Consider the following 57,671-nt stretch of genomic DNA (forward strand, 5'->3'; position numbering starts at 1 on the left):
TGGTAGCGGAGTCAGTGGCAATATATAATGAAAAACGCCCGCATCTGGCCCTTAAATACAAAACGCCCGATGAGATACATCGGGCGTTCTAAACAAAATAAGTGTCAACTTATTCTAGGACTAGTCACAATATTCGTTCAGGCAGCGGTTTAGCCGTCAACCTGACCGCAGAAACGGTAACCTTCACCGTGGATAGTTACAATCAATTCTTCATCTGTTGGATCTGACTCGAAGTGCTTACGAATACGACGAATAGTAACGTCAACCGTACGGTCATTTGGACGAAGCTCGCGACCTGTCATTTCCATAATTAGCTGTTCACGGGTAAGGATCTTACCTGGGTTGCTTAGGAAAAGGTGAAGGGCACGGAATTCACTACGAGGTAGACGGAATTCTTTACCGTTAGGAGAAATCAATGAACGGCTGTCACCGTCAAGAGTCCAACCGTTAAAGCTTACACGGCTTGGTAAATCGTCATCTTCTGAAGAGTTTGTTGTACGAGACAGTAAGTTGCGCGCGCGGATAGTTAATTCACGAGGGTTGAACGGCTTAGTCAGATAGTCGTCTGCGCCAATTTCAAGACCTAGAATGCGGTCAACGTCGTTGTCACGGCCCGTTAGGAAGATAAGGCCAACGTTTTTACGATCACGTACTTCACGGGCTAAAATCAGGCCGTTTTTGCCTGGTAGGTTGATATCCATGATAACCAAATTGATAGCGTGATTCTCGAAGAAATCATGCATTTGATCACCATTTTCGGCTTCAAATACATTATACCCTTCCGCTTCAAATAAACTCTTAAGCGTGGTACGGGTTACCACCTCATCTTCAACAATTAACACATTTGGCGTCTGCATGGTGTTTTACACTCTTTCTAAAATACGATTTAAGCAACTAACTGGTTAAATTTTAATATTCATGTACTTGATTGCAAGTAACTTGTGAATATTCTTACTGTTAAGGTATTGGGGTTAGCCAATAAAAATCAAGAAAAGTTCATACTTTATACAACTATTCTCATGTTTTCGCATTAACAACAGGGAAGATAATGACAAATTCTACCCCGTTGCCCTCCTCGCTGGTAATCGATATTGAACCATTAAGGGCCTGCGTAACTAAGTTGTATACTAAGTGCATTCCCAATCCTGAACCGCCTTGCCCACGTTTAGTAGTAACAAAGGGGTCAAAAATCCGCTTGCGGATTTCCGGGGAAATGCCTTTTCCGTTATCGGTATAAACCAGCTTGAGCTTATCACTGCTAACCAACTCGGCACTAATATCAATGGTGCCTTTATCCATAGACTCAAACCCATGGATAACCGAATTCATTATTAAATTAATCAAAATTTGATTTATTGGGCCAGCCTTCGTTTCAACGCTAAGGGTAGGGTCGCAATTTACGTTGATGTTGTGTTTTAATTTTTTGAGTCGAGGCTGCAATGACAACAGTATCTCATTAACTAGCTGTACAACGCAAAAACTTCTACTAGATTCTGAGGTTTGATCTACGGCAACCTGCTTAAAACTACTGATAAGCTCTGCAGCTCTGTTCAAGTTACGGTAAATAATATTGAGGTTTTCGTTACTTTCTTCCAAGAAGCGCTTCATTGCGCTGGCTTTTAGCGTTTTATTTTCAAAGTCTTTCTGAATAACAGCCAACCTGTCTAACATCATGGTTGATGCAGTTACGCCTAAACCTATTGGTGTATTAACTTCATGTGCGACACCGGCAACCATATCGCCGAGGGACGCCATTTTTTCATTCTGCACGATTTGCCGCTGAAACTGGTGCAGCTTTTCTAATGTTTGAATAAGCTCTTGGTTCGCGTCTTTAAGTGCTGTTGTTCGATGGCTGACCATATCTTCAAGACTGGCATTAAGTTTTCTGTGCTGCTCCTCTGCCTGTCTTTGTTTTTGCATGTATTCTTGCATGCGCAGCAGCAATACGTTCACCGCATCAGCTAAAATATCGAGCTCTTTAATGCTAGAGCCCTTAGCGCGAGCTGAATAGTCACGCTGTCGCGACGTGCGTTGTAAAAAATTGGCGATACTTTCCACCGGGCCAGTTACAAAGCGCTGCATTCTTAGTGCAGAGTAAAGGCTTATGGCTAACAGCACTAATGCTACTGCTAAATTTAGCCAAATTGACTTCCCTACCAGTTGGTTAAAGTTGTCTGAGGAAACCCTTAAATATACCCAACCTAACTGGATGTTGGTCTCTGGGTCGAATACTTTTGCACTCAGTTCAAGGTAATGCCCGTTATCAGCCAGTATTGGATTCATAACCATGGAAGCTAACTGGTTTTCCTTGCCACCTAATAAAAGCTGCCCCTCTTTATTGTACGAGGCAAAAATTTCTGGCTGCGATGTGCCATTTTGGGCTTTGTACACGTGAGCATTGAGTACATGCTCTGCAGCTGTAAGGTTGCTTAACGCAACTTCTATACGTTCAGGGGTTTCATCATATAGATAGGTAGATGAGCTTCTAGCGACCAACTTAGCCAGCATCATTGCGTTAGATTCAAGCTCATGGCGATAGGTTTTTATTTGGGTATAAACAGCAAGGCCCGATAACACTGCAATTGAGAAGGTAATAATAGACATTACCACCCAAAGAAAGAGGCTTTTTATAGAAAGCTTTACTGCCTTATCCGTCATACCTGCCTTGTGTACTGACCGTTCACGTCATCCGTTTTTTAATAGTGGCGCAAAAGTAGGCAAAAAGAAAGGCGCTTATAAACAATAATTAATGTAGAAGGTTACAGAACTATAACCTATTTTCACTACGGTTTTTTATACGCTTATATCGCCACTGCTTATAGTGAAGTCAGTGTTCCAATAAGGGGGTAAAACGATAAAATTAAAACAATAGCGACTAATTTGTCGCCGATAAATAAAGCTGCTGATAATGTTTTGCAGACGCTTCCCACGTAAAGCGAGTTCTCATGCCCCGTTGCTGCATTGCCCTAAACTTGCCCTTATCTTCATAGAAAGCCAGCAGAGCACGACGAATACAAGCTAACAGAGCATGCGGCGTAGGTTCATCAAACACAAAACCTGTACCTTCACTATCGTTGCTATAGTCAATGACCGTGTCTTTAAGCCCTCCTACTGAGCGCACAATAGGGATAGTGCCGTAAGCCAAGCTGTACATTTGATTTAATCCGCATGGTTCAAATTGTGAAGGCATAAGGAAAAAGTCAGCGCCAGCCTCTACTAAGTGAGCATGTTCTGAACTAAACCCGTTAATAAAAGCGAACTTGTCAGGATGTTGTTGGGCAAACTCACCAAGATCCATACACACTTTAGGATCGCCTGTACCTACAATAACTATTTGAATATTGTGTTTAATAAGGTCATCTAAGATTGGCAGTATATATCCGAAACCTTTTTGCTCTGTAAGGCGGCATACCATTCCAATAAGCGGAATGTCGCTGTTCTCAGGCAGTGCTGACTTTTCCTGCAAAACCCGCTTACAGGCGGTTTTTGGATGAAGGTTATCTACACTGTAGTGCTCTGGCAAAAAGGTATCTGTTTCGGGGTTCCACTGGGTGTAATCACAACCATTTAGAATACCGCTTAGATCGGCTTGACGATTTACAAGGCGTTCGTGGAGCCCGTGACTGCCTAAGTCGGTAAGCAGTTCTCTTGCATAGTTAGGACTTACAGTCGTCACTTTTGAGGCAAACTCAATACCGCTTTGCAGCATGTTGATGTACCCGCCGTGTACTTGCGCCAAAATGTTTGGGTGATGCCGAAGAAACGGGATGGTTTCTAGCTTGTGTACGCCCTGAAACGCAGCATTGTGAATAGTGAATATTGTTTTGGTGCTATCGAAATACCCTGATTTGTCGTGGGTAAGTAAAAACGGCAGCATAGCCGTGTGCCAATCATGGCAGTGAATAATATCCGGCTTTTTATCAATCGCTTTTAACGTTTGAAGGACGGCGCCACTGAAAAAACTGAAGCGTTCACCATTATCTTCATATGCTTCAAAGGCATTGGCATATAGCCCTTCACGCATAAAGAAGTCGGGTGCATCTACAAAATAAACTGGAATGCCATGCCATTGCATGTAGCGAATATCGAAGTGGTACACTTGCCCTTCAGTGAACAGGGTTTGCTGCTCGGCTACCGTGGGCAGGTTCAATTGCTCTGCCAGTACTTGGTAATAAGGCATTATTATCGTGATGCTTTCGCCCATACTATGTAGTGCGAGAGGGAGCGCTTTGCCAACGTCAGCAAGTCCGCCAGTTTTGACCAACTCTTCAACTTCTGAAATAGCAAATACAATATTCACAGTTAATCTCCCAGAGCGTACATGTAGTGCACTCGTAATGCTTAAGTTAAGTGTACGAAAAGCGCTGAGTGCCACTGTGAAGTATCCACAATGGCATAAGCAACAGGTAGAAAAGCTAAGTTAGCATAAGCCAATGGCTTTTTTAATTATAAAGCTGCCTGATAAACAGAAAATTGAGATGTTTGTGCCGTGGTATAAACCGTTTGGAAGTGCTCAGCGAGCAAACCAGGGTAGGGTAAGAATCGGTTTGCCACCATTTGCATAGTGCCACCACGGCTTAAGGTTGCCTTTGCATCTGAGATAAATCGCTTCGTAATGGTGTAGTCGGTTTTAATGCCGGTGTGAAACGGTGGGTTGGTGACAATATGCTGAACTTTATGGGAAAGCCCATGCAAACCATCCGCAGCATATAAGGTTGCTGACAATCCGTTTTCAGCCAGGGTCAAAGCACTACAATACACCGCAAGCGCGCTCACATCGGTAAGATGCAGCTTTAAATGCGGGTATTTAAGCATAATGTAGCTACCAACAACGCCAGCACCACACGCGAAATCTAGTACTTCACCGCTTAGTGACGTCGAAAGCTTTTCAAGCAGTAGCTCTGTTCCCGCATCCAGTTCTTTATAACTAAAAACGCCAGGCATAGAGGCTACATCCCAAGCTGTACCTTCAACGTGGTAGGTATTCATATCAAGCCAAGCATCGGGCTCAAAGGCAAGATGAGGCTCTTCAATTATAACGGTAATCAGGCTGCAGTGACGCGCCGAATCAACTTTTTGCGTAGGGCCATATTGTTGCATTAACTTAGCGGCACTTTTAATACCGCCTTTGTTTTCACCAACCACATGAATACGGCCATGTTGGCCAACCATACTGGCAGCCATTCGCAGTAACATTTGAAAATGGGTTTTTGCTTTAGGTAAGAAAATCATCACGTCAGTGTGAGATTTTTCTAAAGCCAAGAAAGGCGCAAAAATATGGGTATGATTGCCAACCTTTTGCGTTATCTCAAAGCCTGTGCGCGTAATGTCTCTGCTATCAAACGACACAGAAGGTATGACGCGCACGCACTCCGAAAAAATATCGAAATACTGGTGAAGAACCGTTACGTTATGCGATTTGAGACCGTCTAGGAAATACGCGTCAGCCGGGTTGATAAATGCCCACTGGCCTTCATCGAAAAGCGCGATATTACGTTCTAACAGCTGGCTTTGAGGAGATAAAATCATTACTTAGTACGCTCGAAAATTAGATCCCACACGCCGTGGCCTAGCTTTTGACCGCGAGTTTCAAACTTAGTGATTGGACGGTAGTCCGGTCGAGGCACATAGTCACCGTCAGTTGCAGTGTTGGTGTAACCGTCGGCGTTGGTCATGACCTCTAACATATGCTCAGCATACTGTTCCCAGTCGGTCGCCATATGAAAGCAGCCGCCAATAGCTAACTTGGTGCGAACTAACTCAACAAATTCGGGCTGAACGATACGGCGCTTATGGTGACGCTTTTTGTGCCACGGGTCTGGGAAAAACAATTGCAGGCGCGACAATGAACCATCTGGAATCATATTTTTAAGCACTTCAACGGCGTCGTGCTCCATTACACGCAAATTTTCGACGCCTTGCTCACTAGCATCGGCTAAGCATGCGCCAACACCGGGGCGATGTACTTCAATGCCAATAAAATCTTTCTCTGGCGCGTTCGCCGCCATCTCAACTAATGACTTACCCATGCCAAAGCCGATTTCCACTACAACAGGCGCACTTCGGCCAAAAATCTCTGACAGCGATAATGGTCTGTCAGCGTAGTCAATGCCCTTACTTGGCCAGTGATCTTCCAACGCCTTTTCTTGTGCTTTGGTAAGTCTACCTTCGCGTTTTACGAAGCTTTTTACCTTGCTTACATATACTCCAGCGGCTTCTGCTTCCGCCTGACTTTTGAATTGCCTCATTTGCAATGCCTTTCTAACCCAATTTTCTGGTGGCGCATTATCCACTTACCCACGGCTTATGCAACGCTATAGTGGTAAAAATGCTGTAATTTTATACGCTAATTTGTTTAGCAATAATAGACGCTACGGCGTTAGGTTGCTCAAGTACCAACATATGCCCCGCTTCACTAACAGTGTGGAAAGCAGCTTTGGGTAACCCGCTTTTAAGTTGCTTTATTGCTTCTGCTGGAGCAATTGCGTCTTGTTGGGCGGTAATAAAGGTTACAGGCGCATTGATCTTTGCGAGTGCTTTAACGGTACTTTCTCGTGGCGTGGTGGCTAGCGTGTGATTAAGCAATGTTGTTTTGCCTAAATCTTGTGCCATTGATTTAACAACGCCTGCCACATTTTCATCGTCCAAACGTGAGGGGTGAATAAACCGTGAGAGGTAGGCATCATTGTCGGGTTTAAAGTTTCCTTGCTTAAGCATGGTAGTCAGCTGCTTACGCTTGGCAATTTCTTCTTTTGACAAACCTTCTGGGTTGTAGCCTATGAGCGTAACAGAGGCTACATTGGCAGGATTGCGCTGTGCGACTAGTGCAGCTATAAACCCGCCCATCGAGTAACCTACAAGGTGCACTTTTTCGTCATCGAGAATACGGTCTTCACTTAATGCCAGCATTTCTTCTTGTGACGCTGCCCATTGAAGCGGCACATATCTGCGCTGTGAAATATTCAATGTGCGCCATAGTGGCAGAAACACGCGCTCGTCGCAGAGTGTACCGGGAAAAAACAAAACAGGGTGCTGCACAGACACGTGTGCTCCTTAACATTAAACTAGCTAGTTACATGCTACCATAGCGCGCTAGTTAATGAATGGTCGCTAGACAGAAAGCATTAAGCTTTATTAGTAAAAGAATAAACAGTAGCTATATCCATATAGATGATTATGACAGAACAAAAATATACAGGAAGCTTTGCGGAGCGAGTGCTTGCATGGTTTGGCAAGTATGGGCGAAAACACTTGCCTTGGCAGCAAGAAGTAACGCCTTATAAGGTATGGGTATCGGAAATTATGCTCCAGCAAACCCAAGTTACTACGGTAATTCCTTATTTTGAGCGTTTTATGGCGTCGTTCCCCACGGTGCAAGACTTAGCTAAGGCATCCCAAGACGATGTGCTCCATCATTGGACAGGGCTTGGTTACTACGCAAGAGCAAGAAACTTGCACAAAGCGGCAAATACGCTGGTGGATAAGTATGACGGAGAATTTCCCTACAGCCTTGAAGAAGTCATGGATTTACCCGGCATAGGTCGCTCTACTGCGGGTGCCATATTGTCGCTGTCTCGCAACATGCGCTTTCCTATTTTAGATGGCAACGTGAAGCGTGTGCTGGCGCGTTACTACGCAATAAGCGGGTGGCCGGGGCAAAAAAAAGTAGAAAACCAACTTTGGGAGGTGGCAGAGAAAAACACGCCTACCAACCCAGAAGGTGGACGCTGTGCCAACTATACTCAGGTGATGATGGACTTGGGCGCAATGATCTGTACGCGAAGCAAACCAAAGTGTGATGAGTGCCCGCTTCAGACCGACTGTATAGCCTATGCCCAAGGCGCGCAAACCGAGTACCCGGGCAAAAAGCCGAAAAAAACGCTACCGGAAAAATCCACTTTTATGATGGTGGCACAGTTCAATAGCCAAGTGTATTTAGAACAGCGTCCTTCAACAGGCCTCTGGGGTGGTTTGTATGGTTTTATCGAGGTATCTTCAATAGAAGAGGGTATTGAGCAGCTTAACAAACGGGGAATCACAGTTGAAGAGACCCGGGAGCTTGAAGGCTTCCGCCATACCTTTAGTCATTTTCATTTAGATATCACCCCGGTAGTGGCCGTGGTAAACTCTGCTCCAACAAAACGCGTAGCTGAAACGGCATATCGCTGGTTTTCGTTGAACGAGCCTATTGAAGTTGGTTTAGCGGCACCCACAACCAAGATAATTCAGCAGTTAATGCGTTAGGCTTGTAAAGGTAGCCTTGTATTAATTGCTAAGCAGATAGCGAACGAAAGGAAATAACATGGCAAGAACGGTATTTTGTCGCAAGCTTCAAAAAGAAGCAGACGGCTTAGATTTCCAACTTTATCCGGGTGAACTGGGTAAGCGTATTTTCGACAACATTTCTAAAGAAGCATGGGCCGAATGGCAAAAGAAACAAACCATGCTAATTAACGAACATAAGTTAAATATGATGGAGCCGAATGCCCGTTCATTTTTGGAAGAAAAAATGTCGGCATACTTGTTTGACGATGTAGAGCCTACGATTGAAGGCTATGTTCCGCCTGAAAAATAAGCAAAAAAGCGTTTTTTGAGCAAACAATGCGCAAACAGTAATAAAAGCGCAAAAAAAGCGAGAAAAACGGTTGACTTGTGAAGGCGAAAACCGTTTAATACGCACCCACAGCAGGACAGGCAGTAAACGCCTAGAACGCTAACAAGTTTCAGCCTCGATAGCTCAGTTGGTAGAGCAGCGGATTGAAAATCCGCGTGTCCCTGGTTCGATCCCGGGTCGAGGCACCATCATTGGAACCTGATAGTTTATTGAAAACTATCAGGTTTTTCCATTTCTGGGCCTTGTCTTTTTCAATCAGCAGACCATTGATTGTCACAAAGTGTGACGATTTTTTGTCACAACCTGACTTTGTGACAAAGGTTTCATTTTTTTCTTTTACAATATTGTTTGCTTGCTGTGACAAATAACTCAGCGATGGATGTGTGTATCGCTGAACCATTTCTAACGTTTTCCAGCCCCCTAATTCTTTAATAGCTAATAAGTCGGTGCCACTCTCAGCATGGCGTGATGCCCAATTATGACGTAAGTCGTGAAAGCGCAGCCCATCTAGACCAGCAGCTTTTGTCGTCCTAGCCCATATTCTCCTATTTAAGTCTTTAATAGGCGAATTATCATAATTGAGAAAAACAAATACGGAATTTTTCGAGTTATGCAAAGAACTCAGTAGTTCGAAGACTACATTGTTCATCGGTATAAGGACTGAAGAGCCGCTTTTGTGAGAATCCGCATCTACTTTCAGGGTTTGATGCTCCAAATCGACATGAGTCCATTTCAGGCCAATGATATTAGAGGCACGGAATCCGGTTGCTAGGGCAAATATGATGATAGGTTGCAGAAAGGCTGGGGCACAATCAATGAGGCGAGCAGAATCTTTCTCAGTAAGCTTATAGAAGCTTTTTTCTCGCTCTTTGTGGGTTTTCAAATGGGGGACGCGATCAATCCACTCCAACTCTTTATGAATGAAATTTAAAAAGCTTTTGATCTCTGCGAGGTATCTATTCTTCGTTGCTAAAGTGACGGCGGTCTTCTTCACTAACGTCGTCAGAATAAGCTTAGAATTAATTTCGGTTAATGGAATATTTGCTAGATATTGAGACCACCAGGCTAGCTTTTTCGTCTTTTCATCAATGGTCTTGTTTGTTTGCCTGGATTCTAGATAAAGTGTTAAAGCTTCATTCCATGAGCCAACCTCTTGAGAGTTACGCATCAGTATAGCTAACGTTTCATCGCGAAGGCGGTGTTCAAAGTGCTCTGCACGGCTTTTAACAGTTTCCTTGGTGCTGCAATGAACACGCTTAACCTTGTCAGCAAATGAGACCTGAAACTTCGTAAACCAGTATTTTGAATTACTCTTTTTATAAACCATCGATATTGCTCCTCTAAAAGTAACAACATTAATGATTTAAAAGCTAAATAATAGAACTAGTTCGCTGCCGCCTTTTCATTCACTTTCAGCGCACCTTGAGTGATGTCTAGGTGCCCATAAACTGTAGCGGCCATTTTAGTGCTCGCTAAGCCAAAAAGCTGCTGAATATCTTCAAATTTTCCGCCCTCAAGTAGAATCTGATAGGCTCGGTTGTGACGGAAATGATGAAATCTAAAGGTCTTATCAATCCCTGCCTTTTCCAAAGCGGCCTCCCATCTCGTCATATCACACTCAATTGTTGCTCCTGTATTATCCAGCGCAAACAAATTGTCATGCGTAATATTGTTTTTCCTACGATATTCTAACTGGCGCTCTATAACCCCCCTAAGGGCTTTCGTTACATGAATCGTGATGAGCCTGCTTCCTTTGGCGTGACGAGCAGGAATTTTTATGAAGCTACTGTTCCTTATTGTTGAGTCTTCAATATCGCTGAGCTTCATACTCGAAGTACAAATATGGTTGAGTGTATTGCCTTTCCTTGCACCAGAGTAAAACGCAAAAGTGAGCAGGTTTGCTTCAGTAGCGCATCGAGCATATTCGTCGCGGAAGTTAGTAAATTGCTTAGTAGACAATTCAATTAACTCACGTTTACCTGATTGGAAAGAACACACCTTGATGTTTTCGTTTATAAGACGCTTCGCAAATAGTTCGTCATATACAGCTCTTAATTCGATTAAATACTTGTTTCTGGTACTGTCTTGCTTACCGTTCAAGACAATTGCATCGTTAATCTCTTCGACTAATTCTTGGGAAAAATTTCGGAGATCGGTGGTAGCGAACATGTAGTTAAAAAAAGCGAGTTTTCTTGATCTTTGCTCAACTTGTTTAGTAGACGACTTCTTATCACGAACTGCTCTTTTGGCCTTTCGATAAACCTCATTCCACAAATCAAAATTCTGCTCCTGAAAGTGTTCGAGATAAGAAAAGTCGATATCTAGCAGAGATAACTTCTCTTTCAAACTTGCTGCTGCGAGTTTGACGGCCTCTTTGTAGTCGCTAGTTTTCAGCCTTTCTCGTAAGTAGAAGTTGTTTTCTTTAAACGGTGTTCTTAGTTCGTGCGCACTCCTCACATCCATTCTTTTTTCCAAAGAATTTTTGTTATCTACGTTGACCACTTTCACTTTAAAGTATTCGATGAAACTTCTAGCCAAGCAAAACTCTTTATCTGACAAAGTCCATTCATCTAAAAGAGGTGATAGCTGCTCTTTATTACGGGTCAGCAAGTGATTTAAGCGTGACAAAGCTCGCTTATTGTTTGCATCAGTAAACTGACATTGCTTTTCAAGTTCTGGTTGGGGAGAAAATAGTTGAGATACTTCCTTTGGTTCAAACGCTACTTCTGAGAACTCCGCTGCTTTATTTGAGTCGTCTATTTTGCTTTGTGAACTATTATCGGCGGTTGCAATACAATCAACTGTTGAAGTCTCAGCTACGTGATAATCACTCTTGCTTTCCTGAAGATGCCCGAAATTGGCGAGAGACTCGCAAAACGAAGATAAGCCACGCAAGTTGAAGAAATATTTGTTGAGACTCTTTGAGTATCGATGAGCTATGAAACCATCGTTAGCTAACGCAATAACCTCATGCTCTGAAAGTAAAAGAAACTGGGCAGCTTCTTTTACACCTATAGGGCGAATCGAGCTTGCTGCAATTGTTGTATTAGGTATTTCTTGTCGAGCAGCACCCGCAGCAACGCTTGGGTTATACCCAAGTGTTTCCGGCTTGTGGGGCTGTTGCGATTGAAACAATGTTGCTACCTAATTCGTGATTTGATAGCAGTGTAATCGATGTAGAATTTCCAAAAGCACGTAAATTTTTTGTCTGTAGCTCTAGGCGAAAAAAAGAGCCAACTTTTCAGTTGGCTCAGTATTGCTACAGTTGTTCAATAAAACGTGAAACTGTGCAGTTAAAAAGATAATGAAAGTGCGCTAGCAAGCCTTTTGTCATCACGTGGTGCGTTACTTCGTCTTGAAAATACTTCAACACGCCAAAATGCATTGTTACGTACACACCAGTTAAAGTTCTGGCCTGCTCTGGGAGTGTATCCATAAGGGCATGGCTTATGATGATAAACTCAGTTTGTGATACGTAATTTCGAACATAGTAGATATATGAGTCATTATGTTCGTATAGTGCAATACAGTCTTCGTCATCTGAGAAAAAGTGTGTAGACCTTTCAACCACTTTCAAGTTTGTCATGTCTTATCTCCATCATTTAAGTCTTATAGTGAAATAAGCCACACGGACGGAAATTTTTCGTTTACGCGAACTACTTAGTCATGAAACCCATTAAATTAAGGAATTTTATGACAACCAATAACACTTACCTGTGCTCCGCTGTTATCTCTGACATTTTTGGCTCACTAGCTAACGCGTTTCTCTTGTTTAGAGATGAAATAGACGGTGCGCAGTATAGAAATAACCAACATATCGAAGATTCGATAATGAACGTAGTATTGCAAAATCAGGTGATTACTGACCCTTCGTATTTGCCTTTGATTCGAGAGCTTGTTGGTGTAGTAGTGAGTGAACCTTTGTTATATGCAGAGTGGACAGAGGACGACTTCGAATTCTTTTCAGACCAAATGAAGTTTGACTTCGACGATATTAGCGAAGATTTTCCCGACTAGGAGCTTAGTTACTTTTGAGTACAAACAGGAGTAACAACATGCAAGACAAAAAACCTAGCATCATCCGAAAATACAAAAGACAATCAAGATCTTCTTTTGTAGGTGATGATTCAACCATATTGCTTTTAGCGAATTTAGAAATTGAAGGTGAGAACTTACGGCTGGATCATCAGCGATATATCTACTTACATCGCAGTGAAACAGGCCAATGGCTGGGGATATCCCTAAGTTCTTCGTTAATTGATGAATTATCTGATGGTAAAGGCAAATACCGGAACCACAGAGAAGCATTGACTGTGTTACTGAGATACCACGAAGAGATTCGTAACTTCCTCAAATACTTTTCTGATGAAATAGAATCAGTTTTTGGTATTGATGCTGAAACGTGGATGATTGCGTGTAAAGCACGATGGAAGAAAAAACTAAAGTGATCTAGTGGCCTCGAAAGAGGCCATTTTTAAAGTTTTGAGCCGTGCTGTAGCGCTATTTTGTATTCTTCCGCCTTGAAAAACTCTCTCAATTTCGGATGCCTGAGAATGAAACCGCGTGCGTCATCAATATCTACACCATGATTGCCAAATTTTAAGTACCATGTATCGGTAACGGGATAACAAGTGGGATACTCTATCCCTTTATAGTTTGCTACTGCTCCCCTAATGATTAAATCAATCCAATCATCGCTAAGTTCACAAGTCTTTCCTGAGAAAACACTATTAAGTTCGTCAATAACGCGTTTGAATAATACAGTAATTAATAATTTATTAGCTCCGAACTCTATTTCGAATCCGGAGCTGCCCTGATACACTCTCTCCGAAAAGCGAGGGCATAAGACATCACCGCCAGACGGATGATTTATCCAATATACGCACTTCCGTATAAACCCTTTAGCTGACTCTAAGTTGTTTATGATGTCATAATTGAGATGCACTGCTTGTTTAGCTGTTCTTGTTTTTTTATCACTGTACGAGATTAAAGTTTCTTGTGTTCGGTATGCAAAACCACAATTTTGACAAATTCTGGTTCTTGTGATGTTAAACGAGCCAGAATTGAAGCTCTTCTCAGCACTACGCAAGCTCTCAGTCGCTAGGAATCCTGACTGCTCAATAGAATTGCATTTTTCACAGTAAAAACTATCAGTAATCCATTCAATAGGTTCAACTTCAGAAGTTTTCAATTTTTTAGTTTCTCTAGCTTGACTCAATAATTGCTCTGCTTCCTCAATTATTGACGTTGGGTAAGATTCCTTTAATCCTTTTTGACTATTTATCTCGTTAAACTCTTTAATAAGAATGATCAGTTCTGCTAGTTTCTCGACGTCCTGTGTATCTTCTTTTATCTTACGAATTTTTAGACTTATATTAGCTAAAGCATTCAACATCAATATTCTTCCGTGCTAATCGATTATATTTAATAAATCTACGCCTAAGATAATTGTATGGCAATATGAATCCTTGAAAGAACGAGTATGAGCTTTTTGTTTAACACATGTTATGCTTCGTGGTGAGTCATAGCATGGAGCATATATGAGCGATATTAAACTATTCAGAACGTTACCAAGTTCAGTTGAAGAATTGACCCCGAAATCAGCTAGACTCGAAAGAGAACTCCAAAAACAGATTGAAATCAACATGGATACTTTTCTCAGTATCCGTTTCTTAGCTACAGAGTTCACTACATCTAACGGCGGGCGAATAGACAGCTTGGGCTTAGACGAAAATGGCTGTCCGGTAATTATTGAATATAAACGTCATTCAAATGAGAACGTCATCAACCAAGGTTTGTTTTATCTTGATTGGTTGCTTGATCATAAAGCCGATTTTCAGTTGCTAGTAATGTCTGAATTGGGTAACGACACGGCTACTACCATTGAATGGTCTGGCGCAAGACTAATTTGCATAGCATCTGACTTTAATCGCTATGACGAGTATGCAATTAAGCAAATAGACCGAAACATTGAGTTGATGAGGTATAAATACTTCTCCGATGACTTATTGCTGCTAGAACTTGTAAATACTCAAGTTTCTTCACGGCCAATAGTAACGGCTGATAGTGACAGAATACCATCAGTTAAAAAAAATCAGGTTTATGACTGGACTCTAGAAAAGGCTAAGTCTCAATGTAGTCCTCAATTACTAACATTTTTTGATGAGATATGCTCTTACGTAGAATCGTTAAGCGATGATATTACTCGTAAAGACTTGAAGCAGTATACGGCTTACAAGCGAATCAAAAACTTTGCCTGTATAAGTATTGTTCCAAACAAAGATCCGCGCGTACTTTTATGGTTGAAATTAGACCCAGATACCGTTCAACTAGAAGATGGATTTATTAAGGATATGAGAAATATTGGGCACTGGGGCACGGGGGATTTGGAAATAGAAATAAGAAAGGTAGAGCAACTAGCGCGGGTAAAGCAATTAATCACTAAGTGTTTTGAAGAAAGTTAAACCATCTTTTAACGGTTAATAGTAATGGACATACAAGATAGCCTTCCTTTAATACTTGCTATTGAAGGGCGTGAGTGGATTCTAAATAAAACGGGTATTGAACCCGAAGAACTTCAAAAAATTTATAAAGGGCCGACAAACTGTTATGTCAGGCAAAATAATACCTACGAAGAAAATGCAAACGTATTTACTTCCGGAAATCTTATCGGTTTCTTATCTTCCGATGACTATTCAGAGCTAAGAGAAATCCAAGCCAAAGTAGATTTCTCTCTCGAATTTATAGTGCAGACTCCGAAATGGAGTTTCATGGCCTCTCCCATTCTTATAGTTGATAGAGCCAAGCAAAAAAAGTCGAGAAAAAAATATTCAAAACCTGAGTTTAAAGATAAAAAAGCTTATCCCATAACTGAGAAGCAATTTAGTAAACAGAAGCACCCCATATCTAACCTTGCATTCGCAGCCAAAAGAAACTTGGAGTCTTTTTTTCAAAAGAACGACAATAAAGTAGGAATCTACTGCATTTATTCGAATGACTTTGCAACCTATATAGGTCAAGCCCGAAATATAGGTAAACGGTTGCGACAGCACGTACGCGCTCTAAATAAAGGTAAGCATCACAATAACGGGCTGCAACATGCATGGGATACCAAAGGTGCCAGCAAGTTTACGTTTTTTGTTATTCAAGAGTGTGATGAGGACGAGCTTGATGAACTTGAGCGGTTATATATCGAAAAATATAGGACGTTTGACTTTGGATATAACAGTACACCTGATGGGCAGGGTTACGTACGTAGTGAAGGCTCGCTTGAACCTTTGAATTCAGGTGTACCAGACTGTTCTAATGATACTGAAAATGAGGCAGATGAGCTTTTACAAAATTTCTTAAAGGATTTGGTTGAGGTATCGACTGAATATGAAGAAAGGGGGGCTTCTGTAATAAGTAGTGCAGAAGCGGAAGACCCTGAAGCAATAGACAAGTGTTACACTGCAAAAAATATTGAATTGAATAACAATAATAATAGCTTTAAGGGTACTGCGTTAGAATCTACGCACACTAAATTTATTGACGATAATGAAGAGCCTGAGTTTTCTTCCTCTAGTAGTTATAACTCCCAAGATTCAACCAAAGATGTTTTAGCTGAAAAAGCACGACCGTTAAACTTCGAAAAGACGCGTTCTAAAGGTAAAAAAACAGCACAAAATAACTTTATCAACGCGAATTTAAGTAAAAAAACTGAAGAGAAATGCTCAGTAACCAAAGAACGTCTAGATGCGTTGCTAATCGATCTGGAACGTTATATAGCTCCTTCGGGTCGAAAATTTTTATCCTCTATTAGGGAACTTCCGTTAGTGAAGAAACTTAAAGTAGATGGTCTGATTATGAGTAAAGCTCTGAGAAGTGTATCCGAATTCGCTGAGCGGCTTGATCGTTCGGCAGTTCACTTGAGCAAAAACGAAAAACAAGATTTTGAAGCGCGTTTGCTCAAGATAAAACAAGTGTTAAATATCTAGCTTATAATTACGTTACCTCTACGATCAGTTACGATTATTTAGTAGAAATATGCTCATAACTGTAAGAGGTAGCTGTTTATTTGTTAAGCAGTGCATTTAGATAAATCTTAATCGAACTTAAACTTTAGTATATAGTTTGGGCGGTCGATTAAGTAGACAAGGAAAGTTGTATGGTATTTACGAGTAATTTTGAATTTCTTAAAGCACACGGTGTTTGGTTTTATAACCTCGCAGCAAGTGCTGAACGCAACTTTTCCTCCGACCCAAACACAACACTTATCAAAATGCGCCAATTGGGTGAGGCGATTGCTCAGAATATTGCTGCCCGCGTGGGTGTTGAATTCGGCAAAGAGGTTACCCAACACAATTTACTTAAAGATTTAGATTACACACTTAGGTTAGAACCGAATGTAAGAGAAGCATTTTATGACCTCAAGTTTCTAGGCAATAACGCTACGCATGAGTTTGATAGTTCAACGCATCGTGACGCACTGAAAGCACTGATAATAGGTCACTCTCTTTCTAGTTGGTTCCATTCAACTTTTGGAGGCGAAAAAGCTAAAGGCTTTAAAAAGTCTAAGTTCGTAAAGCCAGAAGACCCATCTGATTATGTTCGTCAGCTTGAAGAGAAGCTGTCGCAAATTACTACCGAATCGCAACGCACATCAGACCGCATAAAAGTTGCTGAAAAGCTTAGCCAAATTGAACATGAAAAAGCCGAGGCTGAACGCCTTCGTGCAGAGCGAATGGCTGAAGAGCGTGAGATATGGGAACAATTGGCGCATGAGCAAGAAGAAGCGCTTGCCAATTATCGCGCTGAAGTGGAGCGTGAAAATAAAGACAACTTTGACCATTTTAAAGCGCAACCAAAAGAACAGCAGGCCGCTGAGCTTCAGCGTATTGAAAAATCTCACTTTGAAATGGATGAGGCGGAAACCCGTGTCATCATTGACCAGCAACTTATTGACGCAGGTTGGGAAGCTGATACAGAGAACTTACGCTATTCAAAAGGCGCTCGCCCAGAACCCAATAAAAACCGTGCTATTGCAGAGTGGCCCACAGATTCTGGGCCAGCTGATTACGCGCTCTTTATCGGTACAACGCTAGTAGCCGTTGTCGAAGCAAAGAAAAATGCCAAGAATGTATATGGCGCTATCGACCAAGCCAAACGTTATGCAAAAGGTATTGCATCGTTAACTGATGATATTGAGGTGACAGAATACGGCAAATTTAAAGTGCCGCTTACATTCGCAACCAATGGCCGCGCGTATTTAAAACAATTGGAGCAAGAAAGCGGGATATGGTTCTTAGACGTTCGTGATACCACTAATCGCCGCAAAGCGTTGAAAGGCTGGTACTCCCCTCAAGAAATCAAAACGTATTTACGCCAAACACCCCAAAAAGCCAACGCGCAACTAGATGACATGGGTTTTGAGTACGAACTTCAGTTACGTGATTATCAGAAGCAAGCCATTCTCAGCGTTGAGCAAGCCATTAAAGATGAAAAAGAGCGTGCACTTGTAGCAATGGCAACCGGAACAGGTAAAACAAAAACCTGTATCGCGCTGGTATATCGCCTTCTAAAAGCAGAACGCTTTCGCCGAATCCTGTTTCTGGTAGACCGCAGTGCTCTTGGTGTTCAGGCTACCGTCGATTTTGGTGAAGTGCGTATGGAAAACCTCAACACGTTTGCAGATACTTTTGACGTGTTGGGCATGGAGCCAGAAAAAAATCCAAAACCCACGCCTGATGACGACACAAAAGTACACGTGGCTACAGTACAGGGTTTGGTTAAACGTATTATGTACCCGTCAGAAGATGCGACCAAGCCAAGAGTAGGGCAGTATGACTGTATCGTAGTGGATGAGTGTCACCGTGGTTACCTGTTAGACCGAGAGCTAAGTGAAACGGAGGTAAAGTTTAGAGACCAGCAGGACTATGTTTCAAAATATCGCGCTGTAATAGACTACTTTGATGCATTCAAAATTGGGTTAACGGCAACGCCAGCCATACATACCACCGATATCTTTGGCGACCCAGTATTCTCTTATAGCTATACCGAAGCAGTAATTGATGGTTACCTGGTTGACCATCTACCTCCTGTAAGAATTCATACCAAACTCAACACCGATGGTATTCACTACAATGTGAATGAAGAAGTGCAGGTTTACGACCCACAAACCAATCAACTTGAACTCATTCATACACCCGATGAACTCGATTTTGATGTTGCGCAGTTCAATAGAAAAGTAATAGCGCCAGAATTTACCAAAGCGATAGCGAAGTGGCTGATAGAAAGTGATTCAATTGACCCATACTCTCAAGAAAAAACACTCATATTTTGTGTAACTGACAAACACGCTGATGAGATGGTAGAGGCGCTTAAGGACGCGTGTGAGCATTATCACGGTGCCGTTGACGATGACGCTATTATGAAAATAACGGGTGCATCCGATAAGCCGCTTCAGCTTATCAGGCGTTATAAGAATGACCGTCTCCCTAACATTGTAGTCACGGTAGACCTGCTAACGACTGGTGTAGACGTACCCTCTATCTGCAATCTAGTGTTCATGCGCCGCGTGAACAGTCGTATTCTTTACGAGCAGATGCTGGGTCGTGCTACGCGTCGCTGTGACGACATCGCTAAAGAGCGGTTTCGTATTTACGATGCTGTAGACATTTACAAACAGCTCGAAAAAGTGAACACCATGAAGCCCGTGGTCACGAACGTAGACATTACCTTTAGCAAGCTAGAAAGCGAGATTAAAGAGGGTAAAGACAGCAAGCTTCAGGAACTCGCGAGAGACCAATTTTTGAGTAAGCTTCAAAGTAAGAAGCGCTACCTTACTGAGACTCAGCAAAGCGAATTCGAGCGTATTGTTGGAAAGCCGCCACAAGAGTTTGCGCAAGAGTTAAAAGCAAAGCCTGTGCAGGAAGTTGCAGACTGGTTTTTAAATAATCCAGGTTTAGGCGAGCTGCTTGATATGAAAGTAAAGGGCACGGGTGGGTTTAATCGTATTGTGGTATCTGAGCATGAAGACGAGGTGCTCGATAAATCAACAGGCTATGGCAGCGGCCACAAGCCAGAAGACTACCTAACAGCTTTTAATGACTTCGTTAATGCCAATAGCAATAGAATGGTTGCAATTCAAACAGTTATTCAACGCCCGTGGGAATTAACCCGTGAAAGCTTGAAACAATTAGCATTAGAACTTGAAAAAAACGAGTTTAGAGAAGAAGATCTCAAGGCGGCATGGAAAGAAGTACGAAACGAAGATATCGCTGCCAGAATCATTGGTTACATTCGCCAAGCCGCTATAGGTGAAGCTCTTATCCCATACGAAGAACGAGTAGATAGAGCATTAGATAGAATACTTGCAAGCCAGCCGTGGAAAACGCCGCAGCGGGACTGGTTAAGCACCATTGCCAAACAAATGAAAGCTAACATCATCGTTGATGAAGCCAACTTGAATGAAGGTATTTTCAAGCAACGGCTAGGTGGCATCAATCGCGCCAACAAACTCTTCGACCAGCCTATCACCGACATCCTCGCCCAGTTTAATCGTGCATTGTGGGTGAACGATGATGACGGCGGCTACACAGATGATAAAGCAACAGCCTGATTTTAGGCTGTGCAAAGAATCAAATAAGAGACAGTAGTATGAGTACACAAGATTTAATCAGCAAGTTATGGAACCTTTGTCACGTATTGCGTGACGACGGCGTAACTTACCACGAGTACCTGAACGAACTAACTTACCTAATTTTCCTGAAAATGGTTGAAGAGACAGGACAGGATAATCTTATTCCTGAAAATTATCGCTGGAGCGATATTGAAAATTTCAACGCAGCAACACGTTTAGAAGAATACAAAAAGCTACTTATTCACCTTGGTTCACATGGCTCGTTAATTACAAAAGCGATTTTCGCTGATGCAGCAACATGTATTCGCAAACCCGCAACATTAAATAAGTTGGTAACCGAAATCGACAAGCTAGACTGGTACTCAGCCAAGGTTGAAGGCCTAGGTGACATGTACGAAGGCTTGCTGGAAATCAATGCGAGTGAGAAGAAGTCGGGCGCAGGCCAATACTTCACGCCAAGGGTGCTTATTGATGCCATGGTAGAGTTAATGCGCCCAACGCTAGACGACGTTGTGGTAGACCCAACGGCAGGTACAGGCGGGTTTATTATCGCCGCCCATAAGTATTTAGAAGAACACAACGACATCTCAAGCCTTTCGGAAAGTGCATACGACAAGTATCAGCATAAAACTTTCTTCGGCATGGAATTAGTACCCGACACGCGCCGCTTGGCAATGATGAACCTAATGCTGCACGACCTAGCGATTGACGACGACAATGCAGGTGTGCTTTATGGCGATACCCTGTCAAACGAAGGTAAAGCCTTGCCAAAAGCGTCGCTTATTCTAGCCAATCCGCCTTTTGGCACGAAGCAGGGCGGGGGCGTGCCAACCCGTGACGACTTGGTACATTACACCAGTAATAAGCAGTTGGCCTTTCTTCATGCCATGTACCAAACCATGCTCAAGCCTGGTGGTCGAGTAGCAGTAGTGCTACCTGATAACGTATTGTTCGAAGGCTCTACAGGCCGCAAGATACGTAACGATTTGATGGAAAAGTGTAACCTGCATACCATCCTTCGTTTACCGACAGGTATTTTCTATGCGGCGGGCGTAAAAACAAATGTGCTGTTTTTCGATAAGCCTAAAGATGTGAATCAAGACACAAGCAACACCAAAAACGTGTGGGTTTACGACATGCGAGCAAACATGCCGCAATTCGGTAAACGTACTGTGTTGACCAAAGCCCATTTCGACGAATTTTATGAAGCAGTAGGCAGCGACCTTACTCAGGTTGATGAGGCGCAACGACAAGCCTTTATCGACAATCATCAAAACGGCAGTGATGTGGGTGATGTAGATACCTGTCGCCTCCGTAAATTCACCCGTGAAGAAATCGCAGCGAAAGAAGACTCTTTAGATTTGGCTTGGATTCGTGATGATAGCGTAGAAGATGCTTCTAAACTTCCTGAACCAGATGTGCTTATTAACGAGGCAATTGAAGAGCTAGCAGGCGCTATCACTGATTTACAGTCAATTTTGGTTGAGTTGGATGTGGCAGAGGCTTCGGAAGAGGTTGTACTATGAGTGAGTTGCCTAAAGGGTGGAAGGTAAAATTACTTGGTGACTTAATCGAACTCAATAAAAAGTTTAAGGATGTGCCTGAGGATACTCTTTGCGGTTTCGTTCCAATGGGTTTGATACCTGTAAGTATTACCGACAAGCTAAGATATGAGGAAAAATACTGGTCAGATTGCAGAAAGGGATATACTCACTTCAAAGATGGGGATGTATTACTAGCTAAAATTACACCGTGCTTTGAAAATGGTAAAAGTGCACTTGTAGAAGGGTTGCCGAACGGCATTGGCTCGGGAAGTACCGAATTCTTTGTTATGCGCCCATTGGATATTGAAGCTAGATACCTGCACGCATTTGTCAAAACAAAAGACTTTATGGATAAATGTAGAGTGCAAATGACAGGCTCTGTCGGCCACAAGCGCGTACCAAAAGATTATTTATTGAACTACCCTGTACCCGTCGCACCACTAGAAGAACAAAAACGCATCGCAGACAAACTCGATAGTGTGCTCTCGAAAGTAGAAGCGGCCCAGGCACGCCTCGACAAAATCCCCACTATCTTAAAACGCTTCCGCCAGTCTGTGCTTGCTGCTGCGACTTCGGGGGAGTTGACGAAGGATTGGAGAGAGTTGAACAGAGTTGAGTCTGCCTATAAAGAAAATATTGATTGGACTGTTTTGGATGGCGGAACTGCACCTCACAATATCCCATTGAACTGGACGTGGCACCATGTCGGGGAACTAATAGAAATTCACAATTCTAAAAGAAAACCATTGAAACAGGCCGATAGAGACAAGCGGTCAGGAGAGTATCCATATTACGGAGCTTTCGGTGTTATTGATGATATAGATGACTTTCTTTTTGACGGTAGATACTTGTTGCTAGCTGAAGACGGCAAAAACTTAGAGTCACGACAGAGGCCTATTTCGTTGATAGCCACAGGAAAATTTTGGGTCAATAATCACGCTCATGTCATACAGGGTAAGAATAATGTCACCATTGAATATTTAATGCATTTTTTTAACTCTCCTACTATAGAAATTGACCAATTTCTTACTGGTATGGATCAGGTCAAATTGAATAAATCTTCGATGATAAAAATTCCGATACCATTGCCCCCTCAAATTGAACAGAAAGAAATAAACAGAAGAGTTGAAGAGCTATTTTCAAGCGCATTTATTGTAGAAAAACAATATGACGCCGCTAAAGCTCGACTGGATAAACTTACACAGTCAATACTCGCCAAAGCTTTCAGAGGTGAGCTACTCTCAAGCTCCGTGAATTCAGACATCGAATCAATCGAAAATTCAATTGAGGCGCTAAATGCGTGAGCTTGGAATCTGTAAACAGACAGGCAGAGTTTATGAGGGAAGTTCAGGCTCAGGCATACCGATTGAAGGTCGCTCAAACCTGTTCCCGATAACCTTTCAAGAACTAAATATTGATGCACCAACTCACAGTGTTGATGGTTTCTCTCCTCTACTCTTTCGAGAAGACAGCTTCGACCCTATTACTAAAATTCGGCGTGGCCGAGTGGTAAAGCTGTCTACCGAAACGCAGCCAAAGGTCTGGCGAGTACACGACCAAATTAGAAAAGACTTAAAGTTAGTTGGTTGGGCAAGCGGCGCTGCGCAAGAAACTGAACTAATTACCTACCAGCGTTCGCCATTGAATGAGCTAAGAGGGCTTTCAAAGTTTCCAAATGTGACAATTGGAGAGGCACCACATCATAGTATCTGGAGCCTTCTCTCAATTGAAAAACAATACGATGGAGCGCTATTGCTAACGCTTAAAGCAGTCAGAAGCTTAGGCGTTGTACCGGATATAGATTTCAATAAATACTCTGCGCCTGTAAGAGAGGAGTTAAAGCGTGCGCTGGAGCAAGTTGAAGTCAGTGCCAATAAGCTATCTCCAAAAGATACCGTAGATAGGTGCCGAGATGTGCTAAGTATTGTGTTTGGTGATCTAGCCGACAATTTAACGCTAGATCTAGGCAAAGGAATCAGTAAATACCTTGAACGCAATAAAGTAAAAGACCCAAAACGTGATGGTCAGGATTTAATTTCTAAAAATGCTGATATCGTCCGTTTGCTGCACTCACGATGTAAACCAAATGAAAGCCATAAACACAGTACCAGACCGATAGACGAAGAAGACGCGAATCTTGCTCTCAATTGTCTATGGTTTGTTTTGACTGAACTGGATGCTCGGTAATGACAGATGAAAAACAACCCGTCCAGCATGAGTTGCCGCTTTTTGAGATTGATGAGGAAAATCTTAAAAAGCTAAAAAGTCACAACCCCCAATCGTTAGATGAAAGTGACTTTTCCAAATACATCGTGTACGTGGATGAAAGTGGTGATCATAGCCTCCAGAGTATTGATGAAAACTATCCCATCTTTGTTCTAGCATTTTGCGTATTTCACAAGCGTCACTACAGTGAAGTGATTGTTCCTGCTTTAGAGAAATTTAAGTTCAACCACTTCGGCCATGACCAAGTGGTGCTTCACGAAAACGAAATAAGGCGACGAAAGGGCGCGTTCAACATATTTAAAGGTAAAGCGCATCATCAGCACTTTTTGAACGAGCTGACTGAAATAATCGAGGTCGGTAATTTTATCTTGATAAGCGCCACCATTGATAAGCGAGAGCTGCGCTCGAACCCTGACGATAATGCTTACCACATAGCGTTGGGTATGTGTATGGAAGCGCTAAACGGTTTTCTTGCGGAGAAAGGCCAGAGCGAAAAGAAAACGCATATAGTTGTGGAGTGCCGAGGCGACAAAGAGGATCGAGATTTAGAGCTAGAGTTTCGCCGTATCTGTGATGGCAACAATAAACAAAATCTGCAACTTCCCTATGAAATAATTTTCTCTGACAAAAAAGTTATGTCTTCAGGGTTACAACTAGCAGACCTAGTTGCGCGACCTATAGGGCTTCATACACTTCGCCCTGAACAAAACAACAGAGCTTTCGATATTCTTCGAGAAAAATTTTACTGCGAAGGGGGAAGAGACAGCTTAGGAACTGCTTTTGAAGACGTTGGGATGAGAATTTATCCTAGCCCAAAAAGCGAAAAACCCCGATGAATCCACCGAGGTTTTGACGCCGACCGAGAATGCTCAATCCACTTGGTACATAGTATGGTATTTGTAACCATCTTAGTCAATGGTAATGGTTCTGAAAAACGAACTTTTATATTTCCCTAGGCTAGGCGCTATTGAATAATGAAGCCTAAATCATACTGAAGAGGAATGCTCACGACCACTTCGCTAAATGCTATCACTAGCCGTCCTAGCGGCTGGAACAATGATTGGAAGCCCACACGAGGAAATCCAGCAGTTGCTGTAAATCACGTAACGTGAGATTAACTGTGTAGAAGAGCCAGGGCTAGGCACTCTGGTTTGGTTATAGTCACGAATGCGCTGCCTATAATCATGGTTGATACTAGCAGAGCTAAAAAATAGAAAAGCAGGCGTTTTAATGCCTGCTTTTTCTTTTGTGCAAAAAATTTCCCTCTAGCAAGCCTAGATATCTTTAGGACTAACTAAGGGTATCAACATGAAGATCACAAAAGAGATAGCGTTTAACACACTTATTAAATTTTCAAAAAATAGCATGTCGTTAGGGTATATATTTCTCGCGTTTGCACTGTTTCCATTTTGGCATGAGATAGTCGCTGTATTGCTAGATTGGAAGCCTGTTGCTGAAGCAGATTTTGAGTTAAATGAGTATTTTTACTACAACTGGGTGTGTATTGCTGCGTCGTTATTTTTCGCACTGTCAGCAGTTATTGTTCTGCGGTTTATGACAGACGAATAAAGCGACTTTTTACTAACGGGCATTCTATGCCCGTTTTCTCGTTCCACGAAAGTTACCATTAGTCGTTCTTAGTTACTTATGCGGGTCATAAGCAACTTAGGAGGACAAATGACTAAGCAACAACAACAACTCGTAATCATTGCATTAGACATGATTACTAAATTCTTGATGAGCATCGGTGACGTAATTTTTGTCATTTGGATATTTCAAATTATAACTGGGTTTGAGCCACACAGCACCTATCCGTTCGTGGGGATTAAAGGGGCGTTATATATACTTCTAATATATCTATTCGCTCTCGCAATCTACCTACAAGAGAAACGGCTTCGTAAAAAACTTCATCAATAAATATTAAGAGCACCGCAAGGTGCTCTTTTTCTTCCGACAATAGTTCATCGATAAAATGTCTGTTCAATTGGGTCAATAAATTTTGTTCTATAGATGATTTTTTCTTGGAGTTTGTTGGCATCATCACTACTCAGCAAAGGCTGTTTTGTTTTACGATCATAACGATGAGGCATCTCCTCAAACAGCTGTTTGTGAAAGCGTTGTGTGTCGTTATTAATCTTTTGAGAGCAGGGAATAATGAAGACTTTATCGTAAAGTCTATTTTCACCTAGCATTGCATCACGCAATTTCAGTAACGTTTTTTCGTGTTGCTGCTTCCGCTTAAATGAGGCTTCTAGTTCAACAGCTGCCACCTCGCCATTGGCTAGCTGTACTAAAGCATCGACATTTTTTATATTTGATGAACCGTGAATCCGTTTAAATTCAGGTTCAGTTAAATAGCCATCCCAAAGAGGTTTTGGGGTGCCATCCTTTGTTTGATTTTGCAACCCCAGGCTTAGTACAAAACTCATAATTGAGTTGTGCATTATTGCATTTTGATTTACTTGGGTGATTGGCTCTTGTGCAGAACGGAAGGGGACGTCCATTCGCATCAGATCTGACGCAAACTTAGCTCCAGAATGGGTTAGTACATATATACGCCCATCGGCTGCCCTGTCTGTTTCTGCAATTGATAGAAGTCCCTCTTTCACTATTCTATTTAGAGACTCCAAAACCTTGTGCCGCTTAATTTGCCATATTGCTTCACATGTAATGGCAGATACAAAACTATGCCTAGCGGCGAGCAACAACGCTAAATACTTTTTTTGCCGTCCTCTAAGAACGGGATTCGTACTTTTGTGAAATCTCATATCAAGGTTGAAGTATTTTTGGTGTTCGGTGTCTAGGGAAGGTGTATTAGTGTTCGTCATTGCGTTCCTTGTGTATTAATTGAGAAACTACAAAGGAACAGCAAACGCAAAATTTAAGTGTTTAAGGATCTCTTTCGGGTTTTTAACTGGGAGTTTCTTAAACTCTCCAACACCTACTGCGGCTCCCTGGTTGTAACCTACCTGAAAAAAGAAAGCTCACAACGTTTGTAGTGAGCGAAACGCTTATAGTGCCCGCCGCTGCTAATGTTGACGTTCGTCAACGCAGCGACTCTACGCTGCATTCGCGGCTAGCACCAACGCTTAAGGCGCATGTTCTCGTGCTGCGCACTACCCCCCATTTTTCTCTCATATCTATGTATTTCATACACAGCTATTCGTTGCGCTAGCGTTGCTTGCGGCAAGGGGTTCGGCTCATAGCGCTTTCGCCCTATTCACCAAATTTTGCTAGGGCAAAATAAAATAGGGGGTAGTTCGCAACCGCGAACATGCGCCAGCTTCAAAAGAAAATGTGCTTCGCAATTGCCTTTCTGCGCGAGCTATTGAGTTGTTTCACAACTGCTTTTTTCACACAAACTTTTAGTTTGTTGTTATCACTTTGCTTTGCAACTAGTAATTCATGCTTTCCAAGCATAATCAGATTTTATTTAAAAAACTTTTTTGAGTGAGAATATTCATGTCGAGTCCGACTTCTTAAGTAGAAGTCGCAAACTTTAACTAGTAAAACTATGAATAGGAAAAAGGTATGAACTAAAAATGTAACAGGGTTTCAGCAACTGAGAGCTGACTAGTTTTGCGTGGCGGCTAACGCTCTATGAACGAAGACTCGACATCTTTAACTTACCAATAAAATGCAATACCACAGTTATGCTGATTGACGTTAAAAGGAAAGGGTTTGCATTAGAGGTATTTTTCATTAACGTAATTTTGTGCTGATTAATTAACAAGAGGACAGCACAATGTCATTACTAAGTTATCAATTATTCGGACACTGCTCAGAAAGCGGTGAAGAGGCTAATACTTCAGCTCTCGATGAGAGCGAGTATGATGCGCCTGGAGTTAACGAAGCAACGGGATTACCGCTTTTACCAAGTGGAGTAAAAGGCTGTCCTAGTGCTATCGACGTAGAAGGAAATCCACGCGGCACTGATATTTCAGACCACCTAGGTGTGGATATCACGCTCGATATTAGTTCTATGGATACTGATGTGATCGGTGGATGTGATATACATTCTGACACCGACTGGATAACAGACACAACGTCTATCGATTGTGGACTTGATGATTTTGGGATTAACGACCTGTCAGGGTTGGGCGGAGATTGGTAGATGACTGCATTTCAATTAGCCTTACTGGTGTTATTGCTGCTAGCGGCTTTGGCTATCTGCCTAATACCTTCTTTTGAGCGGTTAGTAGAGAATTATATGAAGGCTGACAAATGACGGCACAGAAAAACTCAATCATGGTTATAGAAATCTCCGTGGCCTAGTATCATAATATTATTTGATCGGAGTTATTAATTAAATTTTTGAAATTTTTTGCGAGGAATATTTGGATACTTCTAATATTGAAAGCTTTGTTTATTTTCATGGGACTACGAAAGAGAATTTAAGAAAATTTGAATTAGGGCATAAAAACTTCGGAGAGTACAAAAATCCAATAAATGGTATTTGGTTATCAGAAACCTTGAGTGGTGCTGAATCGGCTGCTAGAAGGGCGTGCACTACTAATAACAAAAATATAGGATATGTGTATAAAGTTCTAATAGCTTCAGATATAAAAAAGCAGACGCATTAGAGTCAAAATTACCAAAAGAAATATATGTCGAATACCGAAAAAAGCTATCATTTTTTGAAAGGTGTTTTTTTAAAAACGAATGGTGGTTCGCTAGGTTCGATAAAAAGGCAAATATGAAGCTGCGTCAAAAATATCAAGTTCCGTTCGATTTGAAAATGAATAATATTATAAAAATATGTCATGCAGCCTGTATTGAGGGTATTTATAATCCATTGGTGAGGATTAATGATGACGGAAAAACAATAAACGCTAACGAATGTATGTATGGAAAAACCCTTTTACTGCTCGATGTAGATAAAGCACTTTACATAGAACTTATTAAAATCGTATAGAAATGACTTAATTTATCAACTCGGCCGGATTTATTTCAATAAAGCAGCTTTGATTTTTTCTAAGTTTCTTTCGTAGAAATAGGTCATGCGTTTTTCAATCACGAAATACAAGTCTTCTTTATCTTTTGTTCTTTGGAATCTGATTAAGTAAATAGATATGAGCGGACTTGCTAGATGTAAAAGCCGCTCCACATCATCGTAGTTTGTATTGATGAAATACTTGCAAAAACTTTTGATTATAGTCTTTTTAACTCTATCCTGATATTCAATATTTACAGATTGCAATAAAAAAACGGTAAGGTCGATTAAAATGCTGCCCTTTCCGAATGACTCCCAATCTATTATTTTGGGTTTGCCATTATTTTTGGGTAAGGCAATATTGTCACAACGAAAATCACCGTGGATTATACCCATACTATTCATTTCAAGTTCATCATAAATTTTAGAGCTTTGTTCGAAAAAAATTTTAAATAATGCGACGATCTCTTTATTTTTTATGCTTGGGAAGGTGTACGAAGATATCCATGTTTCTATTTCGTTAATGATTAAGCTTCTTGGTTGATTCAAAGGCCAATTGGATATTTTTGATGATGAGAGTTTTATTTTTGAACCTTTGACTTTTTCTTGAATTTCCATGTAGGTAGAAATTGTTCTGTAAGATTCTCGATGATTAAATCCCCTTTTTTGTTCTATGAATACGTAATTTTCGCTCAAATTTTCAATTTCTAGAATGGATTTTTCTTCATCAGTAAAAATTAATTTTGGTACAAGTTTTGAAAAGTTGTGAGCTATCTCATTATAGAAAAATAGCTCGTTTTTAATCTGAGAACTCTCTGTGACCCCTGTTTTTCTAACGACGTTATTGATGCTGTCTATGTTCACCAAGTTTCTCATCTTAAACAGACCTTTTATAGATAACGCACAAGCCACGGCTGTAGTGTATTTTCTCAACCCAACGCTGAAGATACGGTAATCTATTTCTAACTTTGTTGGGTATTTTTGTGAAGTCTTGCATGTTGTGCTCAGTAAGCTTTTGGCCATCAGTATCTATAGACCGCATAACTTTTAGTAGAAATTTGTCGAATTCGTCTCGATTATTATCAAATTTTTTCTCATAGGTACAATGCGTATCTTCTATTATATAAATTCCACCAGGTGCAATTTTTTTAAACAAGATATTGAACGTTTTTATTGTTTTAGAGTTAATATGACTCCCGTCATCTATAACTACTTCCAAAGGAAACTTAAGTCGGCTAAAAACTTCATTTAAAAAATCTTTATCCTCCTGATCTCCTATATGGATAGTAGTATTTGGCAAGCTCAGTTTTGCGCACGATATGTCAATATCAATGCCATGAAGATCGCAGAATGGTAAATATTCACTCCACATAGAAATAGACGCACCTGGACTTCCAGCATACGTCGTTCCACCTACGCCAATTTCAATCATCGAAAATGTTCGGTCTCTTTTCTGATTCAGTAGATCTTCATAATAAGGAGTATAATTATGCCAATGTTTTCCTTTGTCAGTATTATATCTTTGAGCTAGTTTTTCTAATTTTGTTGGTGTAAGTGTCATGGTAAATTTTATCGTAGGATGTAGATACTGAATTCCAGCTAAACTTATTAAAAAAATCAGGTTTCAAAATAAGCTCTTCATTTTCAGTTTGTGATAGTGTTATTTTTAATGCGTTTGTCAGAGATGTTGTGCAGCCGCCTTTAAAAAATGTAATCCCCGATTTTATGTATTCATCAAAGAATTTGTGTTCTGGAATGTTTGAAACCACCAATTTTTTCCTATATCCGCAAGCTTCAAGTAGAGCAATTGGCATTCCCTCAATGTCAGATGGAATACATAAAGTGTCTATTTTTTCGAAGAAACTTCTCTTATTATCACCACTCACTTGACCGAGAAAGTGGATATTTTTTTGTTGTGATGCCGAGGCTATTATGTGTGCTTTGTAACTTTCTGTTGAAGGGCTGTCTCCAGCGATATAGAGCCTGCAATTACTAAACTCATTGGTTGAAAATGCCTCAATTAATAAATCAAGTCGTTTTTCTGGAACGAGCCTACCAATAAAACCAAAATGGTTGATGTTTTTAGTTTTTCCGGTTCGTGGTGTTTCATCCATTCCGTTTGGTATAAACCCAATATGGTTGTGTTTCTCTGCTAGTTCATCATGTAATGATTTAGATACCGAGATAACCGTGTTGCTGAAAAATAGCGATGTTTTGAGTGCTATTCTATGCACTAAACTCATACACTTATTCCATTTAGGTCGTTTCCAGTCTGCCCCATGCAACGTTAGTATGACTTTTTTATTAAACATCCAAGGAATGAAAGACCATAACGCAGGTAAGTTTCCATGATAATGAATAATATCCGCTTTTAACGTAGCTTTGATTGTCGCTAGCAACGAATAAGTAACTGTTTCTAAATTCTTAGTCCAGATAGCGTTAGTTGGAGATATCGTGAAGTCTATAGTCGGTTTTCTTTCAACAGAATACTTTGCTTTGGGATAAAGGTAAAAACTATATTTTGTGTGTAGTCGAAATATGACGGAACTCATCCAATGTTCGATTCCACCTACGGGATAGTCGGTTGAAAGGCCTCTAAAGCCTATCTGCGCTATTTTTATTTTTGTAGCCATGCAGAGTAACCATCTATAGTATTAATTGAAAACTTATAGTTATTTTCGATTTGATACTCTTCAACAGCTTTTTTTACGCCATCCCAATACCCGTAATCGTCTATCTGTATAAACCCACCAGTAGGGATTAGAGGGTAGAGATTATTTAGTACCGTTTTAGTTGATTCATACCAATCACAGTCTATGTGGAGTAAGTCTATTCTATCCAAGTTATTATCAGGTAATGTGTCTTCAAATAAACCCTGCTCAACTTTAATAAGATCAGTAACGTCTAACTGCTTCGCTATATTAAATAGGCTTGATGTCGGTGCGGAGCATGTTCCCGCGCCCCATCCAAGTTCACTGGCCAATGTACCGTTACATGTATCTTCTTTACCTTCTTTTGGCATACCTTTAAAGCTATCAAAAGCATACACTCGGCCAGTTTTTCCCGATCTTTTAATAAGGTAGGCTAGCATTGCAGTGCTTCCTCCAGCAGCAACTCCACACTCTACAAATGTTACATTATTGGCTGTTTCTAAGTATTTTATCGCAGCCTTCCAGAGTGAAAAGAGTCTGGAGTCTGGTAGCATCGTAAAGTTACTAATTGTGGACTTTATTTGTGCAAATTCATCGTCTTGAAAATCAATAATATCTTTGTCGTATATTTCAGACTTTCTCACTTCATCCAGCATTATCTTTGCTTCTTTGTTTTCTGGGAAGTGGCGAAGTTCTTCTAATAATGCTTGCTCTACAGCGCTTGTATAGTAGGGGTATTTCAGCTCCACAAAACATTTTGCTCTCTCTAGATCAATTCCAAAGATGGGCGATGAAGCCTCTGCTTTTTGCTTGGAAATCGCGCGTAATTTATTCAATGCTATCGATGCTGGCTTCAATATTTTTCTCCTCTTGTTTAAAAGTGATATCGGCCACCTTTATATATATTTGGATTTGTGAGATTACGAAAAACAAAAAGAGTGTTGTATAAACAGTCTTAACTTGGAAGGAATGTTCTCGAACATAACTAGACTTTACACTTTCTGCGAGAAAATCTGGTATGTCACATGATTTTGAGTAACTTATATATCTTTTCAGCTTTGACTTGTTTGAAGGCGCTGTTCTACAGAGTTCCCCTACAATTTTTCTGCAACAGACTACAATTTTTTTCGCATCATCTCTTCTGTCTAAGTGTTCTCGCATATATTTATAGAGAATATAAAACATGCATATATATATGGCTGTAATGACAGGACTTATAAGATAATAACTCGAAGGTAATTCAAAAAAACGTGCGGAGATAGACAATGTAAAAGCTAGGACAATACATGACCAAATAGATCTTTCTTTTGTTTGATAGTAAGAGAAAAACTCGGCGCTTATTTTGTTATAATGTTCAATAGTATTTTTGCGAAGTTCTTCATTCTTAGAGTCTTGGATTTTCTGCATACTATTAATCTCCTTTTACAACCAGATATGCACAATTCTTACAAAACATCTCTAAAAGACTTTAGACTATCAAACAGAACATCTACAGTCTCTATATCTTCGTACTGAAAAGGTCATTATAGATATCATATAATCGTGATTCTGTTGACCAACCAGAAAAGTTTGGCGAAAAGTTTGATTTTGTATCGACGCGACTTGACTAGAGTATCTTAGCGAGCTTTGTAAATTGGATTTCTGCTATTCTTTGACATAACGGTCGAGACATTCAATTAATAAGTATTTTTGCACTACTCGACTCAAATTAGGTGTGACGATTTTTTGCTTTGTCACAGTGTTTTGTCACAGGGAAGCGGTGTTACAGGCCGCTAAAATCAATAGGCAGCATCATTGCTACAAGGCTTGTAGGGATTGAAAATCCGCGTGTCCCTGGTTCGATCCCGGGTCGAGGCACCATTCTTAGAAGCCCTTGCAGAAATGCGAGGGCTTTTTTGATTCCGGCGGTTGAAGAACCAGGCACACGCTAACGTGCCCCTGCGGCTGCGCCGCGCGTTACGACCAAAATGTATATTGCGAATACTCGTATGGCAGCTTTAGCGTTTCACATCGTATAATGCGAGCATTGAACGCAAAAAGTTAAAGAACAGAGCATGAACCGTCGTAAGAAAATCTTCACTAAGCTTAAGAAAAAAGATAAGAAAGCTAAGGCTAAACTTCATAAAAGCAATAAGCCAGCGTACATCTCTAAAGCGGAACGGGCAAAGCTTGCAGAACAAGAGCACGATGAATTGTCTGTGACCGAAAAAAGTACTAAACCAGTCGACAGATAATATTGCGGTCAAATATGGTGATGAAGTCACTCAGCTAAAACAATGGGAGCGTTTTTTCTGTCCAGCTGGGGTAAATAATTTCGAATACGTATGTCATGGCGACACGCCTTTATCCATTTTGAAGTGCTACCCGGGTAACACGAAGTAGCGCACTATCGAGTCTTGCGCTATTTGGAATTGCAAAAACAGAGAGAAAGAAAATAGCCAGCTTGTAGTTAAGCTGGCTATGTTTTGTAGGCTATTTAGTCATGCGTTACATCAAGCGCATAGAAGGTCGCTTGAACATAATCATCACCATCACCCGTATTGTTTTGATTGTAAACACCTGCTTTAAAGTACATGTAGTCATCTGCAACATCGTAGCCGCTATTACTCATATCCACTTCTTCAGTTAGCGTAGGTTTACCCTCGCGTAAAATTTTAACAGTAAGGGTGTTGCCCGTTACGTCAATTTCGTAGCTGAACACTTCATTTAGTGCAATGCCGTCGCTAGGTTCGCTTGCTGAACTAGAGCGCGAACCAATCATTTCATACCATTGCTCGGCATTGCCATTACCAGGCTCATGGGCAAAGTAAATCGAGCCTTTGTCATGCCCAGGTAGTTTTCTGTAGTAAAGGCGCACAGGCTCATCTGAATCTGCATGTATCTGCCCTATGATTACACGACCTACTTGCCCGCTATCACCCGTAGTGGTGACGTGATTAACAGCAACAGTAGCTTTCATATTACCATCAACGCCACCTGCCGCATTTTGTGCAGAAGAGGGGGCAGAACTAAATACCCAATTGTTTTTATTAACGCCTTGCGTATCTATAGATGTGTCACCAGCCCGTAGCATTTCCCGAAGCTCAGAACGAGTATAGCTAGTGTTAGTTGATGTTTTATAACCATCTATTTCGCTTCTAAACGTCATTCCACCGTCGTTAGCCGTATAAAAGAAGCGACTATCTTCAAAGCCTGCGTTAAGTTCGTCTTCTTTAATTGAATCTGCCTTTCCATTGCCATCATCGTCGGTTTGAATGCTTAGATACCAACGAGACAAATCGAAATTAGTTGACGGTGGCGCACTTGGATCTAATGACGGATTCGAAGTTGGCGGCGTAGCAGAGCCGCCTTCATAGACTTCAACTTCTGTGATATTCGTCCAAGCTGTATTTGCAGTGTTAGAAAATGTTTTAATGCGAATTTGTTGAGCGGCAATATCATCAATATCAAATACTTCGATATTTGACGTAGAGCCGCTACTCACATCATCAAATACTTTAGTCCACGAGCCGCTAGTTCCCGGTCGTGCGTATATTTCAAACGTGTATGCCCGGGTATCGCCTCGACCCCAAGCTATGCCAACTTCTGATACCGTAGTGGTTTCGTTAAGCTGAACCGTTAAGTTTACTGGCGAGCCGCTACCTGCCCAACGTGATGAAAAGTCGGTATTACCGTCAATAACATTGGTCGCAGGATAACTACCATGGCCGCTACCATCGTCAAACGCGGTATTAATTGAAACAGAGCTTCCAGCATTGCCCGTAGATGGTGAATCTGCGTCCGTTCGAGTTAGTTCCCATTGTTGGTTTACATTACTATTGCTAGAAGACCATAGATACAACGGCTGCTGTCGTGCTGCGCCGTTTCCGCCGTCTATCGAATAGCCAGAGGCGTTCCGCTTCTGGAAGCGATAAATTTCTGTACCGCTGATCACCTTTATTTTTTCCCAATGCTGGTCGTAATTCGATGCATCACAAGGTTCTAAAGTTATAGCTTGGCCATTAGAGCCGCCGCTACCACCGTCCCAACAAAGGTTTGTATCTTGTTTTTTATATGAGTAATAGCCATCTCCATGACTAATCTGCACCCACTGCTGGTTAACATTGTTGAGATTCGTGTTCCATAAATAGGGTTGTTGTCCAACAACCGCTCCACCGTTTCCATCTATAGAAAACGCAGTGTTATTTTTTTCCATTACAAAGGTTGCAGCGTGTGCATTAGTAGCGGCAATAGCTAGAAATGCACACGGTAGGGTAAAGGCAACTTTCATTATTAAATCCTTACTTAATTATCAAAAGGTATAACCAATTTAATACCAATTTGTATAAAATTGGTTAACATAATGTAAGTGCATATTTGAGATAGATCAAAACAACAATGATATTTATTTTTATTATCACGTATAAATAAATGAAAATGTTGATTATTTTTATCTTGTCATATTTCTATTAAAACATATTGGTATTACCAATTTGAGTCTAGTTCTATCGATTAATAGTAAGGCTTATGAGCAAAACACCACACGCAATCGTTGAAACACCGTTCCACCCAAATTGGGAATAAAGCTTCACACCGGCAAATGATCCTACAGCGCCGCCAATGTAATAGCCCAGCATATATATACTGTTCACACGGCTTTGTGCTTGTGCATCTATGGAAAAAACTCTGACTTGATTGGCAACTTGGGCGCTAAACACACCAAAATCGATAAGTACGATACTGGCGACCAGCCCCCAAAGCATGTTCTGGGTAAAAACTGAAAGGGCAAACCCTGAGATGATAATTAGAATTGCGTAGGAAACGCTTTGTGCTGCACCCAATTTATTTACCCATCTACCCGCTAATTTGGCACCTGCGACACCGGCTAAAGCGACTATGCCGAACATACCTGCTTGTTGGGCATTAAAATAGAAGGGACCTTCGCTTACGTGTAGTGCTAACGTAGCCCATAATGCGTTAAAAGCAGCAAACCAAATCATGCCAGTATAGGTAGCCTTTCGAAGTGTCTTATATTTCTTAAAAAGTTGTAGCAAGCTTTTTAGTAGCGACGTATACGACATAGAAAGGTTAGGCTTTTGACTGGGCAAAATGAGATACAGCATTAGGCCCACTAATCCAGCCAGAAGCGCAGACATTACGAAAACCGCGCGCCACCCGAAGTGAGTCGCTATAGTGCCGCTAATGGTACGAGAGAGCAAAATGCCTACGGTAAGCCCCGTCATAACGGTAGCAATGGCAGGCCCTTTTTTATCACCACTCATCATCGACGCCACTAAGGGAATAATCTGCTGAGTAATATTGGCACTTAAGCCAATTAACACGCACGCTACACCAAGCATCATGATATGACTTGAAACAGATGCGGCGCTCGCTCCAATAATAAGCAATACCGAGAGCACCCCAATGATTTTTCGCCTTGCTAAGACATCGCCTAAAGGTGATATGAAAATGATCGCTATGGCATATCCTATTTGCGCAAGAGCGGGAATGGTGCCAAGTGCGCTTTCTTTAACTCCTAGGCTTTCGCCTATTAGAGGCAGTATAGGCTGTGTGTAGTAAAGGTTTGCTGCAGTAGCGGCAACAGCGCATGCTAAAAGAAAAAGCTGTTTTTTTGTGAGTTCTGAAAAAGAGGGCTGCAAGACAATCTCCCGTATCCTATTGATAGAAAAATTGTACGTGCCTTCAATTTATACTAGAAATGATATTATTGTGGATGACTTATCTTATAAATGCATAGATATGGTTATAGCCTAAATATATCTTCGTTCTCTTTGTACCAAGTTAACCAAGCGTTGGTAGTAGCCGATGCTTGGGTAGACCAATGCATACAGAGTTCTACATTCATGCCCGGATTTAAAGGAATAAATTTGCAGCCATTTGTTTGTAAGTTTTGTATACAGCTAGGAGCGAGTGCAACACAATTGCTACTGGCCACTTCTGTTAACAAAGCCTGCATGGAATGAGGTTCACTTACTACATTTACCCTTAAATTTCTTTCGTGAAACAAAGCCATAATGTTATCGAACTGATTGGTAGCGTGGGCTCGGGAAAACAATATTAGCGGATACTTTCCAGCCATATCTGGTGAAATTTCACTTAATGTGTGTAGTTCGTGTTTATCTGAAACTACAACTCGTATTGGATCGTAAGCCACCCGCTTTTCTTCGAGTAGTGGTTTGTAAGCATCAGGAATGGGACGGGAAAAGCCAATATCAATGGCGTTTTCGCTAAGGGCCTGAAGTTGTTCGGCAACAGTCATTTCAATAATTTTTACTTTTACATTTTCGTGTTGCTTTGAAAACTGCCGCAACATGTCTGGCAAAAAGTGAGCGCATGCAGAACTAAGGTAACCAATTCTCAATAGACCTTTGTGGCCGCTTTGTATTAATTTCGCATCTTCTTTTGCGTCACGACAGTGTTTAACAATAGCTTGCGCATGTAGCAGGAAATTTTCCCCCACTTCAGTTAACTCCACGGTGCGTGTATTGCGTAACAGCAAAGTAACCTCTAAATCTTCTTCCAGCGCGTTAATATGGCGGCTTATTGCACTTTGCACTGTGTGTAGCCGAGCAGCCGCGGTTGAAAAACTCTTGCACTGTGCGACTTCAATAAAGGTTTTCAGGTGCTTGAAGTTCATGATTTATGCCATTTAGAGATTAGTGAGATTGAATAATATCATTTAAAGGATTGCTAGCAAGACGTTAGCATTGCTGAACAGTTTAACTAGCAAGAGAGCACTTTATGAATACCTCTATTAACCTTTCCCGCACCGGTGAATTTACATTGCTCTTATGCGCCACCCTTACAATTATGGTTGGGGCAGCTGTTGCACCGGGGCTGATTGCTATAGCAAAAGGGCTAAAATTTACTCAATACCCATCGTTACTCATCACGCTGCCTGCACTTGGAGCTATCATTTTCGCTCCGCTTTTTGGACGATGGATAGATAAACACGGGGCAAGAAAAACGCTGTTATTGAGCTTATGGAGCTACTGCGTGCTAGGCCTATCTGTTGTGTTGCTTAGCAGTGAAATTCTTATTGCTGCAAATCGCATAATATTAGGCGGGTTTGCTGCCGGTGTTATGGCTGCAGGAACGGCGCTGATATCTCAATGGTACAAAGGGGAAGCGCGCTTGAAAATGATTGCCAAACAAGGAATGGCTATCGAGCTCGGTGGCGTAATCTTTCTTTTTATTGGAGGGATACTAGCGCAGGCTCATTGGAAGGCGGCGTTTTTACTATACGGCATTGCAGCAGTATGCGCATTACTAGTTGTTTTTTCCATACCGAGTAGGCAAAAAATATTAACGTCTAGAAATCGCACTAGCGCTCATAAAGCGAAAGACGTTGTGTCCAGTTTTTCTGGTATCAAATCCATTCTTAGCTTTGCTGTATGCGCGATGGCGCTATTTTTCAGTATGGTTGTCTCTTTACCTCAACATCTTGAAGCGCTTGGCTACTCGGAAGCGCATATCGGTTACATATTGTCGTATATATCACTGGTTGCTGTGGTTGCAGCTTCGTTATTGCCTAGGTTTGTTAAAGCGATAAAAGAGAAAAGAACACTTTCGCTTTCATTTCTTTGCTTTGGCGCAGCGTTGTTTGTTTTCGGGAGTTTTAGTGAAATACAGGCAATATTGCTAGCAGCGACGTTCGCGGGTACAGGCTTTGGCCTATCAATACCACTACTCAATCATGCGACTGTAGAAATAAGCCAAGAGGAAAATAGAGGTAAGAATCTCTCGTTCTTTGCGATGGCAGTCTTCGCTGGACAATTTTTCACGTCGATTATCGACTTTCTTCCTGTAAACCTAAACCTGGTGTTTTTTATTTTCTCAGCAGTGGCAGTGTGCATATCTATTGGCGCTTTCTCATCAACACTATTTTCAACACTTCTTAGCAAGTTAGACACAAATAGCCACTAAAACGCTTTTTTAATAAAAAACTTATGCATGTTCTTGCCTACTTTTCAAAATGGGTACTACGCTTATCTCATGTGTGCAAAGTCAGTTAATCATAACGTTGTTACCCAGCTTGGCTAACAACGTTATGTTGTCCTTGCGCTAGGCATTTTGCCTATTGGCGCTCATATAGTGTGTCCAGCGCTTTGTAATTCGTGAACCAAGTAACGTGCTTAATTATGAAAGAGTACTGTTGAAGTTAAGTCGCAGTGTTTTTTCAAGGAGAGTTTTTTTGTCATCTAATAACTTACCTTCAATGCAGCAAGGGGCTTTAAAGAGCATATATGTACTTTGTGTAGTAGGCATAGCTGCTTCTTGGGCTTTGTTCTTTTTTGTGTCCGCGCTCACAGCGCTTGCGGTACTAACAGGCGTAGTTGTCTTTAGTGCTTTCGCTTATAGCAAAAGTGCGGATGACGTTGACGAGATCTATCCAAATAACGACTCCCTAGGGCAAAGCGAACAAGCGGGTAGTGCTGATATCAAAAAAGCGAGCGATGAGCTTGCTCTGTCTTTAAGCACATGCGACAGCAATTTATCGTCCATCAAGTCTACCCAAGATGACGCCGTTGAAACTTTATCCAATGCCTTTAGCAGCTTAAAAGCCCTTGTTGCCCAGCAAATTCAATGCATTGACGCTTTATTGAGCGTTGATAGTGCGCAAACACAATCATATTCAGAACGCATGCGTACGTTCGCACAAGAAACTGACGGAACCTTAACCGAATTTATCGATTCAACCGAGCAAATGTCCTCTTCAACAAAACACCTTATGGAGCAGGTGCAAACTATCCAACAGGCCATGCCTACGGTTATTGACGCGCTTAGCGGTATTGATGATATCGCCGCGCAAACTAACTTATTGGCTCTAAATGCTGCGATAGAAGCGGCAAGGGCAGGCGAAGCAGGTCGAGGTTTTGCGGTTGTAGCTGATGAAGTGCGCGCATTATCAACACGCTCTACACAATTTAGTGACGTCATTAAAACCCAAGTTGAGAACATTCGTAGTTTGGTAGACAAACTCACCGATACTGCAGAATTTGTAGCCTCGCAAGATATATCTCAGGTTGTTAATGCTAAATCACACATTAGTGATCAACTGGCCGAAATCATTAGAAAAGCAGAAGCGGATCTTGTAACTACAAAACAGATTGAAGATATAGGTTCACAGCTTGATGAGTCGATAAACGCCGCTATTCGAGGTATGCAATTTGGCGATATAAATGGCCAGCATATCCAGTATACCCAAGACATGATTTCGTTCATTAAAGAGCAGTTGGCAACGTTAGATGCCAGCAATATTGAGCGTTTTGTCAACGCATTAAATGAGTACCAAAAAGGGCTCGCTGCGAAAGGTAAAAATGATCACAACCCGGTGTCTGCAACCTCTATGGACGCTGGAGAAGTTGAATTGTTCTAAGCTAAGAAAGGACAGGAAGCACTGTCAGTAATGACATATTTTGGAGAAGTGAGCATATGAGCAAACATATTTTAGTTGTCGACGATTCAGTGTCGATTCGTCAAATGGTAGAGATGACATTAAAGGGCGCCGGATATACCGTCACCACAGCACAAGACGGTCAAGAAGCGCTGGATAAATGTAAGGGGCAGCAATTTAACTTTGTACTCACTGATCAAAACATGCCTCGTATGGATGGCCTTACGCTTATTAAAAATTTGCGTGGTTTAGGGGCCTACAGCAGAACCCCAATTGTCATGCTTACCACAGAAGCGGGCGACGATATGAAAGCGAAAGGTAAAGCTGCGGGAGCAACTGGCTGGATGGTAAAACCTTTCGATCCAAACAAACTTCTTGACGTTACTAAGCGTGTCTTAGGTTAAGCCCATCTTCTAATACCTTAAGTCTGGAAGGATTCAGAATGAGCATCGATATTGAACAGTTCCATAGTGTGTTTTTCGACGAGAGCGACGAGCATCTCGACGATATGGAACAGCTATTGATGAGCTTAGACGTCGAGTCTCCCGATCCTGAAGAACTCAATAGTATTTTTCGAGCAGCCCATTCCATTAAGGGCGGTAGCGGTATTTTCGGCTTTGATGCGTTGATGAACTTAACGCATGTGATGGAAAATTTACTCGACAAAGCCCGTAACAATGAACTTAGCGTCACAGCTGACATTGTAAATGTTCTTTTAGAAACTCTAGACGTTTTAAAAGACACCTTAAACGCCTACCGTGATGAAACTGAAATTCCACAAGAAGGCATCGATGAGCGCATAAAAATACTCAACGGTGTTATTAACGGGCAAGCCACTGGTGTTGAATCAGATGGCAACTATAGGTCTACTGAAGTAAGCGCAAACGCGCAAAACGAAAGTGAACAGGATGATGGTTTTGGCTTCTTTGATGATGAGCCTTCTGAGGCTAGTTCATCTACTGACGACGGTTTTGGCTTTTTCGATGAAGAGCCTGTTCACAATCAATCTAGCGAAAGCAGCGAAGCAGACGATGATGGCTTTGGCTTTTTTGATGACGTATCTGATAACCGCGATCTTCAAGATAGCGAAACTACCCAATCGTCACCACAAGCTGATGAAGGTTTTGGGTTCTTTGATGATGAAGAAAACCAAAGTAACCTTGTCGAGTCTCAAGCGGAAAAATCAGAAGCCGGAAAAGCTGAAAGTGGCAACAAAGAGGAAAGCCAAGGCTTTGGCTTTTTCGAAGACGTACCTTCGGCTAGCCACATAAATACTGCTGTAAACACAACTAACGATCACCAAAGGCAAAGCGCCAAGCCCTCTCAAAATTTAGCAACAGCATCTAACGATGTAAAAGCACCACAAACGGGGGCTGGCGCTACGCCTGCAACGGCTAAGAAGAAAACTAAACCTTCTGCGAAAAAAAGCACCGCCCGAGAGTCGGCTTCAATTCGAGTAGACACCACAAAAATTGACGCCATGGTTAACTTGGTGGGAGAACTAGTAATCACCCAATCAATGCTATCTATGATAGGACAAGATGTTGATGGGCAAGTTGGCGAGCGGCTACAGCTTGCTATTGATGAGCTACAGCGCAACACCCGGGAAATTCAAGAGTCGGTCATGTCTATGCGCATGCTTCCGCTAACTGCAACTTTTAATCGCTTCCCCCGTTTAGTAAGAGACCTAGCAGGAAAGTTGGGTAAACAGGTTGAACTGGTACTTCAAGGTGGCAGTACGGAAATCGATAAAAGCCTAATTGAAAAGATTGTCGACCCGCTTACTCACTTAGTGCGCAATAGCATTGATCATGGCATCGAAATGCCAGAAAAGCGTACGGCTGCCGGCAAGCCGGAAAAAGGCACGGTTATCTTAAGTGCCGAGCAAAAGGGCGGCAGTATTATCATCAGTATTATTGACGATGGTGGTGGTCTACACCGCGACAAAATTCTTGATAAAGCGCGAAGCAACGGGCTTGCCGTATCAGACGATATGCCAGATTCAGAAGTATGGCAGTTGATTTTCCAGCCTGGCTTTTCAACCGCTGAAGCTATTACCGATGTATCGGGCAGAGGGGTAGGAATGGATGTGGTGCGTCGCAATATCGAATCAATTGGCGGACGCATTGATATTGAATCGAGCGCTGGAGAGGGCTCTGCTTTTTTCATTCACCTGCCGCTTACGCTTGCCATTGTCGACGGCATGTGTGTGTCAGTAGGTAAGCAAATCTTTGTTGTTCCTCTTTTAAATATTATTGAATCTTTCCAGCCCACAAAGCAGCAGCTTAAAACCTTGGGTAACGACACCGTACTTTACATTCGAGACCAATATTGGCCTTTAGTGCCTCTTTACGACTTTATGGAAGTAGAAGATGCAGCACTCTCTCCAACAGAGGGCATTGTGGTGTTACTTGAAAGCAGTAAAAAGCGCTTTGGTATTTTGGTTGATGCACTAGTGGGCCAGCAGCAGGTGGTCATTAAAAGTTTAGAGGAACACTACCGTAAAGTGGCTGGAATAGCGGGGGCAACCATTATGGGTGACGGTAAAGTCGCACTTATCATTGATGCAGACTCCATCGCTACAACCTACACCTCCAGCCAAATAGAGGAGTTACTTTCATGAGTGAAACTGCCTTGCATCAAGCGGTTACTGGCGGACAAGACAAAGAATACTTAAGTTTCGTGCTTGGTGATGAGCATTACGCCTTGGACATAACAACAGTGAAGGAAATCAGAGGATACGAACAAGTTACCAAAATTGCGAATGCGCCAGCGTTTATAAAAGGCGTAATTAATTTACGTGGTGACATAGTTCCTATCGTGGATTTGCGTATTAAGTTTAACGTAGGCGAGGCCACTTATAACGACTTCACAATAGTGATAATGCTGAACATTCAAGAGCGCATTGTTGGCATCGTGGTAGATGGTGTATCCGATGTTATTCGCTTGTCTGAAGAGCAAGTACTTCCGCCACCAGAGTTTGGCGTAGCCTTTGACAGCAGATATCTACACGGCTTAGCTGATGTGGATGAAAACATGGTCATTCTGGTGAACATTGAGAGCTTAATAACCAGCGAGGAGCTGGGTTTAGTTGCACCTGATAGCGTTAACGACGACGCGTAGTTACAAGGTCCTTCACTAAACGGAAACACCTGACATTGGGAAATATTAGTTATGGGCGTATTTAATTTTCTTAACGGCGAAGAATTAAAAATAGCGAAGCACGACGCGCTATTAAAGTCGAATATTTTAAAGGCGAGTGCCTCAAACTTGTTGGTTATCGACAAGTCTGGGGTTATTCATTACTGCACACCGGCATTCCTGCATATGGCAAAAGCCTACTCTAAAGACTTTTCTGTCGGCGATGGCGAATCCACATTATCAGGAAAGCACATTGACGATATTACAGTCAGTGCAGGCACAGCAGAAAATCCGTCTTATTTACTCACCCATTCTACAGGTGGTAACAAGCAGCTTGTTTCACTTGCTGAACATAGCTTTTGCGTAAGTACATCAGCAATAACAGCGGACGAAAACGGCACTCAGCTTTTCGTTAATGAATGGCAGGACAACACAGAAAATAAACGTAACAAAGGCATGGTCGATGCCATTATGCGAAGCCAAGCTGTGATCTCCTTCACTACAGATGGGGAAATATTATCGGCTAACGACAACTTTCTATCCGCCATGGGTTATAGCGAGGCTGAAGTAGTAGGAAAGCACCATCGTATTTTTGTAGATAGTGACTACGCACAGAGCGATGAGTATAAAGCGTTTTGGACAAAGCTAAAAAGCGGAGACGTACACAGCGGTGAGTTTTGCAGAATCAATAAGCAAGGCGAAGAGGTATGGATCCAAGCTACCTATAACCCTGTGTTTGACGACAACGGCGAGGTGGATTACATCATTAAATTTGCCTCTGACATTACTGCACAAAAACAGAAAAATGCAGATTTTGAAGGGCAAATTACCGCCATTAACAAATCTCAAGCCGTAATCGAGTTCGACCTAGAGGGAAATATTTTAAACGCCAACGAAAATTTCCTTGCCGCAATGGGCTATAGCCTGTCAGAAATTAAAGGGCAGCATCACAGTATGTTTGTCGACCCAAGCTACAAGCTAAGTGCAGAATACGCTGCTTTCTGGCAAAACTTAAAGGCAGGAGAGCATACCGCGGGTGAATACAAACGCATTGCCAAAGGTGGCAAAGAGATATGGATCCGTGCGTCTTACAACCCCATTTTTGATAGTACAGGCAAGCCATTTAAAGTAGTTAAATTTGCCACCGACGTAACGCAAGATAAGCTAAGAAACGCGTATTTCGAAGGGCAAATTAACGCTATTAGTAAATCTCAGGCGGTTATCGAGTTTGATGTAGACGGCAATATCATTACCGCTAATGACAACTTCCTCAACACTATGGGCTACCGCCTAGACGAAATTAAAGGTAAGCACCATCAGTTATTTGTAGATGAAGAAACCCGGCAGTCAGAGTCGTACCAGCGTTTTTGGTCTGAACTTAAAGCAGGCAAATTCTTCTCTGGCGAATTTAAGCGAGTAAGCAAGTCGGGTAATAGCGTATGGATCCAAGCTTCTTATAACCCAATAGAAGACATGAACGGTAACCCGTTTAGGGTAGTAAAGTACGCAACTAATATTACCGAAGATAAACTGAAAAACGCCTACTTTGAAGGTCAGTTGAACGCCATAAGTAAGTCTCAGGCTGTCATTGAATTTGACCTTGAAGGCGTAATCTTAAACGCGAACAGCAACTTTTTAGCCGCGATGGGCTATACCCTTGACGAAGTAAAAGGTAAGCACCACAGCATTTTTGTAGATCCTGCTTTTAAAAATAGCCCCGAATACGCAGCCTTCTGGGAGCAATTGCGTCAAGGGGTTTATGCCAGCGGCGAATATAAGCGTTTCGACAAATCAGGAAAGCCAGTTTATATCCAAGCCTCTTACAACCCCATTTTAGACCAAAACGGCAAGCCGTTTAGAGTAGTGAAATACGCCACAGATGTAACGGGTAGAACCTTAGCAGTAGAAAGTATCAAATCTATTATGGCTAGCCTTACAGACGGTGATTTATTGAAAACAATAGATGAGCCACTAGATGGTGATTTCAAAGTACTCGGTGAATCCATCAACCACTTTATTGGCGAACTACGCGACACCATAGTGAAAATTCACACAGCTGTTGAAACCATCGATACTGCTTCAAACGAGATAGCCACGGGTAACGCCGACCTGTCTAGCCGTACCGAGCAGCAGGCTTCAAGCTTAGAAGAAACTGCCTCAGCCATGGAAGAACTAACGGGAACGGTGAAGCTAAATGCAGAGAATGCTGACCAAGCGAAAGGATTGGCAAGTCAGGCGTCGGATGTAGCATCTGAGGGCGGCAAAGTTATTGAACAAGTGGTGCATACCATGGGGGAAATTAATGACTCTGCCCAGCGTATTTCCGACATTATCGGCGTAATTGATGGCATTGCCTTCCAAACAAACATACTTGCACTAAACGCAGCCGTTGAAGCGGCAAGAGCGGGCGAACAAGGACGCGGATTTGCAGTTGTTGCCTCTGAAGTAAGAACGTTGGCCCAGCGCTCTGCAGAGGCGGCAAAAGACATTAAGGCGCTAATTTCAGCATCGGTGGAAAAAATTGGCGATGGCAATGTATTGGTGAATAAGTCTGGTGAAACCATGGCCAATATCGTCACTGCCATAAAGCGTGTTAACGACATTATGTCTGAAATTGCTGCTGCCTCATCGGAGCAAGCCACAGGCATTCAGGAAGTGAGCAATGCGGTGGTTCAAATGGACGAAATGACCCAACAAAATGCTGCCTTAGTTGAACAGGCAGCGGCAGCCGCTGACAGTATGCGACAGCAGTCGGGTGAACTCGCGCAGCGAGTATCTGTTTTCAAAGTAGGAAATAGTCGAAAGCCCGAACAGACCTCTGAGGTGCGCTCGTTAAATGGTAGCAGTGGGTTACCTAAAGAGCGCGAAGTGCCAAAGCAGCGAATTAAAGCGCTGAATCCAGCTGCGCCTGATGCGTCGGATTGGGAGGCATTTTAGTGTATGTCGGCCATACCAAGCACGGACGCGCAAAGAGAGTTTTCGTATAGCCGAAGAGATTTCGAGCGGGTAAAAGGTCTGCTTTTTAAACAAGCAGGTATTAACCTAGCCGACTCGAAAGACGCGATGGTTTATAGCCGCCTTGCGAGGCGGCTGCGCACGCTCGAAATAAATAGCTTCAAAGAATACTTAGCTTATGTTGGAAGCAATGACGATGAAATGGAGCACTTCATCAATGCGCTTACCACCAACCTGACTGCGTTTTTCAGAGAGCCACATCACTTTGAAGCGCTAGCAAATTTTCTTCGAAAGCGACCGCAAACTAAACGTATTTGGTGTGCTGCAAGCAGCACGGGTGAAGAGCCTTACAGTATTGCGATGACGGTGGCGTCTGTGTTTGGCACCTTTACGCCCAACATACAAATACTTGCCACAGACATTGATAGTAAAGTGTTGCAGAAGGCCCGCCAAGGCGTTTATGCCCAAAACAGTATTAGTCAGCTTTCTTACGATTATAAAACCCAATTCTTCTACAAAGGTAAAGGTTCGCAAACCGGAAGAGTAAGGGTGGTAGATGAGCTACGAAAAATGGTGCAGTTCGAGCCGCTCAATTTAATGTCGCCAAACTGGTGTTTAGATGCGCCGATAGACGTAATTTTTTGCCGCAACGTTATGATTTACTTTGACCGTCCTACGCAGCGTAAAATTTTAGCGCGTATGGTGAAGTTAATGTGTAGTGACGGCATGTACGTAGCAGGGCATTCTGAAAATTTCACTATGTACCCTGAACTGGTGGCGCCCATGGGGAAAACCGTTTATCGACCCGTTGTTTAAAGGGAACTTGTAGTATGAGTCAGGATGAAAACCCCATACGTTATTTTGATAATCGCCTTCAAAAAGAAGCGGTGAAGCTCCTGCCGGGGCAATACTATGCTACTGCCGCAGACAAAGCTTTGGTAACTATCCTTGGTTCGTGTGTTGCGGCGTGCATTTTCGATCAAGAAAAGAAAATTGGGGGCATGAACCACTTCATGTTGCCAGATCTCAATTTCACTACCAATCTCGACGCCTGCTTAGCCACAAAGTACGGCGTGCACGCTATGAATATGCTGATAGACCAACTCGTGCATTTAGGCGCGCGTCGTAACAAGCTGGTGGCTAAAGCATTTGGCGGCGGAAAAGTCTTACCAGGGTTTGTGCAACAAGACATTGGGCGAGTAAATGCAGAGTTTGTTTTAGAGTATTTAGATAATGCAAATATTCCCCTTGTTAGCAGTGATTTGATGTCTACCTATGCTCGAAAAATTTACTATTTTCCGGCAGACGGAAAAGTGTATATGAAGCGAATTCGCGAGTTCAATAATGCTACGCTTTACGAGCGTGAATCTACGCATCGTGTTCTACTTTCTGAGCAAGCGAAGACGGGTGTTATTTCATTTTCGGAACAATCACATGCCTATAAAAGTTCTCGTCGTTGACGACTCTGCCTTAATACGACAAATTCTGTCAGAAATCGTCGCTAAAGCGCCAGGGTTATCATTAGTTGGCGCAGCACCCGATGCCTACGTAGCAAAACGGATGGTACAAGAGTTTAGGCCCGATGTTATTACCCTAGACATTGAAATGCCGAAGGTAGATGGACTTCGCTTTTTAGAAGTGATGATGAAGGCGATGCCAACCCCAGTGGTAATGATTTCCACGCTCACTGAACGAGGTGCCGATGCAACGTTGCGCGCCCTAGAATTGGGAGCGGTTGATTTCATGGCAAAGCCAAAACTAGGTGTGGCGCAAGGTATGACCGAATATGCCGCAGTTATCGTTGAAAAGATAAAGGCAGCGGCCCACTCAAAGTTAAGCCATCCCACCGAAACTCGCTGTACTAAGCACGCTTCCATGCGCTATACCGGCACTGAAAAGCTTATTGGAATAGGCGCTTCAACTGGGGGAACCGAAGCGATCAAAGATGTCATCATGCATTTTCCTCGCAATGCTCCAGCAACTATTATTTCCCAACATATGCCTCCGGGTTTTACCACCACCTATGCTAAGCGTCTTGATAACCTTTGTGAAATAACGGTGCGAGAAGCGCAGGGTGGAGAGCGCTTATTGCCAGGCTTTGCCTATTTAGCGCCAGGTAATAAACATTTAAAAGTAGAGAGAAGTGGTGCCGATTACCGCTTGAGCCTTGATGATGGCCCTAAGGTATCAGGGCATAAGCCCTCAGTTGACGTCATGTTCGATTCACTTGCTGAGCACGCAGGGGCAAATGCTGTGGGTGTATTGCTTACCGGGATGGGGCGCGACGGGGCAAAAGGTTTAAAGAATATGCACACTAAAGGCGCTGTCACCTTCTGCCAAGATGAAAAAACCTGTGTTGTATACGGCATGCCTAAAACCGCTGTAGAAATGAATGCTGCAAGTTTCATAAAACCCTTAGAAGAAATTTCAGACGCTATACTTGATACACTCGAAGCATTAGGAGCGGGTAGTCGGCTTTAAGTAGTTTTATATCTTCTGACGCTTTTACAAATCCTCCAAGTACTTTTCTTATTGTAGATTCCATACGCGATGGGCGTACTTATATTAGCGAATGTCGCAAATGTCATTAATGCAATAAGTTAACAAAAATATTCAAAAGTATAATTGTTAGAGGTGAAAATTAGACCATAATTTGACTGTGTTTTGTACAGCTGTTAACGCAGAAGTAACAATTGAGGTGAAATCGTGGTCGCCATTGCAGCAAATTATTTAGATAACTTCTTTTCTAGTAAGAGCAATGCTTTCGTTGTGGCGTTTTTAATGATGTTAGGGAGCTGGACTTTATCCTTTACGTCAGTATCACATTTGGGGCTCGTGCTTAGCTCCGCTTGCGTGGTTTTTCTGCTGTTCGTACTACTAAAAGTAACTAATTTAAGTCAGGCAACAGCAACGCCTAACGCTAACGATTCAACAGAGTACTACTCTCCTTCTCATGAGACTTCGCTAGCTTCTGATTCAATCAGTATTGCAGTATCCGAGGCGAGCGACATATTATCAGTCACCTCATCAAATATTAGCGACATTTTTTCAACGCAAAGCGATGCGGTGGCGACGTTAAGCGAATCCTTTATTTCTCTTCAATCCCTGCTTGGCCAGCAAGAAATTAGCATAAACAATTTGCTAAAAGACGATGATAACAGTGACTGCGCTTACGCCGACAAAATGCGTTCATTCGCGTCAGACACCGATGCAACACTAACGCAATTTATCGCCTCAACTACCCAAATGACCGACTCTACAAGAGCGTTAGAAACCCAAGTTCAAACTATTCAGCAAGCCATGCCTACCGTGATTGAAGCGTTAAGCGGCATTGATGATATATCTTCACAAACCAACCTACTAGCGCTAAACGCAGCTATAGAAGCTGCGCGTGCAGGTGAGGCTGGTCGAGGATTTGCCGTTGTCGCAGATGAAGTCCGTGCGCTATCTACCCGTTCTACGCAGTTTAGTGACGTAATTAAAACCCAAATAGAAAATATCAAGTCGCTTATCGATAAACTAACGGAAACTGCTGAAGTCGTTGCGTCTCAGGACATTTCTCACGTGGTGAACGCAAAAGATGCGATTAGCGAACAGCTCAAAGGCATTATCAAAAAAGCAGAAGCTGATATACAGGGCGCAAGCGAGCTTGAAGCCATCAGGCAACAGCTTGCCGACTCCACAGCAGCCGCCATTCGCGGCCTTCAGTTTGGCGATATAAATGGCCAAAACCTTACATATACCCGAGAGATCATTGAGTTCGTTGTTGAACAACTTTCGCAGCTGTCCCCAGAAAGCGCAACGCGTGTTCGAGAAAATCTAGAAAACTATCAACACTCGCTTACTGAAAAAGGGCAAGCAGACCATAACCCAGTTTCTGCGACTTCTATGGATGCGGGTGATGTAGAGCTTTTTTAGCGGTAACGAAAATCTCTACAAAGCAAGGTAAGAGCAGTTTTGACAATTCAAAAGGTGATTGAATTATGAGCAAAAGCATATTGATTGTTGACGATTCTGTATCTATTCGTCAGATGGTTGAAATGACCCTCAAGTCAGCGAATTACAAAGTAACTACGGCTCAAGATGGGCAAGACGCGTTAGACAAGTGCCAGGGGGCTCGTTTCGACTTTGTACTGACCGATCAGAACATGCCTCGCATGGATGGCTTAACGCTGGTTAAGTCTTTAAGAGAGTTATCTAATTTTCGTTCGACGCCAATTGTGATGCTTACCACAGAGGCTGGCGACGATATGAAGGCTAAAGGTAAGGCTGCCGGAGCCACAGGGTGGATGGTGAAACCTTTTGACCCGAACAAGCTGTTAGATGTGATGAAACGAGTGTTGGGCTAATCGAACGTCGGTTTTAATAGGGCAAGTGGGAGTTAACCATGACCATTGATGTAAACCAGTTTCACGGTGTGTTTTTTGATGAGAGTGATGAGCACCTCCAAGACATGGAGCAGTTGCTCATGACCTTAGATGTGGATGCTCCCGACCCCGAAGAATTAAACAGTATTTTTAGAGCAGCTCACTCCATAAAAGGCGGAAGCGGAATTTTTGGCTTCGACGCGTTAATGAACCTCACACATGTCATGGAGAACCTGCTCGATAAAGCCCGCAACCAAGAGATTCAGGTAACGGCAGAAATTGTTGATATTTTCCTGCAAACCCTTGATGTACTAAAAGACACCATGTCTGCTTATAAAGAGCAGACAGAACTTCCTCAAGCACAGATTGACGCAAGCATAAAAGTACTCGAAGAGACGCTTGCTAGCGCTTCAGGTGAAGTCGTGCATGAGCCTAGTGATCAAACCGAAGATATTGAAGGTGCTTCGGACAACGAGATTGAAGGTTTTGGCTTTTTCGATGATGAAGAAACTGAGTCGCAAAGCATCACTTCTGAAACTTCGCAAAATCAAAAAGAAGCAGAGGAAATTGAGGGTTTTGGACTCTTTGAAGATGATGAAGTAGCAGCGGAGAAACAGGCTGAAGCGGCGCCTGAAGTTAACAAAAACGATGAGGGCTTTGGCTTTTTCGAACCAGAAAACCTTCCTATTAAACCAGATGTAACACAATCTACACCGGCACAAGCCACCCCCAAACAACCTATCGTTAAGCCAGTCAAAACCAAACCTAAAGTGGCAAAAGAAGCCGCATCAATTCGTGTAGACACAACAAAAATCGATGCCATGGTTAATTTAGTTGGCGAACTTGTTATTACTCAATCCATGCTTTCTAACGTAGGCCAGGAAGTTGAAGGACAGGTAGGTGAACGTTTACAGCTCGCAATAGACGAACTACAGCGCAATACCCGTGAAATACAAGAATCGGTAATGTCTATGCGCATGTTGCCAGTGAACATGACATTTAATCGCTTCCCTCGCGTTGTACGTGACCTTTCATCAAAGCTAGGCAAAAAAGTCGATTTGGTTATTCAGGGGGGCAACACTGAAATTGATAAAAGCCTTATCGAAAAGCTGGTCGACCCGCTTACTCATTTAGTTAGAAACAGCATTGACCACGGTATCGAAAGCCCTGAAAAGCGCCTTGAAGCAGGTAAATCTGAAAACGGAACCGTTATTTTAAGTGCAGAGCAAAAAGGTAGCAGCATCATTATCGGCATTATTGATGACGGTGCAGGCTTAAATAAAGCGCGCATTTTAGATAAAGCGACACAAAATGGGTTAGCCGTTACGCCGGATATGCCAGACAGTGAAATTTGGCAGCTTATATTCCAAGCGGGCTTTTCTACCGCCGCTGAGGTCACTGATGTATCAGGTCGTGGCGTTGGTATGGACGTAGTGCGCCGAAATATTGAATCTATTGGCGGACGCATTGAAATCGAATCGTCGCAAGGCGAGGGCTCAGCCTTTTATATCCACTTACCACTAACGCTCGCCATTGTAGACGGTATGTGTGTGTCAGTTGGCGATCAGATTTTTGTCATCCCGCTGCTCAACGTAATCGAGTCTTTCCAGCCTACAGCTTCCCAAGTCAAAACACTTGGTAACGACAAGGTACTGTGGATAAGGGACCAGTACTGGCCATTGGTGTCACTTACCCAATTGATGCAGGTAGACGACGGTATTATCGAACCAACTCAAGGCATAGTGGTACTGCTAGAAAGCAGCAAAAAACGCTACGGCGTATTGGTGGATTCTCTGGTAGGTCAACAACAAGTCGTCATCAAGAGCTTAGAGCAACATTACAAAAAAGTCGCAGGGATCGCAGGCGCTACCATTATGGGCGATGGCAAGGTCGCGATGATTTTGGATGCCGATTCGGTAGCAGCAAATTGTACCAATATCCCAAATGAAGAGGTTTCACTATGAGCGAAGCAGCATTACAGCAAGCCGTTAGTGCGTCGAAAGAGAATGAATTTTTAAGTTTTGTATTAGGTGAAGAACACTACGCCTTAGACATCACGACGGTGAAAGAAATTCGCGGCTATGAGCAGGTTACCAAAATTGCCAATGCGCCAAGCTTTATTAAGGGGGTGATAAACCTTCGTGGCGATATTGTACCTATCGTGGATTTGCGGATTAAGTTCAATGTCGGCGAAGCCACCTACAACGACTTTACTATCGTCATTATGCTAAACGTCCACGAGCGAATTGTAGGTATTGTCGTCGACGGCGTGTCTGACGTAATACGTCTTTCGGAAGAAGACATGCTTCCTCCCCCAGAGTTCGGAGTGGCGTTCGATAGCAAATACCTTCACGGGCTGGCTGATGTGGACGAACACATGGTTATTTTAGTGAATATTGAAAGCTTAATTACAAGTAACGAATTGGGTTTAGTTGAAACAAAAACACAAACGGTTGAGGGCTGAGACAATGGGAATCATGACGTGGTTAGAAGACTTCACGAAGGCAACGGACGTTAACCAAGCATTAAGAAACAAACAGGCCCTTGATGCCACAACGTGTTGCATCATGATGGCCGATGCAGACAGAAATATTATTTATGCCAATCAGTCGGTAAAAACACTGCTTAAAGAAAATGAAAAGAAGCTACAGGCTGTTCTTCCCAGCTTTTCTGCTGACAACCTTGAAGGACAGAACATCGATCAGTTTCACCGCAACCCGTCTCATCAACGTAATATCCTTGCAGAACTAAAGTCAACGATGACCTCTACAATAAACATAGGCGACTTGAACTTCAAACTTACGCTAACCCCTCTTTTCGACCAAGATAACAAAAACATAGGCACTATGGTTGAATGGGTTGATCAATCTGAGTTGCTTATCAAAAGCACCATGCTAGACGCGCTTAACAATGCGCAAGCGGTTATAGAATTTAATGCAGATGGCGTAATTCAAAACGCTAACGAAAACTTCTTGAATGGTCTTGGCTATAGCCTTAACGAGATCGTAGGCAACCATCATAAGATGTTTTGTGACTCTCAGTATATTCGTACTGAAGAGTACGCACAGTTTTGGCGCGACCTTAAAGCGGGCAAGCTGCAAAGTGGCGAGTTTTGTCGCTTTGATAAAATGGGTAAGGAGGTTTGGATCCAAGCGACCTACAACCCAGTATTTGGTGGTGATGGCAAGGTCATTCGCGTAGTGAAATTTGCCACCGATATCACCGAAAACAAGCTTCGTAACGCGTATTTCGAAGGGCAAATTGAAGCAATAAACAAAGCACAGGCGGTTATCGAGTTCGATCTTGACGGAAAAATTTTAAACGCCAACGAGAACTTCACCAACACTGTTGGCTACAACTTAGATGAAATAGTAGGCAAACATCACAGCATGTTCGTTGATGATGAATACAAGCGCAGTGTTGAGTATAGCCAATTTTGGGAGCAGTTACGCCAAGGCGTATTGTTTACCGATGAGTTTAAGCGCGTGGGCAAAGGCGGTAAGGAAATTTGGATCCAGGCATCTTATAACCCCATTTTAGATCAAAATGGAAGACCGCATCGCGTAGTAAAATATGCCATCGACATTACGGGCAGAAAGCAAGCAATAAGCGATATCAAGACCGCCATGAATGAATTAGTTCAGGGCAATTTAGACTGTCGCATTGAGCATGAGTTTGACGGCGAATTTAAAGAGCTAGGCACATCAATAAACCGTTTTATTGACGATATGCGCCGTATTATCGGTTCAATCAGCGATGTAATGACTCGCTTATCCGGTGGTGATTTAACTGCAGAGCTTGATGAACAGTTCCAAGGCGAGTTCCAAATATTGGGTGATGCCATAAACCAGTTTGTCGCTGAAATGTCTGGCACTATCGGTTCTATCTACCAAGCAGTAGAAACCATTAATACTGCTTCGTCTGAAATAGCCACAGGTAACTCTGACCTTTCAAGCCGTACCGAGCAACAAGCGTCTAGTCTTGAGGAAACCGCGTCAAGTATGGAAGAGCTTACAGGTACAGTGAAACTCAATGCTGAAAACGCCGAGCAAGCTAATAGCTTGGCTTCGCAGAGCTGCGATATCGCGACTAAAGGCGGTGAGTTAATTCGTCAGGTGGTGGATACCATGTCGTCAATTAACGAGTCAGCCCAAGAAATTTCAGACATCATCGGTGTTATCGACGGCATTGCATTTCAAACCAATATACTTGCATTAAATGCTGCTGTAGAGGCGGCTCGAGCAGGCGAGCAAGGCCGAGGCTTTGCAGTAGTTGCATCAGAAGTAAGAAGCTTAGCCCAGCGCTCTGCAGAGGCGGCAAAAGAAATTAAAGAGCTTATTTCAGACTCAGTGAGCAAAATTGACGGGGGGAATAAACTCGTCAATCAGTCTGGCGATACTATGGAAGAAGTGGTGACCTCTATTAAGCGGGTCAACGACATTATGTCAGAGATTGCTGCAGCAAGTTCTGAACAAGCTTCAGGCATTGAAGAAGTCAGTAAAGCGGTAGTGCAAATGGATGAAATGACGCAGCAAAATGCGGCGCTGGTAGAAGAAGCCGCGGCAGCTGCTGAAAGCTTGCAACAACAATCCGGTAATCTATCCGAGCGTGTGTCGGCGTTTAATATTGGTGATAAAGCTGCTGTTGCAGAAACGAGACCACAACAAGCGCCTCAGGCTGTGTCAGAGAAAAAAGTGGCTTCCGTAGCCATGCTAAAAACGAATAAAAAGTTAGCTCCTAAAGTACCGCACAACGACGAATGGGAGTCTTTTTAGTTAACTAAAGGCGAATTCTTCAAAAGGGAGTTCGCCTTTTTTATTACTTGCAGTTTTATTCAGCGCTTCAAACACGTAGCGCTACTAATATGATAGGTGATGCTATGGGTGTTTTTAATATATTTCACAATGAAGAGTTGGTGGCTGCTCAAAGTCTTTCTCGTTTTCAGGAGCAGGCGTTGAGTGAGAGTACGGCATGTTTAATGTTAGTGGATGCATCGGGAACGATAACCTTTGCCAACAAAGCATTTAGACAGCTCGCAGCAGAGCATAGCGCACAGTTTTCTCGCTCACTTCCTAACATTAATCTTGAGGAATTGACCGGCACTTCTATCGCAAGCTTTTTTGCTAATAATAAAGAATTGAGCCAGCGATACAGCACCTGTAATAGTAGCGACACCTTTTTACTGCCAGTAAGCGACCTGCTGTTTACGCTAAAACTCACCACAATCAAAAGCGTAGAAGGTGAGAAACTTGGCACAATGGTGGAGTGGATAAACGACCAGGAGTTACAGCAGAAATCAGCTTTGCTGGAGGGCCTCGACCGTTGCCAAGCTATTATTTCCTTTACACCAGAAGGTATAGTTGAAAACGCTAACGACAACTTTCTAAAAGTAACAGGTTATTCGAAAGAAGATATTGTAGGTAAGCATCACCGTCTATTTGTGTTACCAGACTATGGTGTATCTGAAGAATATAACCAATTTTGGGAAGATCTGAGAAATGGAGAACGCAGCAGTGGAGAGTATTGTCGCGTAGCGAAAAACGGTGACAAAATTTGGATCCAAGCTTCTTACAATCCTATCTACGATAAGTTGGGCAATATTGTTCGCGTTGTTAAATTTGCCACCGACATTACTGCGCAAAAGCGCAAAAACGTAGACTATGAAGGCCAGATAAACGCCATCGATAAATCGCTAGCTGTCATTGAGTTTGACCTAGAAGGGGTAATTCAACACGCCAACGAAAACTTCTGTGCTACAACAGGTTATGACCTCAGTGAGATAAAGGGGCAACATCACAGTATGTTTGTCGAGCCGAATTATAAAATGAGTCCCGAATATGCGGCGTTTTGGCGAGATTTGAAAAAGGGTGAGTTTAAGTCAGGGGAATTTAAACGCGTAAAAAAAGATGGCAGCGAGCTATGGATCCAAGCGTCTTACAACCCTATTTTTGATGAATTCGGTCAACCCCAGAAAGTGGTGAAATACGCCTCTGACGTTACTGAACAAAAGCTGCAGAATGCATTTAACACCGGTCAGATAAATGCGATCAGCAAATCTCAAGCAGTCATCGAATTCGACCCGAACGGCAACATCGTGACCGCAAACGATAATTTTTTGGCCACGGTTGGGTATGGGCTAGACGAGATCCAAGGCAAGCACCATAGAATTTTCGTCACTAAACAAGAGTGTGAATCTGAAGAATATCGCACCTTTTGGAAGAAA

At 42.4% G+C, this 57,671-nt stretch carries 48 protein-coding genes, 1 tRNA gene and 1 pseudogene (1 of these 50 running past the window's edge); 31 read left to right on the top strand and 19 right to left on the bottom strand.

What is annotated here, in order from left to right; all coding sequences use genetic code 11:
• Nucleotides 1–149: 149 nt before the first annotated feature.
• The 6 genes from arcA to IW644_RS18005 all read right to left on the bottom strand — a co-directional run bounded on the left by arcA (nt 150) and on the right by IW644_RS18005 (nt 7,044).
• Nucleotides 150–857 (bottom strand): two-component system response regulator ArcA, encoded by a 708-nt coding sequence (arcA, locus tag IW644_RS17980; RefSeq protein ID WP_014996957.1) that lies wholly within the window; start codon nt 855–857, stop codon nt 150–152.
• Between the two features lie 160 nt (nt 858–1,017).
• Nucleotides 1,018–2,658, bottom strand: coding sequence for an ATP-binding protein (locus IW644_RS17985; RefSeq protein ID WP_269918755.1), 1,641 nt, complete (start codon nt 2,656–2,658; stop codon nt 1,018–1,020).
• A gap of 217 nt (nt 2,659–2,875) precedes the next feature.
• Nucleotides 2,876–4,300, bottom strand: coding sequence for a glycogen synthase GlgA (glgA, locus tag IW644_RS17990; protein ID WP_269918756.1), 1,425 nt, complete (start codon nt 4,298–4,300; stop codon nt 2,876–2,878).
• A gap of 146 nt (nt 4,301–4,446) precedes the next feature.
• Nucleotides 4,447–5,529, bottom strand: coding sequence for a methyltransferase (locus tag IW644_RS17995; RefSeq protein ID WP_269918757.1), 1,083 nt, complete (start codon nt 5,527–5,529; stop codon nt 4,447–4,449).
• Nucleotides 5,529–6,248 carry a tRNA (guanosine(46)-N7)-methyltransferase TrmB gene (gene trmB / locus IW644_RS18000; RefSeq protein WP_269918758.1) on the bottom strand — a complete coding sequence of 240 codons (720 nt, stop codon included), beginning with the start codon at nt 6,246–6,248 and terminating at the stop codon, nt 5,529–5,531. Before trmB ends, IW644_RS17995 begins: the two co-directional genes overlap by 1 nt.
• A 91-nt stretch (nt 6,249–6,339) precedes the next feature.
• Nucleotides 6,340–7,044 carry an alpha/beta fold hydrolase gene (locus tag IW644_RS18005; RefSeq protein ID WP_269918759.1) on the bottom strand — a complete coding sequence of 235 codons (705 nt, stop codon included), beginning with the start codon at nt 7,042–7,044 and terminating at the stop codon, nt 6,340–6,342.
• Nucleotides 7,045–7,176: 132 nt separating this feature from the next.
• On the opposite strand from IW644_RS18005, the gene mutY reads away from it, so the two are divergent.
• From mutY to IW644_RS18020, 3 genes are all read left to right on the top strand, one after another.
• Nucleotides 7,177–8,244, top strand: coding sequence for an A/G-specific adenine glycosylase (gene mutY / locus IW644_RS18010; protein WP_269918760.1), 1,068 nt, complete (start codon nt 7,177–7,179; stop codon nt 8,242–8,244).
• Nucleotides 8,245–8,302: 58 nt separating this feature from the next.
• Nucleotides 8,303–8,575: an oxidative damage protection protein gene (locus IW644_RS18015; protein WP_025256893.1), complete on the top strand. Its 273-nt coding sequence runs from the start codon at nt 8,303–8,305 to the stop codon at nt 8,573–8,575.
• Between the two features lie 151 nt (nt 8,576–8,726).
• Nucleotides 8,727–8,802 (top strand) — tRNA-Phe (locus IW644_RS18020).
• Between the two features lie 200 nt (nt 8,803–9,002).
• Here the strand turns inward: IW644_RS18020 and IW644_RS20030 are convergent.
• The 3 genes and pseudogenes from IW644_RS20030 to IW644_RS18030 form a co-directional block, all read right to left on the bottom strand.
• Nucleotides 9,003–9,941, bottom strand: a pseudogene (locus IW644_RS20030) (tyrosine-type recombinase/integrase); the annotation flags it as partial.
• Nucleotides 9,942–9,997: 56 nt separating this feature from the next.
• Nucleotides 9,998–11,749, bottom strand: a complete 1,752-nt coding sequence (locus IW644_RS18025) for a tyrosine-type recombinase/integrase (RefSeq protein WP_269918761.1) — start codon at nt 11,747–11,749, stop codon at nt 9,998–10,000.
• A gap of 124 nt (nt 11,750–11,873) precedes the next feature.
• Nucleotides 11,874–12,200, bottom strand: a complete 327-nt coding sequence (locus tag IW644_RS18030) for a hypothetical protein (RefSeq protein ID WP_013785820.1) — start codon at nt 12,198–12,200, stop codon at nt 11,874–11,876.
• Between the two features lie 107 nt (nt 12,201–12,307).
• Here IW644_RS18030 and IW644_RS18035 point away from each other — a divergent pair, with 107 nt between their 5' ends.
• Together IW644_RS18035 and IW644_RS18040 are read left to right on the top strand one after the other, a co-directional pair.
• Nucleotides 12,308–12,631 (top strand): hypothetical protein, encoded by a 324-nt coding sequence (locus tag IW644_RS18035; protein ID WP_269918762.1) that lies wholly within the window; start codon nt 12,308–12,310, stop codon nt 12,629–12,631.
• Nucleotides 12,632–12,669: 38 nt separating this feature from the next.
• Nucleotides 12,670–13,062, top strand: coding sequence for a hypothetical protein (locus IW644_RS18040; RefSeq protein ID WP_269918763.1), 393 nt, complete (start codon nt 12,670–12,672; stop codon nt 13,060–13,062).
• A 26-nt stretch (nt 13,063–13,088) separates the two neighbouring features.
• Here IW644_RS18040 and IW644_RS18045 read toward each other — a convergent pair whose 3' ends face one another.
• On the bottom strand, nt 13,089–14,009 hold the full coding sequence (locus tag IW644_RS18045; RefSeq protein ID WP_269918764.1) for a hypothetical protein: 921 nt from the start codon (nt 14,007–14,009) through the stop codon (nt 13,089–13,091).
• A 145-nt stretch (nt 14,010–14,154) separates the two neighbouring features.
• On the opposite strand from IW644_RS18045, the gene IW644_RS18050 reads away from it, so the two are divergent.
• The 8 genes from IW644_RS18050 to IW644_RS18085 all read left to right on the top strand — a co-directional run bounded on the left by IW644_RS18050 (nt 14,155) and on the right by IW644_RS18085 (nt 25,573).
• On the top strand, nt 14,155–15,078 hold the full coding sequence (locus IW644_RS18050; RefSeq protein WP_269918765.1) for a DUF5655 domain-containing protein: 924 nt from the start codon (nt 14,155–14,157) through the stop codon (nt 15,076–15,078).
• A 24-nt stretch (nt 15,079–15,102) separates the two neighbouring features.
• A complete protein-coding gene (locus IW644_RS18055) occupies nt 15,103–16,590 on the top strand; it encodes a GIY-YIG nuclease family protein (protein ID WP_269918766.1) in 1,488 nt (495 codons plus the stop codon).
• Nucleotides 16,591–16,760: 170 nt separating this feature from the next.
• Nucleotides 16,761–20,213: a type I restriction-modification system endonuclease gene (gene hsdR / locus IW644_RS18060; RefSeq protein WP_269918767.1), complete on the top strand. Its 3,453-nt coding sequence runs from the start codon at nt 16,761–16,763 to the stop codon at nt 20,211–20,213.
• A 38-nt stretch (nt 20,214–20,251) separates the two neighbouring features.
• Entirely contained in the window at nt 20,252–21,760 is a 1,509-nt protein-coding gene (locus IW644_RS18065) for a class I SAM-dependent DNA methyltransferase (RefSeq protein WP_269918768.1), read from the top strand.
• Nucleotides 21,757–23,082 carry a restriction endonuclease subunit S gene (locus IW644_RS18070; protein ID WP_269918769.1) on the top strand — a complete coding sequence of 442 codons (1,326 nt, stop codon included), beginning with the start codon at nt 21,757–21,759 and terminating at the stop codon, nt 23,080–23,082. The genes IW644_RS18065 and IW644_RS18070 overlap by 4 nt, the downstream gene beginning before the upstream one ends.
• Entirely contained in the window at nt 23,075–23,965 is an 891-nt protein-coding gene (locus IW644_RS18075; RefSeq protein WP_269918770.1) for a hypothetical protein, read from the top strand. The genes IW644_RS18070 and IW644_RS18075 overlap by 8 nt, the downstream gene beginning before the upstream one ends.
• Complete coding sequence (locus tag IW644_RS18080) at nt 23,965–24,840, top strand: DUF3800 domain-containing protein (protein WP_269918771.1); 876 nt, start codon at nt 23,965–23,967, stop codon at nt 24,838–24,840. The genes IW644_RS18075 and IW644_RS18080 overlap by 1 nt, the downstream gene beginning before the upstream one ends.
• A gap of 472 nt (nt 24,841–25,312) precedes the next feature.
• Entirely contained in the window at nt 25,313–25,573 is a 261-nt protein-coding gene (locus tag IW644_RS18085; RefSeq protein WP_269918772.1) for a hypothetical protein, read from the top strand.
• 392 nt (nt 25,574–25,965) lie between these two features.
• Here the strand turns inward: IW644_RS18085 and IW644_RS18090 are convergent, their stop codons facing one another.
• Nucleotides 25,966–26,832 (bottom strand): hypothetical protein, encoded by an 867-nt coding sequence (locus IW644_RS18090; RefSeq protein ID WP_269918773.1) that lies wholly within the window; start codon nt 26,830–26,832, stop codon nt 25,966–25,968.
• 917 nt (nt 26,833–27,749) lie between these two features.
• Here IW644_RS18090 and IW644_RS18095 point away from each other — a divergent pair.
• Nucleotides 27,750–28,118 carry a hypothetical protein gene (locus IW644_RS18095; RefSeq protein ID WP_269918774.1) on the top strand — a complete coding sequence of 123 codons (369 nt, stop codon included), beginning with the start codon at nt 27,750–27,752 and terminating at the stop codon, nt 28,116–28,118.
• A 223-nt stretch (nt 28,119–28,341) separates the two neighbouring features.
• Nucleotides 28,342–28,587 carry a hypothetical protein gene (locus IW644_RS18100; protein WP_269918775.1) on the top strand — a complete coding sequence of 82 codons (246 nt, stop codon included), beginning with the start codon at nt 28,342–28,344 and terminating at the stop codon, nt 28,585–28,587.
• A gap of 362 nt (nt 28,588–28,949) precedes the next feature.
• Here IW644_RS18100 and IW644_RS18105 read toward each other — a convergent pair whose 3' ends face one another.
• The 5 genes from IW644_RS18105 to IW644_RS18125 are packed head-to-tail and all read right to left on the bottom strand — an operon-like array spanning nt 28,950 to nt 32,995.
• Complete coding sequence (locus tag IW644_RS18105; protein WP_269918776.1) at nt 28,950–29,801, bottom strand: phosphotransferase; 852 nt, start codon at nt 29,799–29,801, stop codon at nt 28,950–28,952.
• Between the two features lie 13 nt (nt 29,802–29,814).
• Nucleotides 29,815–30,498 carry a hypothetical protein gene (locus IW644_RS18110; protein WP_269918777.1) on the bottom strand — a complete coding sequence of 228 codons (684 nt, stop codon included), beginning with the start codon at nt 30,496–30,498 and terminating at the stop codon, nt 29,815–29,817.
• The gene (locus tag IW644_RS18115; RefSeq protein WP_269918778.1) at nt 30,452–31,570 is read right to left on the bottom strand and encodes a glycosyltransferase family 4 protein; all 1,119 of its coding nucleotides are present in this window, start codon (nt 31,568–31,570) and stop codon (nt 30,452–30,454) included. Before IW644_RS18115 ends, IW644_RS18110 begins: the two co-directional genes overlap by 47 nt.
• Nucleotides 31,555–32,445 carry a TylF/MycF/NovP-related O-methyltransferase gene (locus IW644_RS18120; protein WP_269918779.1) on the bottom strand — a complete coding sequence of 297 codons (891 nt, stop codon included), beginning with the start codon at nt 32,443–32,445 and terminating at the stop codon, nt 31,555–31,557. Before IW644_RS18120 ends, IW644_RS18115 begins: the two co-directional genes overlap by 16 nt.
• Nucleotides 32,417–32,995: a hypothetical protein gene (locus IW644_RS18125; protein ID WP_269918780.1), complete on the bottom strand. Its 579-nt coding sequence runs from the start codon at nt 32,993–32,995 to the stop codon at nt 32,417–32,419. Before IW644_RS18125 ends, IW644_RS18120 begins: the two co-directional genes overlap by 29 nt.
• Nucleotides 32,996–33,642: 647 nt before the next feature.
• Between IW644_RS18125 and IW644_RS18130 the strand changes: the two genes are divergently transcribed.
• On the top strand, nt 33,643–33,822 hold the full coding sequence (locus IW644_RS18130; protein WP_071968065.1) for a DUF2986 domain-containing protein: 180 nt from the start codon (nt 33,643–33,645) through the stop codon (nt 33,820–33,822).
• A gap of 242 nt (nt 33,823–34,064) precedes the next feature.
• Here the strand turns inward: IW644_RS18130 and IW644_RS18135 are convergent, their stop codons facing one another.
• The 3 genes from IW644_RS18135 to IW644_RS18145 form a co-directional block, all read right to left on the bottom strand.
• Nucleotides 34,065–35,858: a polysaccharide lyase family 7 protein gene (locus tag IW644_RS18135; RefSeq protein WP_269918781.1), complete on the bottom strand. Its 1,794-nt coding sequence runs from the start codon at nt 35,856–35,858 to the stop codon at nt 34,065–34,067.
• A 214-nt stretch (nt 35,859–36,072) separates the two neighbouring features.
• The gene (locus tag IW644_RS18140) at nt 36,073–37,227 is read right to left on the bottom strand and encodes an MFS transporter (protein ID WP_269918782.1); all 1,155 of its coding nucleotides are present in this window, start codon (nt 37,225–37,227) and stop codon (nt 36,073–36,075) included.
• Between the two features lie 104 nt (nt 37,228–37,331).
• Nucleotides 37,332–38,225, bottom strand: coding sequence for a LysR family transcriptional regulator (locus IW644_RS18145; RefSeq protein WP_269918783.1), 894 nt, complete (start codon nt 38,223–38,225; stop codon nt 37,332–37,334).
• A gap of 104 nt (nt 38,226–38,329) precedes the next feature.
• Between IW644_RS18145 and IW644_RS18150 the strand changes: the two genes are divergently transcribed.
• The 15 genes from IW644_RS18150 to IW644_RS18220 form a co-directional block, all read left to right on the top strand.
• The gene (locus IW644_RS18150; protein ID WP_269918784.1) at nt 38,330–39,514 is read left to right on the top strand and encodes an MFS transporter; all 1,185 of its coding nucleotides are present in this window, start codon (nt 38,330–38,332) and stop codon (nt 39,512–39,514) included.
• A 781-nt stretch (nt 39,515–40,295) separates the two neighbouring features.
• A complete protein-coding gene (locus IW644_RS20035; RefSeq protein WP_442864467.1) occupies nt 40,296–40,967 on the top strand; it encodes a methyl-accepting chemotaxis protein in 672 nt (223 codons plus the stop codon).
• A 56-nt stretch (nt 40,968–41,023) separates the two neighbouring features.
• On the top strand, nt 41,024–41,389 hold the full coding sequence (locus tag IW644_RS18160) for a response regulator (protein ID WP_071950567.1): 366 nt from the start codon (nt 41,024–41,026) through the stop codon (nt 41,387–41,389).
• 38 nt (nt 41,390–41,427) lie between these two features.
• Nucleotides 41,428–43,608, top strand: coding sequence for a chemotaxis protein CheW (locus IW644_RS18165; RefSeq protein ID WP_269918786.1), 2,181 nt, complete (start codon nt 41,428–41,430; stop codon nt 43,606–43,608).
• Entirely contained in the window at nt 43,605–44,108 is a 504-nt protein-coding gene (locus tag IW644_RS18170) for a chemotaxis protein CheW (RefSeq protein ID WP_025256887.1), read from the top strand. Before IW644_RS18165 ends, IW644_RS18170 begins: the two co-directional genes overlap by 4 nt.
• A 51-nt stretch (nt 44,109–44,159) precedes the next feature.
• Nucleotides 44,160–47,063, top strand: coding sequence for a methyl-accepting chemotaxis protein (locus IW644_RS18175; protein ID WP_269918787.1), 2,904 nt, complete (start codon nt 44,160–44,162; stop codon nt 47,061–47,063).
• 3 nt (nt 47,064–47,066) lie between these two features.
• A complete protein-coding gene (locus IW644_RS18180) occupies nt 47,067–47,897 on the top strand; it encodes a CheR family methyltransferase (protein ID WP_269918788.1) in 831 nt (276 codons plus the stop codon).
• Nucleotides 47,898–47,911: 14 nt separating this feature from the next.
• Nucleotides 47,912–48,541, top strand: a complete 630-nt coding sequence (gene cheD / locus IW644_RS18185; protein ID WP_179982083.1) for a chemoreceptor glutamine deamidase CheD — start codon at nt 47,912–47,914, stop codon at nt 48,539–48,541.
• Nucleotides 48,516–49,562 carry a protein-glutamate methylesterase/protein-glutamine glutaminase gene (locus IW644_RS18190; protein WP_269918789.1) on the top strand — a complete coding sequence of 349 codons (1,047 nt, stop codon included), beginning with the start codon at nt 48,516–48,518 and terminating at the stop codon, nt 49,560–49,562. The genes cheD and IW644_RS18190 overlap by 26 nt, the downstream gene beginning before the upstream one ends.
• A gap of 225 nt (nt 49,563–49,787) precedes the next feature.
• A complete protein-coding gene (locus tag IW644_RS18195; RefSeq protein WP_269918790.1) occupies nt 49,788–50,999 on the top strand; it encodes a methyl-accepting chemotaxis protein in 1,212 nt (403 codons plus the stop codon).
• A 65-nt stretch (nt 51,000–51,064) separates the two neighbouring features.
• Nucleotides 51,065–51,430, top strand: a complete 366-nt coding sequence (locus tag IW644_RS18200) for a response regulator (RefSeq protein WP_269918791.1) — start codon at nt 51,065–51,067, stop codon at nt 51,428–51,430.
• A 38-nt stretch (nt 51,431–51,468) separates the two neighbouring features.
• Entirely contained in the window at nt 51,469–53,412 is a 1,944-nt protein-coding gene (locus IW644_RS18205; RefSeq protein ID WP_269918792.1) for a chemotaxis protein CheA, read from the top strand.
• Entirely contained in the window at nt 53,409–53,912 is a 504-nt protein-coding gene (locus tag IW644_RS18210) for a chemotaxis protein CheW (RefSeq protein WP_179982088.1), read from the top strand. The genes IW644_RS18205 and IW644_RS18210 overlap by 4 nt, the downstream gene beginning before the upstream one ends.
• 4 nt (nt 53,913–53,916) lie before the next feature.
• Nucleotides 53,917–56,223, top strand: coding sequence for a methyl-accepting chemotaxis protein (locus tag IW644_RS18215; RefSeq protein WP_269918793.1), 2,307 nt, complete (start codon nt 53,917–53,919; stop codon nt 56,221–56,223).
• Between the two features lie 104 nt (nt 56,224–56,327).
• Nucleotides 56,328–57,671, top strand: partial view of a methyl-accepting chemotaxis protein gene (locus tag IW644_RS18220; protein WP_269918794.1) — the beginning only. 1,569 nt of this gene lie beyond the right edge of the window; only the first 1,344 of its 2,913 coding nucleotides appear in the window; its start codon is at nt 56,328–56,330; the stop codon falls past the right edge of the window.

This window comes from Alteromonas sp. PRIM-21 (assembly GCF_027563165.1).
In the GTDB taxonomy this organism is placed as follows: domain Bacteria; phylum Pseudomonadota; class Gammaproteobacteria; order Enterobacterales; family Alteromonadaceae; genus Alteromonas; species Alteromonas macleodii_A.

Excerpts from the sequence above, each read along its gene's own strand:
- IW644_RS18135 (WP_269918781.1), bottom strand. The coding sequence starts at position 35,858 with ATGAAAGTTGCCTTTACCCTACCGTGTGCATTTCTAGCTATTGCCGCT.
- IW644_RS18055 (WP_269918766.1), top strand. The coding sequence starts at position 15,103 with ATGGACATACAAGATAGCCTTCCTTTAATACTTGCTATTGAAGGGCGT.
- IW644_RS18200 (WP_269918791.1), top strand. The coding sequence starts at position 51,065 with ATGAGCAAAAGCATATTGATTGTTGACGATTCTGTATCTATTCGTCAG.
- IW644_RS18015 (WP_025256893.1), top strand. The coding sequence starts at position 8,303 with ATGGCAAGAACGGTATTTTGTCGCAAGCTTCAAAAAGAAGCAGACGGC.
- IW644_RS18205 (WP_269918792.1), top strand. The coding sequence starts at position 51,469 with ATGACCATTGATGTAAACCAGTTTCACGGTGTGTTTTTTGATGAGAGT.
- IW644_RS18040 (WP_269918763.1), top strand. The coding sequence starts at position 12,670 with ATGCAAGACAAAAAACCTAGCATCATCCGAAAATACAAAAGACAATCA.
- IW644_RS18095 (WP_269918774.1), top strand. The coding sequence starts at position 27,750 with ATGTCATTACTAAGTTATCAATTATTCGGACACTGCTCAGAAAGCGGT.
- IW644_RS18115 (WP_269918778.1), bottom strand. The coding sequence starts at position 31,570 with ATGGCTACAAAAATAAAAATAGCGCAGATAGGCTTTAGAGGCCTTTCA.
- IW644_RS18145 (WP_269918783.1), bottom strand. The coding sequence starts at position 38,225 with ATGAACTTCAAGCACCTGAAAACCTTTATTGAAGTCGCACAGTGCAAG.
- trmB (WP_269918758.1), bottom strand. The coding sequence starts at position 6,248 with ATGAGGCAATTCAAAAGTCAGGCGGAAGCAGAAGCCGCTGGAGTATAT.
- IW644_RS18035 (WP_269918762.1), top strand. The coding sequence starts at position 12,308 with ATGACAACCAATAACACTTACCTGTGCTCCGCTGTTATCTCTGACATT.
- IW644_RS18085 (WP_269918772.1), top strand. The coding sequence starts at position 25,313 with ATGAAGATCACAAAAGAGATAGCGTTTAACACACTTATTAAATTTTCA.
- IW644_RS18170 (WP_025256887.1), top strand. The coding sequence starts at position 43,605 with ATGAGTGAAACTGCCTTGCATCAAGCGGTTACTGGCGGACAAGACAAA.
- IW644_RS18180 (WP_269918788.1), top strand. The coding sequence starts at position 47,067 with ATGTCGGCCATACCAAGCACGGACGCGCAAAGAGAGTTTTCGTATAGC.
- IW644_RS17995 (WP_269918757.1), bottom strand. The coding sequence starts at position 5,529 with ATGATTTTATCTCCTCAAAGCCAGCTGTTAGAACGTAATATCGCGCTT.
- IW644_RS18070 (WP_269918769.1), top strand. The coding sequence starts at position 21,757 with ATGAGTGAGTTGCCTAAAGGGTGGAAGGTAAAATTACTTGGTGACTTA.
- IW644_RS18160 (WP_071950567.1), top strand. The coding sequence starts at position 41,024 with ATGAGCAAACATATTTTAGTTGTCGACGATTCAGTGTCGATTCGTCAA.
- IW644_RS18125 (WP_269918780.1), bottom strand. The coding sequence starts at position 32,995 with ATGCAGAAAATCCAAGACTCTAAGAATGAAGAACTTCGCAAAAATACT.
- IW644_RS18075 (WP_269918770.1), top strand. The coding sequence starts at position 23,075 with ATGCGTGAGCTTGGAATCTGTAAACAGACAGGCAGAGTTTATGAGGGA.
- IW644_RS20035 (WP_442864467.1), top strand. The coding sequence starts at position 40,296 with ATGTCCTCTTCAACAAAACACCTTATGGAGCAGGTGCAAACTATCCAA.
- IW644_RS18215 (WP_269918793.1), top strand. The coding sequence starts at position 53,917 with ATGGGAATCATGACGTGGTTAGAAGACTTCACGAAGGCAACGGACGTT.
- IW644_RS18165 (WP_269918786.1), top strand. The coding sequence starts at position 41,428 with ATGAGCATCGATATTGAACAGTTCCATAGTGTGTTTTTCGACGAGAGC.
- IW644_RS18090 (WP_269918773.1), bottom strand. The coding sequence starts at position 26,832 with ATGACGAACACTAATACACCTTCCCTAGACACCGAACACCAAAAATAC.
- IW644_RS18175 (WP_269918787.1), top strand. The coding sequence starts at position 44,160 with ATGGGCGTATTTAATTTTCTTAACGGCGAAGAATTAAAAATAGCGAAG.
- arcA (WP_014996957.1), bottom strand. The coding sequence starts at position 857 with ATGCAGACGCCAAATGTGTTAATTGTTGAAGATGAGGTGGTAACCCGT.
- IW644_RS18190 (WP_269918789.1), top strand. The coding sequence starts at position 48,516 with ATGCCTATAAAAGTTCTCGTCGTTGACGACTCTGCCTTAATACGACAA.
- IW644_RS17985 (WP_269918755.1), bottom strand. The coding sequence starts at position 2,658 with ATGACGGATAAGGCAGTAAAGCTTTCTATAAAAAGCCTCTTTCTTTGG.
- IW644_RS18210 (WP_179982088.1), top strand. The coding sequence starts at position 53,409 with ATGAGCGAAGCAGCATTACAGCAAGCCGTTAGTGCGTCGAAAGAGAAT.
- IW644_RS18050 (WP_269918765.1), top strand. The coding sequence starts at position 14,155 with ATGAGCGATATTAAACTATTCAGAACGTTACCAAGTTCAGTTGAAGAA.
- IW644_RS18080 (WP_269918771.1), top strand. The coding sequence starts at position 23,965 with ATGACAGATGAAAAACAACCCGTCCAGCATGAGTTGCCGCTTTTTGAG.
- mutY (WP_269918760.1), top strand. The coding sequence starts at position 7,177 with ATGACAGAACAAAAATATACAGGAAGCTTTGCGGAGCGAGTGCTTGCA.
- hsdR (WP_269918767.1), top strand. The coding sequence starts at position 16,761 with ATGGTATTTACGAGTAATTTTGAATTTCTTAAAGCACACGGTGTTTGG.
- IW644_RS18150 (WP_269918784.1), top strand. The coding sequence starts at position 38,330 with ATGAATACCTCTATTAACCTTTCCCGCACCGGTGAATTTACATTGCTC.
- IW644_RS18130 (WP_071968065.1), top strand. The coding sequence starts at position 33,643 with ATGAACCGTCGTAAGAAAATCTTCACTAAGCTTAAGAAAAAAGATAAG.
- IW644_RS18045 (WP_269918764.1), bottom strand. The coding sequence starts at position 14,009 with ATGTTGAATGCTTTAGCTAATATAAGTCTAAAAATTCGTAAGATAAAA.
- IW644_RS18110 (WP_269918777.1), bottom strand. The coding sequence starts at position 30,498 with ATGACACTTACACCAACAAAATTAGAAAAACTAGCTCAAAGATATAAT.
- IW644_RS18030 (WP_013785820.1), bottom strand. The coding sequence starts at position 12,200 with ATGACAAACTTGAAAGTGGTTGAAAGGTCTACACACTTTTTCTCAGAT.
- cheD (WP_179982083.1), top strand. The coding sequence starts at position 47,912 with ATGAGTCAGGATGAAAACCCCATACGTTATTTTGATAATCGCCTTCAA.
- IW644_RS18065 (WP_269918768.1), top strand. The coding sequence starts at position 20,252 with ATGAGTACACAAGATTTAATCAGCAAGTTATGGAACCTTTGTCACGTA.